This is a genomic window from Streptomyces sp. NBC_01433 (genome assembly GCF_026340105.1).
GTDB lineage: Bacteria > Actinomycetota > Actinomycetes > Streptomycetales > Streptomycetaceae > Streptomyces.
The window spans coordinates 1-55,529 of record NZ_JAPEPM010000008.1; the positions used below are offsets into that span (position 1 = coordinate 1).

Below are 55,529 nucleotides of genomic sequence, written 5' to 3' on the forward strand. Positions count from 1 at the left end.
ATTGTGGCATAGGCCACCGTAGACCCACCACCGGACGGGTGTGCCGGGCACGACGCACCCGAACGACTTCTCATGAGAAGTAGTTGACGGAGGCGGACGGTAGCCCTAACGTCTTCCTCAGCGCACTTCTCATAAGAAGTGAGGCGAGATTCCCATGTCATCAGACCGGGGGCACCGCCATGCCAAAAACGGCCGCAAAAACGGGCTGGTAACCACCGCGCGATTCGTCGTCGCGGCAGGACACCCGAGCGGTACCGCAAGTTCCTTGAAAACCGAATAGGTCCCGCCGAGAGCCCCACCGAAGGAGGTGATGGGGGCGAGGCGGAGCACGACCAAAAGGGCGGGCCCGAGTGGGCCTCTGCGGAGGTGGGGTGCGAATCCCTTCCCGTCCACGCACCAACTGCCATGCCCGAGCACGACGCGGCCCCCCGGCCAGCCTGCAAGCAACGACCGGGGAGCCGCACGGGCCGTCCATCCACGTGAGAGGAACCCGACCCGTGAACGTCATCGTCGCAGGACAGCGCATCGTGAGCGAGACCGAGTTCGTTGAGGCCGCGATCGGCTTCACGCCGACCGAGGACGACCTGGCGGCCTTCGCCGAGTTCGTCGCCGAGGGATACGGTCCCGCCGAACGCCGCAACGAGGTCGACGCCGAGAACGACTTCTACTTCCGCCGGCGCAAGCCGAGCCCCCGCCGGACCCGCCAGGCCCGCACCACCAACGTCGTCCCGCTCCCCCGGCCCCGCAGCAACGCCGGCCTCATCGAGGACCGGAAGGGGTGGGCGGCATGAAGACCCCCTTCGGAACGTGGATCTACCTGCTGCTCGTCGTCAGCGGCGCCGCCTGGGTGCTGGGACTCCAGACCGCCTGGTGGCAGCGCGCCCTGGCCGTGACCGCCGTGATCGGGCTGGCCGTCGCCGACGCCGCCCACACCGCGGTCATCTCCGAACTGCGCGAGCGCACCGCCCACGGACTCGACTCCCTGTCCACGTGGATCAGGGGCCCGCTCGCCATAGCGGGCGGCGCCTGGCTCACCGGCTTCACTCTCCCCGCCACCGGCCGCGTCGTCCTGGCGGCCGCCGTCCTGACCGTCATCCTCTTCGAGCGGTCGATGACCGCTCCGGTCGCCAGGACCGCCCCGTGAGCCGGGTGCAGCGGCTGGCCCGCTGGCTCCTGACCGCCGCCGTCGACGTCGACGGCATCCGCCTGATGATCCGCCAGCCGAAGCAGTGGCTGCTGGCCCGCGCCCACCACCCGTGGATCGGCCTCGCGCCGCTCGCCCTGATCGCCGCCGGCACATACGCCGGTCGGCCCACCCCGTTCTGGCTCTGGACGGTCGCCGTGGTCTACGGCGCGCTGTCCTTCGGCACCGACACGGTCGGCAACGGCGCCCACTCGCTGTGGCAGCGCGGCCGGATCTGGCAGGACACGATCTGCCCCTGCTGCGACGCCCCCGGCGACGGCGGCTGGTGGTTCGAGCACCCCGACCTCTCCCCCGACGGCCCCGAGGACCACGGGCTCACGCCCGATGAGACGCCCCGGCCGTCCCTGACGACGATCACGACCCCCCGCGAGCGGGCGGCCCAGGCCGCGTACGCCGCGACGAACCTGGAGGGCCACTGATGCCCAGCGCATTTATCGAGGAGAGGATCCCGACCCGCATCCGGGTCAGCGAGAACGAGGGCACCCGGTGGCTGCGCAGGGAGCTCGCGATGAAGACGGCCCGTGAGGCCCTGGTGGTCTTCGGTCAGTCGGACACCGAGGACCTCGCGAACGCCCACGCCACGGTGGTCGAAGTGCTCGCGGAACTGGTCGAAGCGATCACGCATGGGGGCGGACGATGAGCGAGGCAACCACCTACCGCGGCCGCGAGCAGATGGACGCGGTCAAGGCACGCGCGGCACAGGCCGAGGCCGCCGCGAACTCCCGGCGTACGAACGCACTGACCGGGATCGAGATCGAAGAGGCCCGCGCGAAGGCCGCCGAGCGCAAGGACCTGCGCAAGGCGGCGGCGAAGACCAAGAAGGCCGAGGAGCGGACGAAGCGCCGCGAGAAGGCGGCCGCCGCCCGCAAGGCCCGCAACGAGCGGCTCGCCGCCGCGATCGGCCAGCCGCTGCCGTGGGTGATGACGGTGGTCGTCACCTCGATCGCCTTCGCCTTCCCCGGGCAGTTCTCGGCGATGACCGGCCTCGGTGTCTTCTGGGTACTGGCGCTGCTGGTGCCCGTGTTCATCGAGGGCGCGACCTGGGCCATGGCCTGGATGCGCAAGTGGGCGGTGGAGAACCACAAGCCCGCCAAGCTCTACACGGTCATGACGTGGGTGTTCGCCCTGACGGCGGCCGCGCTGAACGCGTGGCACCACCTGGACGAGCCTCAGCTCGCGGTCGTGTTCGCCGCCAGCTCGCTGTTCGGCGTCGCGGTCTGGGACATCTACATGCACTCCCAGAGCCACGCGGCCGGCGGGCGCGACGCCGCCGACATCAAGCTCGCGCTGCAGCGCCGGATCCGGCACCCGAGGGTCTCGCGCCGGGCGTCGTGGCTGCGGACGGCGACGATCCCCGCGCTGAACGAGAGCGAGGCGTGGGCCATCGCGTGGCGGCAGGTGCGCGGCACCGAGCCGGGGCTGACGAAGCGGACGCTCAAGCGGCACAACAAGCTCGCCGAGAAGGTCGCCGAGCACGCGGAGAAGGCGTGCGAGCCGAGGCTGACCGCCTCGCTCGATCTGTTCGCCGCGCCGCTGGAGCCGGTCCGCGAGGTGCCCGCCGACAAGGCGTGGGCGATCGACCCGCAAGCCATCGCGCGCATCCTCGCGGACCCCGCGAACGCTGCCCGCACGGCTCGCGTGACGGCGTTCGCGAAGGAGATCAATTCGGCTAGCGACACAGCGGGCCAGAAGCCCGCGCAGGCCGCGCAGGAGTCCCGCACGCTCGCGGCGAAGCCGCAGGTCAAACCCAACAACCCCCCGGCCGCGCGAGGCCGGGAGAAGGGCATCCAGGAGGGTTCCGCGAAGCAGGCGCGCGCGGCCCGCACGCTCGCGGCGGAGACCGCTCGCGCGGCCACCCCGGAGCAGGCCGAGGCGGAGAAGCGCACGGCCCGCGAGTGGATCCTTGAGCAGCTGCGCGCGGGCCACGAGGTCGGCTGGCGCGACGTCCAGCGGTACTTCCAGAAGGACATCCCCGAGCAGCACATGCGCGTCATGCGCGGGGAGACCTGGTGCCGTACGCGGATCAAGGAGGCCGTCGCCGAGCACAGCGGTGACAAGCCCCTGCAGCTGGTCGGCTGATGGGACGCGGGTACGTCAGGTTCTGGGATCCGGACGCCGAGCGGTTCGAGATCCCGACGTGGCCGTGGAAGCTCGCACCGTCGCACCTGAAGACCCGCGACCAGCTGGTGGAGATGGGGCTGCGGCCCCATCAGCCGCCCGCCGGCCAGATCCTCTGGAACAACAAGAAGCTGGGCCTGCGCCGCGCGTACCTGTTCGACGTCGCGCTGGCGGGCCCGCCCAAGGAGCGCTCCCCCGGACAGGTCGCCTCGCTGGAGGCGGCCCGCCGCAAGCGCCGCACCTGCCCGACCTGCGGGGTGGTGCGCGAGTACACGATCTCCACCGCGCTCAAGGAGTGCGCCGTGTGCGTGGACGGCCTCGCGGCCGCCGCCTGAACCAACCGAACCGCGGGCTCCCGGCACTCACTGCCAGGCGGGGGCCGGGAGCCCGCACCCCGTACGACCCGACCACCACTTCCGCGCGGACCCCGGCACTCACTGCCAGGCGGGGACCGGGGTCCGCGCTCACCTCGCACAGGAGGCAGAACCAGCATGACTGAGATTGACGAGCGCCCGGTCACGACCGGCCAGGACCGCAACAAGGTGACGGAGGCGGTCGAGCTGGTCGTCTCCACCCAGTTCGGCTCCACCTCGATGCTGCAGCGCAAGCTGCGCGTCGGGTTCGCCGAGGCGACCGCGCTGATGGAGGCGCTGTTCCAGCTGAACGTCGTCGGCCCCTCCGACGGGTCCAAGGCCCGCGAGGTCCTGGTGAAGACCTGGGACCTGCCCGAGTTCCTGGAGCGACTGGAGGCCAACCCGCCGGCCCCGGTGCCCGCCCCGGCCGCGGGCGACGACGACGGCAAGGTCGTCACCCTCGCCGAGTACCGCACGGCGGCCGAACCCGAGGCGGCCGCGACCATCCCGCCCGTCGACTTCGCCAAGGCGGACGTCGTCTTCGACCAGGAGGCCGACGAGCTCCTGGACGACGACGAGGAGGACGACGAGGTCCTGGTCGACGAGGACGACGAGGACGCCGAGCCGCTGGCCCCGGCGGCGGAGGACTACGAGCCGAACTTCCGTGAGCGGCTGCGCGAGCTGCCGCAGATCCCGGCCACCTTCCGCTCGAAGTCGGCGTTCACCCAGTCGGTGCGTGACCTCGGCAACGACGCCAAGCACGGCGTCTTCCACGCGGTGACCCACTCGCCGAAGTACGCCGGGCGCGAGGTCAAGCGGGCCGCGAAGTTCTACGGGCGCGGGGTCGGCCACACCGCACAGTGGATCTACTCCCGGGAACACAAGCTGCTGGTCCAGCAGGCGTGGGCGGCCAAGCAGAAGAACGCCGCGCTGATCATGTCGACCACCAAGGCCATGTACAAGGAGCGCACCCGCCGCACGCTCAAGGCGTCGGGCCTGGCCCTGGCGGCTGCGGTCGTCACCGCGATCGAGTTCGGCGCGATCTGGTACTTCAGCCCGGACTGGATGCGGCCCTTCGTCTGGGGGCCGGCGCTCGCGGTGGTGACCACCCTGGTCGGCATCGGCGCGGTCGCCGAGCGCGTGCGCACCCGGGTCACTCCGGTCGAGGGCGAGGCGTACGAGGCGGATGTCTCGGACGACGACCCGTTCCCGATCAGCGATGCCCGCTCGCGCGCCGAGGCCGTCGACTGCATCCGCCGCACCCTGACCGCCAACGGCATCGCGGTCGGCGCGGTCGTCAGGCCGCACCGCCACAAGTGGGGCTGGGAGATCACCGTCCGGCAGAAGTCGGGCACGCCCGCCGAGATCGTCTCCAAGGCCGGTGCGATGGAGACCCCCCTCGGTCTCGGCGTCGACCGCCTCCTGGTCCAGCCGCACAAGGAGGTCCGCTCGGACTCCACCCTGCGCCTGGTGATGAAGAACCCGTTCGCCGGAATGGGCGAGCTGGAGAAGGTGAAGCCCGGCTCGCTGACCATCACCGAGCCGCTGCTGATCGCCCGCCGCATGGACGCCCAGCCGTTCCTGCTGCCCGCTCTCGGCTCTCACGTCCTGGTCGTCGGCGGTCCCGGTTCGGGCAAGTCGATGCTGCTCCGTGCGATCGGCAGCCGGATCTCGGACTGCTACGACGCGCAGCTGTGGGACGTCGACCCGGTCGGCCCCGGCCTGGACGCCCTGGGTCCGGCGGTCGCTCGAAAGGCCCGCAGCGAAAAGGCAATCGAGGCGCTGCTGGAAGACGCGCTGAAAATCGCACGGGCCCGCGCGACGAACGTTCTGGCCTGGGGGCACGGCGACAACTGGCGGCCCTCCGCCAAGGAGCCCGGCCTCATCGTGATGCTCGATGAGTACAAGTCCCTTTCCGCGTATGCGAAGGAACTGGTCATCGAGATTTTCGGTGTCGGCCGGAAATCCCGCGTCACCGTCATCATCGGCTCGCTGTACGGCACCGCCGACGCAATCGGCGAGGCCGTCGCCACGGCGGTTGCGGTTCGCATCATGCTGCCGAGCCGACACAAGGACATCGAGCTGGTCTTCGGGGCCGGCGCGGGCGGCCAGGGCTGGCGCCCGGACCGGCTGCACCCGCTGGTGGAGGGCGAGGACCCGAACAAGTCCGACGTCGGCTGCTGCTACATCATGGGCGGCGGTTCGCGAGAGCCGCTGATCTACCGCAGCTACCCGCTGGACCCGAAGGTCGCCTACGCCCGCGGCGTTGCCCGCGCCGAGGTCGGCCTCCCCCAGCTGGACCGCCGCACGCTCGCCGCGGCCGGGGTCAAGGCCCCGGAGCTCCCCAAGGTCGCCGACGTCCCGGCGCCCGAGGTCGAGGAGGAGGCGCAGGCCCTGGCCGACCCCCAGCTCGATCTGCTGATGGACACGCTGGACGGCATCGACGCGGTCGGCGCGACCAACAAGCAGGGGCAGGGCCGGGGCCACCTGGACACCCTCGCCGCCTGGCTGTCGGCGGAGTGGCCGGACGTCTACGGCGACTGGGACCAGGCCCGCCTGTCCAAGGAGCTCAAGGCCGCCGGCGCCAAGGTCTCCGGCTCCGTCCGCGTCGGCGACCAGGGCCCGCGCACCGGCGTGAAGGGCGAGGAGATCGCCGAGCTGATCAAGGAGGCCCAGGACGCGGCGGAAGCCGTCTCCGAGGACGAGAGCTCCTGATCTCCGATGTAGAACCGCAGGTCAGCGGCCTCTACGTGCCGCTCTACACCCTGCTCTCACCCCCTGGCCTGCTCTACGTAGAGCAGGCGAGAGAGCCGGGAGAGATCGCCGTAGAGGCCGCTGACCTGCGCGAACGTCCATGTAGAGCGGTTGTAGAGCGTCCGAGAGGCCCGAAAGGCCCGGAATGCTCCCGCGACTCCCCGTGATCTTGAAGGAGGCCCTGATGGGCGACGTGAGCACCGCCCGAGCCCGTACCGCCCCGGCCGCGAGGAAGACGGCGGTCAAGAAGGCGGCGGCACCCAAGACCGCCGCGACGAAGGCGGTCCCGGCCGCCAGGACGCCCCGGAAGGCGGCGGCCAGGAAGACCACCGCCCCCAAGCCGGATCCGGCTCCGACCGAGCCGACCGCGCTCGCCGAGGCGATCGCCGCCCGCCAGCAGCAGCCCGGCTTCGACGCCGAGCAGCTGCTCGCCAACTCCGCCCCGGCGGCACCGGCCAGGACGCCCCGGAAGGCGGCGGCCAGGAAGACGACCGCCGCCAGGAAGACGCCCGCCGCCCCGGCCGTGAAGAAGACCCCGGCCAAGAAGGCGGCGCCGAGGAAGAAGACGGCGAAGAAGCCGGTCCGCACCTCGGCGGCGAAGGCCGGCACCACCCGGGCCAAGAAGTTCAGCCAGCGCGTGAAGTACGCGAGGAAGCACCCGTTCACCGCCTCCCTCGCCGTGCTCCTGGTCGTCACCACGCTCACCTGGCGGGCGGCCAGGGGCGGCGGCCGCCTGCTGAAGTCCGGCGTCACCAAGGCGTGGGCGAAGGGCGAGGACGACCGGCTCAACCGCCGGGCCGCGAAGAAGGCCGCCGACGCCACCGCCGCCGGTCACAAGGGGTGCGCGGCCTGCAAGGGCACCGGCGTACTGCCCAAGCACAACGCCGACGGCACATGGGCCGGATCGATCCGCTGCACGAAGTCCGCCGCCCGCCGCGCGGGGCGCTGACATGGAGGACTGGAGCCCCGACAACCCGTTCGGCGCGATACAGCCGTACTGGCTGCAGGTCGAGGGCAAGTGGCGTACCGCCGACGTCCTCGGACCGTTCCTCGGCGAGTACGTCACCTGCCCGTTCTGCGAGAACCAGAAGGGCCTGATCTTCGAGACGGACTCCTCCCGGCTCGATGAGATGGCGGACATCACCTGCACCTGCGGACGGAAGTTCCAGGTGCTGGAGGTCCTCGGATACGACCTCCAGCAGCGCCTGGCGTTCCTCGCGGGCGAGGAGACCGACCCGGCCTGGACGGCGAAGGTCCTCGCCGAGGACCCCAACCACACCAGCGGCCCGCAGTCGCCCGCCGCCGACGACGAAGAGGCCGACGAGCCGAAGCCCGCCCCGGCCGCCGCCCGTACGCCTCCCCCGCGGATGCGGTCCGCCGGCCGCACCGAGAACCGCGGCGTCGTCGTCGGCCGGGGCGAGAAGGTCACCGGCCCGGTCCGCGCCAACGCCGGAAGCACCACCGGCGCCCGGCGGCCCGCCCCGAAGTCGTCGCCCCGGGCGACCCGCAGGGCCGTCGACGAGGCGACCCGCCCCGCGCCCGGCACCCGCGTCTACCGCAACGACGGCATCGTCAACACCGGCCTCCTGGTCGTCGGCGACAACAACCGCCAGGTCAACGTCCGCGCCGACGGCAAGGGCGGCGGCCAGGTCACCGTCGACGGCCAGCCGGTCACCTCCGGCGGCCGCGTCCCCCGCAAGGTCGCCGCCAGGGCCGAGCGCGCCGTCCGCGACGCCGTCCGCCAGGCCGGACAGGGCGCCGGCCCCGGCGAGGTCCGTATCCACGGCGAGAACAACAGCGTCGTCACCACGACCACCAGCGGCGACCAGGTCCAGGTCACCCGCTCCACCAGCAGAAGGAAGAAGGAGGACTGACCGTGCTGACCGTCTCCGCCGTCGTGGTCTTCGTGCTCGCCGAGATCGGGCTGATCTGGAAGGGCGGCCTGAAGTTCTGGCACGCCGCCGTCTGCAACATCGCCGCCCTCTACCTGGCCGCCACGTCCATGGGGCCGTCGGTGTACGGCGGACTGGAGAACGCCGCCAACATGCTCAGCGAAATACGTTTCTAGTTGGCTCTCAATTCCGCTAGCGGGAAAGCGAAGCGCAATAAGTCGCGGTTCGGCTGGGTGATCAGACCGCCGCCAGGCAACTTGTTCCGCTACCCGAATCCTCTGTCAGCGGATCGCTGACAGGGGAGGAATCCCGCTCCCACCTCGTGCAATGCAACGGAAGGGGCCCCATTCCGTGGGCGTCAAGTACGTGATAGTCGAGCCTGATCCGCCCGGCCCGCGCTGGAAGACGACCGCCGTCATCATCGGCGCGATCCTCCTGGTCGCGTATCTCCAGGGGCAGGACGGAGCGGCGGATCATCCGAAGCCGCGCCCCACGCCTTCGCCGAGCGTCAGCCGCAGCGCGACGCCGTAGCCCGGCCGATCCCGCCGGCCCCGGAGCGCCTCTCACCGTTCCGGGACCTGGCGGGGACGCCCGGTCACCCCCGACCGGCCGCCCTTCGCCCGACGAAGGAGTACACCGTGTCCGTCTCCGACTTCCTCGCCCGTCTGCAGGGCAAGCGGGCCGCGTACGACACCACCGACGAGGTCGTCCAGCTCCTGGACGAGCAGTACGGCCGGGTGCGCGACGCCCGGCTCCCGGTCCACCTGCAGCGCGCCGCGCACCTGGAGCAGCTGCTCTCCTTCCAGCCCGGCCTGGTCGACGCCCGCGCCAAGACCGCCGACCTCGCGCTGTACGCCGACGCGCTGGTCACCGCCGCCCGCAGCAACGGGCACGACGAGCTCGCCGAGCGCCTGGTCGACGTCGTCGAGTCGCTGCACGGCGCGGTCGCCGAGCTCGCCGCCGCCACCCACGCCACCGTGCCCGTCCCGCAGGTTCCGCTCGCGTACGCCGCCTGACCTGCACCAACAAAAAAAGCATCCTCGAAAGATGCCGAACGCTTGAAACGCATCCTTCAAGGATGCATTATTGGTTGTGCGGGGGCCGCCCGGCCCCCGCACTCTCCTACCAGGGAGCTCACCTTGAGCACGCAGAAGATGCACACCGCCACCGCCACCGGCCCGGTCGAACTGGACCTGTCGGTCTCCAACGGCCGGATCAACGTGCACGTCAACCCGGCGGCCGTGAACGCCACGGTCACCGTGCACACCGCCGCCGAGGACGGTCCGATCGCCGACGCGGTCAACGACACGAAGGTCACCGAGCACGGCGGCAAGCTCACCGTCTCCGTCCCCGACGACATGGCCGGCGGCATCGGCGGCACCAACGTCGTCCAGGTCGGCGGCTCCACCTTCTCCTTCGGTGGCGGCGTGGTGAACACCGGCACCATGACCGGCGTGACCATCAGCGACGGCGACATCTGGATCGGCGGCCAGCGCGTCGTGGCCAACGGCCAGGTCGTCGCCGAGCAGGGCGCCAAGGTCGGCGGCGGGACCGGCACGATCACGGTCGACGTGGTCCTCCCGGCCGGGTCCTCGCTCGCGGTGAGCACGAAGAACGCCGAGACGACCGTGCGCGGCGACCTGGAGGCGATCCGCTTCGACGCCCGCAACGGCTCGCTGCAGGCCGGGGGCGTGAAGGTCCTGGAGGCCGAGACCCACAACGGCTCGGTCCTGGTCGACCGGGTCGAGGAGGAGCTGGAGGCGTCCACGCACAACGGCTCCATCACCGTCGGGGCCTACAACGGCCGCCGCGGCTCCGCCCGGACGCACAACGGCGACGTGAACATCAGCGCCACCCCGGCGTCCTCCGGCAAGCTCGCCGCCCGCACGCACAACGGCAACATCCACGTGCGCGGCGCCGGTCACCTGGACCTGAAGACGTCCACCCACAACGGCCGCGTCTGGTAGTTCCGCCCCGGGGCGGCCGCCAGGTCGCCAAACTCACCGGCCGCCCCGGGCCTCCCAACCCGCTCCAACAGGAGCAGGGGGCAGACACATCGTCCCTCGAATCCCTCCTGGAGCCAGCCATGACCCCACGCCCCGACGACGAGGCCCGCACCGAACTGCGGGACCTGGTCGCGAAGGCCAGCCAGCGCCGCGAGACCGAACGCGAGCGAGTGGAGACCGAGTTCTGGCAGGAGATCGACCGCCTGCAGGGCCGGTACCACGGCGCTCAGCAGGACATCGCCGACGCCCTGGACGTCAAGCGCAACCAGATCCTCCGGCAGACCAAGCGCTACCGGTCCGCCGAGGAACCTGCCGCCGACTGATCCCCGGCCGCCGCCCCGCCCCTGGCCCTCCCGGGCCGGGGCGGCGCCCGCCGGGAGACGCCCCGAGGAGGGCCCGATGCCGCAGTACCCCCCGGCTCCCGGCGAGATGCCGGCCCCGAAGACGCCCGCCACCTTCCTGCGCGAGCACGCCGCGTACGTCACCACCGCCGTCTCCGCCGGCACCCTGCTGACCCTGGCGAGGATCTGGAACGAGCAGGGCGCCGAGCACAGCACCGGAGCCGCGGCCCTGATGCTCGCCTTCGGCGGCGCGTCCGGTCTGTTCGCCGTCCGCCTGGACGACCCGACCGCGCAGGCCGTCTTCGCCTCCGGCGCGATGACGTTCGGCGCGCTGTCGGTCGGCGTGTACTCCGACCCCATCGCCCCGGCCCTGATCATCTGGGCAGTCGCCCTGATCACCTCCTGCGTGATGATCGGCCGTTCCCACCGCACCGACCACCGCGTCCAGCGGGCCCACCTCAACGACCTGCAGGCCCGGAACCTGGAGCGCAACGCCGATCTGTCCATCGCGAAGATCGAGGCCAGCGCCCTGGTGGACGCCGCCCGCGAGCAGTCCACGCTGATGGCCGCCCTGGAGGAAGCCCGCGCCCACCGCAGCGCGCTGGACGAGAACGGCGCGGTCGACCCGATGGCGATGCTCCGGGCCACCGGCCAGCTCCCCAAGCTCTCCGTCGTCCACGACGACGCCGACCGCCGCACCGCCTGAGCCGGGGAGATCGAGATGATCAGCGTCACCAGCCAGAACGTCTCCTTCGGCCACCGCAGCCTCGCCCGGCACGCCGAGCGGGCGGCCGCCCACGCCGCTGGGATCATCAGCTCCCATTTCGGCCCGCTGCCCGGTGTCCAGGTCCTCGTCTCCAGCCGCACCGACGCGCTGGCCGACTTCATCCACGAGTCCAAACTCGCCCTGCTGCCCGGCGCCGAGCTCCGCGAGGTCGCCCAGCAACTGCGCTGGGAGCGCCGGGGCCTGCGCGGCAAGTACGGCGCCACCGAGCTGTCCGCCGGCGGAATCGTCCTGGCTCTCAACCTCGGCAAGGCCCGCACCGTCGCCGACGTCAACGAGACGCTCACGCACGAGCTGGTGCACGCCTACCAGCTCTCCGGCGACGACGCCCGCGAGGAACACCTCGCCTACCTGCGCTACGGGTTCGAGATCGAGCCCCTGCCCCGCCGCAAGGTCCGCGCCTACGAGCGCGTCATGGACCGCCGCGAGCGCGAGGCCCGCGACGCCGAGCGCCTCGCCTCCCAGATCCCCGCCTGAACCCGCACGTCACCCCGCCGAACAGGAGATATCCGATGGCGAGCAAGCAGGCCCTGAACCCGCCGAAGGGCGAGTGCACCCAGTGCTGGCTGCACGCGTACGACAGCCGCGCGCAGCACAAGCACCTCAAGCCGCGCGAGGACTGCCCGGCGTGCGTCGACCACATGAACAACGGGCACGGCAACATGATCGTGGGGGCCAACCGATGAAACTGCCCTGGATGAGCCGCGCGGACAAGCGGCGCTGGCGCTCCGCCGAGAACCTCCAGGAGCTCGGTCACCTGGTGGCGTCCTGGCTGATCGGCGACCTCGCCAGCCAGCCCGGCTACCAGCCCAACTACGGGCCCGACGAGGAGACCCAGCACCTCATCCCGGTGCTGGTCGCCGTCAACCGGCTCGGCTTCGTCACCGACTCCTCCCAGCCCGGATTCGCCGGGTACGGCTACGACCACCACTGGTGGGAGCAGCGCGCCGCCGTCTCCGGCCTGGTCGACGACCCCGAGCTGCGCGACCGCCTGGTGGCCGCCGCCGAGGTGGCCGGCCTCACCGTCGTCCAGCACGACATGACGCCCCGCCGCCACGCCGAGGGCGTGCCCGTCACCCGCTCCCTGGGCCGCGCCCGTACCCACTTCGGCGGCTTCCTGCCGGTCCGCGATCTGCGCACCGTCTGGCAGCCGGAGATCATCGGCCGCCGCGCCTTCGACAAGGTCGCCGCAGCCTGGCAGTTCACGCTCATCGACCCCGAGTGGGGCCGCGACGACGTCCTGTGGGAGGCCCTGGCGGAGGTCGTGCGCCAGTACCGCCTCGAAGCCGTCGAGGCGAAGGTCCAGGAGGCCCGCCGGGTCCTCTCCCCCGATCACCTCGTGAAGCGTTACGCGTTTCCCGACAGGGCGGTTGGCCTGCTCAAGGAGCAGCTCGACACCGAGCTGGACGCGGCGATCGACGAGGCGAAGCTCAGCGGCTGCACCGACGCCGACATCGAGCTGGTCACGCGCGGCGGCTGATCTGTCCCTCCCCCGTGCCGACCGGCGCCGCGACGGGCCGGGCGGTGCGGGGGACCGGACAGCCCGGTACCCCGACGAGATCAGACAGAGGAGGTGGACGCCATGGCGCACTGGGAGATCAGGATCCCCACCGTCACCGCAGACCAGCGAGACGGCGTCCAGGTATTCACCTACAGCGCCGAGCGGTATCCGCTGCAGCTCCTGGCCAAGCGCCAGGCCCGCGCGGACGTCGCCAGCGCCGACGCCATCCGGCACCGCCGGGGCGCGACCGCCAAGCCCGACGCCATAAGCGTCGTGTGGCACGAGACGTACGAGTTCTGAGTTCGCCCCGGGGCGGCCGTCCTACGGCCAAGCAGACCGGCCGCCCCGGGCCCATCCATCCCGTACGAGACGAGACGGAGACCCTCATGATGACGCAATCGGAGCTCGCCTTACAGCTCCTGATCCCGCTCCTGGCGGGAGGGTGGGCGCTGCACGCGCACCGCCTCTACCGGCGTCTGCACCGCGTCCGCCGCGACCCGTTGACCGGGCTTCTCACCCGGGACGGCTGGAGCCGCGCCGCGAACCGCGTCATCCGCCGGCACCGCGGCGCGACCGTCCTGCTTGCCGACCTCAACGGCTTCAAGGCCGTCAATGACCGCCACGGCCACGACGCGGGCGACGCCGTCCTCGCGGCCGCCGGCGAACGGCTCGCCGCCTGGTGCGGCAAGAACGACGTCGCCGGACGGCTCGGCGGAGACGAGTTTGTGGCGGTCCTCGCCGAGGACACCCGCCTCCCGGACCGGCTCGCCGACCTGGCGGAGCTCCTGCGTCAGCCCGTGGCCCACGGCGGAGAGCAGCTGCGCGTCGGCGCCTCCATCGGCGCGGCCCGGCTCGCCGAGCTGGACACCCCGACCCTCGCGGCCGCGCTCAAGGCCGCCGACAGCGCGATGTACCGGATCAAGGGACGCACCCGGGGCGGCCGCCGCCTCCTGGTCCCCGCCCTCGCGGCCGCCCGCCGCCTCCCGGCCGCGCTCGCCAACCGCTTCCGGCTCGCCGCGTAGAAGCCCGACCCGGGCGCCCGCACAGGGCGCCCGGGTCGTCGGCTCCGCCGCGCACCCGGTCTGATCTGCACCCGAAGAAAAAGCATCCTCCAAAGATGCCAACCCCCTAGAAATGCATCCTTCGAGGATGCATTATTGATGTGTGGGGGTCACCCGGCCCCCACACTCTCCGATCAAGGAGTTCGTATGTCCGACCGCTTCCGCGCCATCGAGGGCCTGGCCTTAGTCGCCACCCTGACCTCGGTCTTCGGGGAGATCCACCCGCTGTGCGACCAGTTCGTGCAGAACAGCCACGACGCGTCGACCAAGGGGATGCACGGCGACCACCTCGTCTACCGCGCCGACGGCTCCCCGGTCGAGGCGGACCCGTGGCGGCACGGCAAGGACGGCAAGACCTGCACCGCCAGCGCGTACGGCCGCCGCTCGGTGAGCCGACACGTCGCCAGTTACAGCGCCGTGCAACTCGCCTCCACCCTCGCCGTCACCCGCACCCTGGGCTACCGCGTCCCCGCGGCCGCGCTCCTGACCGGCGCCGCGATCAACGCGATCACCCACGGCATCATCGACCGGTGCGACCCGCTGCTCTGGCTCGCCGAGAAGACCGGCAAGGGCGGCTACATCAAGCACGCCACCGTCGTACGCAAGACCGGCGGCGAGGGCACCGAGTACCCCGAGCCGGTGCAGGACGTGTCCGGTCCCGGCACGGCGCTGATGGAGTTGGACCAGGCGGCGCACCGCGCGATCGGCGTCGCCGCCGCGCTGGTCACCACCTGGATCACGCTCCGCAAGGGCGGCCGCCGATGAGCGCCGACTGCACCTTCTGCGCGATCGTGGCGGGTGAGCTCCCGGCGACGGTCGTCCGCGAGTGGGACGACACCGTGGCGATCCTGCCGCGCGGCGGCTGCACCGAGGGGCACGTCCTGGTCATCCCCCGCACGCACGTCGCGGACGCCGGGGCCGACCCGGAGGTGACCGCCCGGACCATGGCCCGCGCCGCCGAGCTGATGGCGGAGCACGAGGACGCGAACATCATCACCTCGAAGGGGTCGGTCGCCACGCAGACCCAGTTCCACCTGCACGTCCACGTGGTGCCCCGGGTCGAGGGCGACGGGCTCGCGCTCCCCTGGACCGGCCAGACCGACTGGGACCGGCTGGTCGCCGAGCGGGATGCCGCCCTCACCAAGCTCAGCGTGCTGGCCGACCGGGTCGAGGACGCGGGCAGCATGATGGTCACCGACTACGTCCGCGAGGCCCTGGAGGGCGGCACCGCCCGCTCGGTCGCCCAGTACGTCCGCGCCCAGCAGGAGGCGGGGGTGTTCGACGCATGAGCCGCCACGCGCCCACCGTCGTCTACGCCCGCGAGCCGATCCCCACCTCCGGCCCGAGCGTCTTCATCGCCGGACCGACCCCGCGCGCCGGCGGCGACGTCCCCTCCTGGCGGCCCGCCGCCATCGAGGAGCTCGCCGCCCGCTGGACCGGCGAGCAGCCGCTGACCGTCCTCACCCCGGAGTCGCGCGGCGGCGTCCGCGCCAAGCACTACGACGACCAGGTCGGCTGGGAGACCGAGGCCCGCGCCGCCGCCGACGCGATCCTGTTCTGGATCCCCCGCGACCTGGTGACGCTCCCCGGCTTCACCACCAACGTGGAGTTCGGGTTGGACGTCCAGAGCGGCAAGGCCGTCCTCGGCGCACCGGCCGACTGCCCCAACCCCGAGCGCAACCGCTACCTCGTCTACGTCGCGAAGCGGCACGGCGTCCCCGTACGGGACACGCTCGCCGACACGGTGGCCGCCGCCCTGGACATCGTCGCCGCGCGCCAGGAGAACCGGCTGTCGGCGGACCGGCAGATCGTCAAGGTGCGGGCCGCGGCCGCCGTCGTCCGCCTCGGACTTGAGCAGCTGCTCGCCGAGGCCAAGGACACCGCCGGCCCCGCCGTCCGCGTCGAGATCCTGCGCCTGCTGCACCGCGACGAGGACCAGGCGGCGGGCGTCCTCGGACCGCTCGGCGACATCGTCACCGCGCTCAGCACCTCGGCGGACACCGTCGACGAGCTGGACGAGGCGGCGGCGTACATCCAGGACTACGCCGGGCAGCGCATCGACCGCGCCGTGGCGACGCTGAGCCGCTCCCTGGTCTGTCAGGTGTGCGGTCAGCAGAAGCCCGACGTCGAGGTGATGGACGACCCGTTCAGCAAGGCCCTGGACCCCGACGAGGACCACGAGCAGATGACCCTCTGCAGCCTGTGCGCCCGCGACCGTTTCGAGGAGAGCTGATGCCCGAGGAGACCCGCTACACCGCCGACGTTGTGATCATGACGCCGGACGGGCACGTGCTGCTGATCGAGCGCGACTGGGAGCCGTACGAGGGCCAGTGGGCCCTCCCGGGTGGCCACCAGGACGAGGGGGAGACCAGCCGCCTGGCGGCCGCCCGCGAACTCCTGGAGGAGACCGGGGTCCGCGTCGACCCCGACCAGCTGCGCATGGTCGGCACCTGGGACCAGCCGGGCCGCGACCCGCGCGGCAGGTACAGCACGGACGCCTACCTCGCCGTCGTTCCCGCCGGCACCCCCATCGTGGCCGGGGACGACGCCCGTACCGTCCGCTGGTGGCCCGCCACCGGCCTCCCGGCGCAGCTCGCGTTCGACCACGCCGAGATCCTCACCGCCGCCTTGACGGAGGTGAACCGGTGAGCGCCCGCGCGATCCTCACCCCGAAGACCGAGCCGGTCGGCGCCGACGGATACACGCTGCGCGAGCGGTCGTGGAAGCGCGAGGCCGACAAGCACGTCCAGGCGCTCAACGTGCTGCTCGCCGAGCGCGGCGCCCCGATCCGCTTCGGCTACCCGGCCCCGGTCGCCGTCCCGTTCGACGGGCCCGGCCCCGACGAGGCGTACACCGGGGCGCTGCCCCTGGACGACGAGCTCGCCGACGTCCTGGCGCTGTCCACCGCGCTCCTGCAGGCCGCCCGCACCGGCACCGAGGACATCGCGGACGAGCGGACGTTACTGCTCAAGCGGGCGGCGCTCACCGACCGGCTCGCCCTGGCGACCCCGCACGACACCACGGCGCAGAGCCGGGCGATCCGCGAGGCGCACATCCTGATGACGTTCGACGTCGTCCACCACACCGGCCGCGGCGAGTTCGCCGCCGACTCGATCGAGGCCGACGGGGCGGGCGGACCGCGCGCCTACGTCCGCCAGGAGTACGCGGCCTGGCACGTCCCGATCCCCCCGGGCGAAGGCATCTGAGCTGTTCGCCCGCGCACTGTTCCAGCCGCACGACACAGTGAAGCCGGGGGCCGCTGATATCGGCCCCCGGCTTCACCATGAAGGGAACCACGATGACCCCGCCCACCGACTCGCCCACCCGGATTCGCCGGATCTACGACGGCCACGCCGGGCTGTACGCCGACAGTCTCGTCACCGAGGCCGCGACGCTCCTGGACGCCTACCTCGCCACCGCCGAGCAGCACGGCCTGGACCGCAAGGCCGCCGACGAGGACGGCTGGCTCGCCCTTTCCGCCGCCGAGGCGATCTCCCGGAAGTACAGCCGGCCGAAGACCGAGCGGACCTCCACCGAACTGAGCCAGCTCGTGCGCGAGCTGAACACCGCGCTGACCGCCGAGGGCCTGGAGGTCGCGCCCACCCAGATCCGGATGGGCACGGGCGTCGCCCCGCTGCCCGGCGGCCCGACCTGGGGCATGAACGGCGGCCTGACCGTCGCGCTCTACTCCGACAGCGGGTGGCACCTGATGGTCAACGCCGCCCGTACGACGGTCCACACGATCTACGCCCCGGACACCACCGACGGCACCCGCGAGGTCGCCCAGCTCGTGCACGGCGTACTGCGCGGCGACATCGCCGACCCGTTCCGCCGGAACCGGTGACCGCCGTGACCGACACGAACGGCATCGACGCCGCGGCGGCCATCGGCACGTACTTCGCCGAGCAGACCGCGCAGGCCCGCGCCGAGGCGGAGAAGGCCAACGCCGCGCTCGCCGAGGCGGAGCAGGCGGCCGCGGCCTTCGCCGAACGGCAGGAGCTCCCGCCGGCGGTCGGCGCGATGAAGCAGGGCTGGGAAGTGGCCGCGTGGTTCACCGACCGGTCCACCCGGATCGCCTCCGACGCCATCGACGGCAAGGCGACCCGGGAGCAGTACGACCAGGCCAAGGCGGAGCGGCAAGCCGTTCTCGACTGGCTGGACGCGAACGGGTACGAGGTGCCCGGCCCGTACCGGAGCTGACACCCGGCCGGGGACTCGACTGGCCCCGGCCGCGCCCGCCAGACTCGACAGCACGAAGGAAGGAATCCGGCATGAGCGCTCAGCCCGTACATCACCACCAGGCCCCGCCGGCCCCGGGCGCGGCCGCGCACCTGCGCAGGCAGATCACCGAGCACGACGCGGCCGCGCGGTGGCTTCCCGCGTTCGAGCGGGAGTGGTCGAACGCGCTGGAGGAGTCGCGCCAGACCTTCGACCTCACGGCGCTGCACGAGGTCGTACGCGAGTGGCAGGGGCGCCTGTCGACCTCCCCGGCCGTCGCCGCGTTCGTCGCGTCGGGGTGCGAGGACACCGACGACACGGTCGCCCTGGAGGACGTCATCGGGGCGGCCCGCCGGTGAGCGATGCCTGGCCCGCCCGGCTCGCGCCGCCCGCCTCCACCTACCTCGCCGCCCTCGATCCCGCCGTCCAGGAGATGGTGCGCGACGTGCTCGACATCGCGTCGCGCTCGCCGTGGTCCTGGCCGCAGTGGGACCGCACCGACCCCGAGGGCGAGGACCTGCGCAGGGCCTCGATCGGCCCGCTGACCGTCGTGTACTTCGTGAACAGGTCGCTCGGTCACCTTCGCGTCATCGACATCGTCTGGGTCGGATAGCCGACCCGCCCGCCGCACTCCAAGGCCCCTGCTCCGCACCGGATCTCCCGGTCGCGGAGCAGGGGCCTTTTTGCGTTCCGGGCACCACGCGCCCGGCCGGGAATCCGGGCCGCCGCCGGGCACCACGCCCGCCAGACGGAGCCGGAATCAAGATCGTTGCCCGCCAGGCGGGAGGGGCCGAAGTTGGGCGCCCCACGGCCGCCCGAGATGGCGTAGGCCGGGTAAGGCTGCGTGATCACGCAGCCCCTCAGACCCTCGGAAGGACCCCTGATATGTCAGACCCGCACAACATCGTCTACGGCCCGGTCGGGCGGACCACCGCCGCCGTGCAGGCGACGCTGGAGGGAGGGAACGCCTTCTACGACCAGTTCGACCCGACCATCGCCGCACTGCACACGGCGCTGGACCAGCTCGTCTACAGCCACTCCGGGGAGGACGCCCCCGAGGCGAGCTGGGTGCTCCGCCTGGACCGTGCCGAGCCGCCGGCCGACGAGGTCGACGGCGCGTGGGCGACTCCGGGACCGGCCACCGTGACGGTGGCCGTCGGCCAGGGCGCGACCCACATCGACGTCACCCATCCCCCCGAGGACGACGAGCCGCCGCTGACCGTGCCGCTTTCGACGGAGGTCACCGAGCAACTGGTGTTCGTGGTCCTGGCCCTGGTCGAGAACCACTACCGCGCACAGCTGTCGGCGGAAGAGGACTGCCTCCACTGCGGGGGCAACGGCCTCGCCCGCCCGCTGTGGGAGCCGACCTCTTGAGCACCCGCCGGCCTACGCCGTGCGGCACGCCTTCCGCGTGCCGCACGGCGGCCTCGGCCCTCTATCACACACCCCCTGGACCACGGTCTGACGACCGCATTCCAGGTGTCCGGCTTCGCCTTGACCGGACCGATTCCCCGCACCGCTGTACCGCGCTTTCAGCGCAGGTCAGCAGTGCAATACCCCGCCCCCCAATGACCTCTTTGGTCAACCGCCAATCCGGAGGTACCCTCATGGGCCACAAGATCAAAAATAGAAGTACCAAGGTATGGCTGCGCCATACGTCAAAGGACTTCAAGATCATCGGCGCGGAAGGGGGTGAGTAGCGATGGCGTGGGTGACCACATTGGGCCCGGACATGCAGCAGGTGGAGTACCGGCTGACGGGGCAGTGCGGATGCGACCTGGAGCACCAGGAGCAGGACGGGCAGGAGATCGAGGAGAGCGACGCGCAGGTCGACTACCGCCTCGGCGAAGCGCGTGATCTGGAGTGGATCGGCGGCGGCCTCGACGACGTCGGCCTGGTCGCCGGGATGCCCGTCGACAAGGACCAGGCGCGTCTGCTGATGGACGGTCGGCACCCGCTGACCGGCGAGCTGCTCGTGACGCCGAAGGTGGCCGTCGACCCGCGCGGCAAGGTGCAGGCGCGGCCGCTCGCCGAGGCGATCGAGGCGGCGGCCGCCGAGCGCGGCGTGAGTGTCGAGCAGCTGCTCGGCGACGACGAGAAACTGGTGAAGCGCCTCGCCCGTCTGCAGCGCGGCGTGCACCGCGAGGGTGACCGCCACCGCGTCCCCTTCCGTGCGGCGGAGAACCTCGCCGAGGCGACCGGCGTCGACCTCACCGAGCTGTACGGACGCGGAGGTGTGACGGAGGCCCGCGAGTACGCCGACGCCCGGATCCGCGTCGGGAACCGCGGCTACGACGTGACGCTGGATCTGTCGAAGACCTACAGCGCCGCCGTGGCGCTCGCGGGTGAGGAGAAGTCCGAGGAGCTGCGCGGCGCGTTCCTCGAGGTGGCCCGCGAGACGTTCGGCGCGCTGGAGGGCTGGGCCGCGTACGCGATGGCGGGCGAGCACGGCAACGGCAAGACCGCCGAGCGCGTCGACACCTCCGGGTTCCTCGGCTGGATGACCGTGCACTACTCCGCCCGCCCGGTCGGCGGCGAGGTCGGAGACCCGCACCTGCACGTCCACGGCAACCTGGCGAACATGGCGCACGCCGAAGACGGCAAGTGGCGCACCGTCGGGGCCGGCGGCCGCGACATCATGCGCCACGCGCACGCCGCCGACGCGATGGTGAAGGCCCGCCTGCGGCAGGTGACCGGCGAGCGGTTCGGCATGAGGTGGGAGCGGCACGCCGAGACCGGCGCGTGGGAGGTCGTCGGCATCGACGAGGACGTGCGCCGCGCGTTCTCCCGCCGCAACACCCAGATCGTCGCGGCGGCCGCCGAGGAGGCGACGACCGGCGAGCAGAAGCTGATCGCCCGGCAGCTCGCCGAGGGCAAGGACGACACGATCACCAAGGCCGACGTGCGGGCCGCCTGGCGGGCCCGCGCCGAGGGTGTCGGCGCAGACGTCGACGCGATGATCCGGCGCGCGATCCCCGGCCCCGAAGGCCCAGACGGCCCGTCCGTCGCAGGCCCCGACGGGGGCCCGATCATGCCCTCCCCCGAGGAGATCGCCGCGTTCATCTGGCGACGCGAGGGCGGCCTGACCGAGTCGAGGAAGTCGGTCACCCGGGCCGACGTCCTGGCCCACGTGATCGACGCCTGCCCGTTCGGCGTACCCGACATCGCGGCCGCCGAGGCCCTGACCGACGCGGTGCTCGCCGTCGACGGCGAGGCGGTCGCCCTGCCGACCAAGGGCATGGCGCACCTGACCAACCCCCAGCGCTACACCCACGCGACGATCCTGGCCGCCGAGCAGACCATTGCCGAGACGGCCGCCGACCGACTGAACGAGGGCGCCGCCCAGCTCACGGTCCGCGCCGGCGAACTCGCCATCGCCGCCTTCGAGGCGCAGCGCACCACCGACCCGAAGCGCCCGTTCGTCATGTCCGCCGAACAGCGCGCCATGACCATGCGGTTCCTCACCGCCGGGCACGGCGTCGACGTGCAGCGCGGCAAGGCGGGCACCGGCAAGACCACCAGCATGACGGCGGCGCGGATGGGCTGGGAGGCCGCCGGCCTTCGCGTCTCGGGAGCCGCCACCGCGGCGGTCGCCGCGTCCAAGCTGCAGGCCGAATCCGGCATCGCGAGCGCCACGGTGGCCACCTGGCTGATGGACATCCGCGACGGCGGCCGCCGCATGGCGAACACCGACGTCCTGGTCCTCGAAGAGGCCGCGATGATGGACGACCGTGACGTCGCCGCGCTCCTCACGGCGGCCGCCGAGCACGGCGTGAAGGTCGTCATGATCGGCGACTGGGCACAGCTGAAGGCGATCGGCGTCGGCGGCGGCTTCAAGCGCGCCCACGAGATCGTCGACGGCCTGGAGCTGTCGGAGAACCGCCGCCAGACGGACGCGGTGGAGCGGGCCGCGCTGGAGGCGTGGCTGGACGGCGGGCGGCGCACCGCGCTGTCGATGCTCGCCGAGCACGGACGCGTCCACGCTGTGGCGACGCCCGACGACGCGTACGCCGAGATGCTCGGCGCGTGGAAGGACCTCGTCGGCCGCCTGGAGGGCGACGTCCACGACCAGATCGAGGACATGGTCGTCCTCGCCGCGCGTAACGCCGACGTCGAGGTCCTCAACCTCGGCGCCCGCGAGCTGCGCAAGAAGGACGGCGAACTGTCCGGCGGCCACACCTACGCGCTGACCAACGGCGAGCGCCTGGAGCTCGCCGCCGGCGACGTCATCCGGATCAAGCGCAACGACTACCGCACCCGCCGCGGCGGTGACGTCGACGTCCTCAACGGCTACCGGGGACAGGTCACCTACGCCGCCAAGGGCGGGGTCGCCGTCGAATGGCGCCGCCCCGCCGACGACGGCGGATACGCCATCGAGCGAGCCTGGATCACCGCCGACCAGATCGCCGACGGCACCCTGCAGCACGGCTACGCGATGACCATCGCGGCCGCGCAGGGACTCACCTGCGACTACACCCTGGCCTACGGGGTGGGCGCGTCCGCGAACGACCTGTACCCGGCGATCTCACGCGACCGGATCGCCACCCACCTGTGGCTGCCCGCCGACGTCGTCGAGAGCGAGGAGACCCGTCTGCGTCTCGGCGAGGCGCGCAGCGAACAGGAGCGCCTGGAGCGGACGGTCGCCGCGTACGCCGACTCCCTGGAGAACGACACCGACGACCGGATGGTCTCCGACGAGCTCGCGCCGGCACCCGAGGCCCGGCCCGTCGCGCCCATCCCGCACCAGGTGCAGCCCGAGCACGAGCGGGCCGTCGAGGACACCGTGGACCGCCACGGTGAGCGCGAGCGCGCCGAGGTGGTCCAGGAGCACCCGGAGCCCGCTGAGAGCGCCGCACAGGCCGTCCCCGGCCCGGCGGAGCCCGACGCGGCCGCCGAGCGGGCAGCGGACCGTCAGGCCCATCTGGACGCCGCGCGGGAACGTCTGCAGGACGGCGACGTCCCGCAGATCACCGGAGAGCAGAAGGTCCGCCTGGAGCAGCTGCTCGCCGCCGGGTTCGCCTCCCGCCCCGAGCCGCAGCAGGAACAGCGGCCGGAGCCGGAGTTCGAGCCGTGGGACGACCGCAAGTACGGCCACCTGTCCGGTCAGCGCCTCATCTCGCTGATCGCTCAGCACACCGCCGAGGGCAACCGCGCCGAGCGCCTGGCCGCCGATCTCACCCGGCAGGCAGAGGCCCGGCGCGAGGCCCTGGCCGCGCCCGTCACCCCCGGCCAGGAGCGGGCCCGCGAGGTCGGCACGGTGCTGGACCGTGCCGACGAGCTCGCCGCCCTCGCCGCGACCGAGCGCGCCAACCAGCAGCAGGCCCACGAGGCGATGCGGCACGCGCAGGAGGTCAACCGGAAGGTCGAGGAGGCCAAGGCCAAGTCCCGCCTCGCGCTGCGGCTGGCCGGCACCAGCCGCAAGGAGACGCTGGAGCTCGCCACCGAGTACGCGCAGAAGGAGAGCGCGGCGTACCGCGAGACCCTCCGGGCCGGGCGGGCCGCCGACGACGCCGTACGCCAGGCGTGGGCCGCGATCCGCAGCCCGGAGACGATCGGCATGTTCGAGGAACAGGGCTCCCGCCGGGAGGGTCCGCGCGACATCGGCGAGCTGCAGACCCGGCTCGCCGCGATGCGCGAACGGCTCCCGGAGATCGAGCGGATCACCGACCGGGGAGTCGAGAGGAAGGCCGACACCGCCGAGCGGCAGGCCACGGAGCAGCGTGGCAGTGCCCAGAAGCACGCCGCCACGGCGGGCAAGCTGCAGGAGGAGAAGTCGCTGCGCTCGCGCATGGCGACCCAGGCCCCCACCCAGCACGCCGCCGAGGCACAGCACCGCGCCGCGTACATCAAGCAGGCCAAGCAGCAGGCCGCCGAACGGGCCCGCGAGAACAACCGGCGGGCGCAGGAGCAGTACCGGTACCAGCCGCCGACCCAGGACCGCTCCGGTCCTTCCCTCGGACGCTGAACCGCCCACCGTCAGCGTCCCGCTGACACCCCTTCGAGTGCCCTCGGACCCTCCCGGTCCGGGGGCACTCCCCTGTGTGCGGCCGCGACCAGGTCCACCGCGACGTCGCCCGCCACGTCCACCGCCAGGTGGTGGACGACTCCTGTCGGCCAAGGTGTCCGCTTCGCAGGTCAGGGTGCGTTTCGCGGCACCGGAAACGGAGGTCCCGCGCGCCAACTACAGGGAGAGATCAGGGTGGAGACGAAGGAGTCGGCGAGTGCGTACAGGGTGCGGGCGGAGCGCCGGCGGCGGAGCAGAGGAACGGGCGAGGCCCGCGGGGACGGCTGGGTGCGCACCGAGGCGGACGAACGGCTCCTGGCGGCCGCGACGCGGTACGGGACGCTGACCCTGCACCAGGCGGCCACGGCGTTCTGGAACGGCCGGGAGGAGACCGCTCGCGCCCGCGTCCGGCTGATGACCGAGGCCGGGCTGCTGAACCGCTCCGCAGAGGTGCGGTGGGCGGGCACCGTCGTGTGGACCACCGAGCGCGGCGCCCGGATCGCCGGGGTGGGCCTGGATGCTCCGCACCCGCCGGGCGAACGGCTGCTGCACCGCCTGGCCCTCGCCGACGTCGGGCTCCGCCAGGAAGCCCGGGGCCACATCGTGCTCACCGAACGGGAAGTGCGCACCGCCGAAGCCACCCCCGGCCAGGCGGCGGAGCTCCTGGCGGACCACGGCGTGCCCAATGTGCCCATCGGAGCCCGGAGCGGGCCCCTGCTCGCCGTGCCCGCCGGCGCCCGCGCGGTCCACTGGCCGGACCTGGTCCTGGTGCTGCCCGGTGACGGCATCGGCGCCATCGAGGTGGAGCTCACCGCGAAGACCCCGAGCGCGCTCCGGCGAATCCTGCGGGCGTACGGACAGGCACGCCGCCGGGTCGTGTACCTGGGCACCGAGCCGGTCGTACGCCAGCTGCAGGGCCGCCCCGGCCCGGACGGGCGGTGGGCCGACGGCGTCGGCCAGAACGTCGGCCTGCTCCCGCCCGGAGGGCCCGACCCCGGCACCGGCACCGGACTCCTGAGCGTCCGGCCGTTCACCGCCGGAGACCCCGCCGTCGACCGCCAGGCCGCGCGGCACGCGCAGCGCCGCTGACGGTCTGCCCGGCGGTGTGCCATGCCTTTCAACTCGCAGCCCGTGATACGTAGTTGGCGGGCCACCCGTGCCAGAGAAATTTAGTGACCTGCGTCACAGTGCGTCGGTGGGGGCGGGATATCCCCAGAATGGGCCCTGACCTGCCCTTTCCTCTGAAGCCGGATCAACCCGTCTCCGTCGCGCGCGTGTTAGGCGGACGGGGAAGCGCTAGGCGGGCGGACGCGGAAACGGCGGTGTGCGCCGCGACGCTGGGACAGAGCATCACACCGCCCCCAGTAACGTGGTTGGGCACCAAACGCCCTTCGAAACGACGAAGGGAGACCACCTCGCGGAGCCGATGCTTGCCGGCCTGGCTCCGCTGGGATCTCCCACTCGCCTGATGTCGTCGGGTGCCCGCTCACTGTGAGGAGACCGGAACCACGTGACAGCCATCGACCGTACCCCAAACGACCTCCCGCGCCACCCCCACCTGCTCGTGTGGGTGACCACCCTCACGCCGCTCGTCTCCATCGTCGCGGTGGTCGTGCTGGCGCTGACGCACAACGCGGAGGCCGCGACCGCCGTCGGCGCCATCGGCGGCGCGGTGACCGCCCTCGGCGGCACGGCGAACCTCCGCAGCGCCCGCCGGTAGCCCCGGCGGCCGCCAGGAGCACGTCCGGCCCGGCCGCGAGTGCGGCCGGGCCGGAAACGGCCGACTACGCCCGTATCCAGGGGTGGATATCCCTATCCACCGCCGTATCCACCCGCAGGATCGCTCTCACAGAAGTCGATCAGCGCTGTGCGGGGCGTACGGGACGGATGAGGGGTGCGGGGAGAAGGACAGCGGATCGGGTACCCCGGGTACCCGGTGTGATCATCGTTCTCCCGTGGGAGACGGCTGTCCGGCCGCCCGACGGGGCGCTGTCCGGATCGGCCCGGCGGTCAGGAAGCGTCGGGCCGGCCTTCGAGCCGCGGCTCGGCGTATCCGCCGCCGCGAGCGTTGTGCCCGCACGGCCTGCCCACCGGGAAGCCGGTGCCCAAGGCCGCGCTCAGCGCCGGGAAGAACCGCTGCGCGTCCTCGGACTGCGGGGTGGTGGTCCACGTGTACGCCTCGCAGCCGTGCATCGCGCGCAGCACCATGCGCGTGCCGTAGCCCTGGCGGAGCCAGTCGTCCGTCACCCGGATCTTCATGATGTGGCCGCTGCGGCACTCGGCGCAGGACTGCCAGGTGAGCCGGGCGAAGTCGTAGCCGCTGCGCTCGCAGACCCGGAGCTGCTCGGCACCCGCCCCGTTCCTCGGCGCGTAGTACACCCAGAAGTCCTTGGCGCGAGGGCGCAGGAGCGTCGCGAGCTTCCACTGCCGCTCGGAGAAGCCGGACGGCGGCGGCGCCCATTGATCAGCCGGAGTCATGCGATCCCCCTTCAGGACGCGTCGGTCACGCGCCGGTTGATCCTCTCGCCCTCCCCGGCCCCCGCCAAGAGGGGCCCGCGTTGACGCAGATAACTGCCCTGTTATCTGTACTAGGGTGAGTCCTGACCAGGGAGGACGTACCCGTTCTCCGACATGACGAGGACCTGTTATCTGTGGCAAGGAGAGACGTGCCGACCGTCGTCCCCCTCAAGACCGTCCCCGGAGCGGCGACCGTGCGCACCGCCGCCGACCGCTACCTGGACTCCCTCACCGTGGCGAACACCCGCCGGAGCTACACCACGGCGCTCGGCAAGGTCGTCCCCGAGCTCGGCGAAGGCCGGCCGCTGTCCGCCCTCGCCGACGACGAGATCGGCCAGGCCCTCGAACAGCTCTGGGGCACGGCGGCCGCCAGCACGTGGAACGCCCGCCGCGGCGCGGTCGGCGGCTGGCTCGCCTGGTGCCACGACGCGGGCCTGCAGCCGCCGCACATCCCGGCCTGGTGCAAGCGGATGCCCGACCCGGGCTCGGACACCCCGGTCCGCTCGAAGACCGCCATCGACCGCCTGATCGCACGGCGCGACGTCGGCCTGCGCGAGAAGGTGACCTACCGGATGCTCTACGAGACCGTCGCCCGCGCCGACGAGCTGCTCGGCGTCAACATCGAGGACCTCAACCTCGCCGCCCGCCAGGCCCCGGTGAAGGCCAAGGGCGCCAAGGCCGTACGCCGCCGGGGCCAGGCCCGCGAGGACTACGCCACGGAGACGGTCTACTGGGACGCCGGCACCGCCCGGCTCCTCCCCCGGCTGATCGGCGAGCGGACCCGCGGCCCGCTGCTCGTCACTCATCGCAAGCCCGGCCCCGGCAAGGTCCTCACCCCGCGCGACGTCTGCCCCGACACCGGCCTGGCCCGTCTCTCGTACGGCCAGCTGCGCGCCCTGCTGGACCGGCACACCTGCGTCGGCGGCGAGGAGGGCACCGGCTGGGACCCGCACGAGTTCCGGCACTCCGGCCTGACCCACCTCGGCGAGCAGGGCGTCTCCCTGCTGCTGTTCATGGCGAAGTCGAGGCACAAGTCCGTCAGCGCCGCCCGGAAGTACTTCAAGCCCGGCGCGGCCGCCCTCGCCGAGGTCACCAGCCTGCTCGCCCCCAGCGACCGCTGACCGGCGGGACGCGACGAAGCCCCGGACCGTGCGGTCCGGGGCTTCGCTGCTACTGGCCGCCCTGCTCGCCGGGTAACTGGCGGGGGGCGTAGACGGCTTCCTCGGGGTGGGTGGTGGTGCGGAGCTTGACCCATGCGGCGTCGTGGTCGATGCCGGTCGTGCGTGAAAGCCGCCTGGCCTGCCACGAAGTGATGGGGGAGAAGATCCAGCGGCGTCGAGTGAGTCGATTCATGCCGCGATGCATACCCTCGCCGTCCAGCCGCTGACCGCCCGTTCCGGCAGGGGCCCCGCGGGCCGGCGGCCGCGGGCGGAACGCGGCCTGTTGAAGGTCGGCCGGGATCTTTAGGCTCTGCCCATGTCGAAGCAGCAGCGGGGCAAGAAGCACCGGACACCGCAAAAGCGGGTCTCCCGTCCCTCCTTACCGAGCCAGCGCAGGGCGGCTCCGGCACTGCCGGGGAGCATGGACCTCATGGCGCGGATGCTGGAGCACGCCAAGCCGGACCAGATCGTGGAACTGGTGCTGCCCTTCCTGTGGGCGGCCCTCTCCGACGGCCGCGCTCCGGCGAACATCTGCGTCGATGCGTGCCTGACGCTGCGGAACGCCTACGGCCAGCTCGGAGTGCGGGCCGAACTGCTGCCCGTCACCGTGGCCATCCGCAAGAAGAACGGCACCGGAACCCTCTACGGCTCGCTCACACCGAGCTGGACGGGAACCGAGTGGAACGGGCACTGCGCCCTCGTACTCCCCGACTCCGAGCGGTTCGTGGACCCGACGATCGAGCAGTTCGCCGAGGTCCGGAAGATCGGGATGGGCCCGATGGTCGGCAAGGTGGCCATGTCGACCCGCGAAGACGGCTCGCTGGTGGAACCGGGGGCGCAGGTGATGCTGCAGCGCGGCGACCTGGTGCTGACGTACACCGTCGCCGGCCCCGAGGCCCTGGCCTCCATCGTGGAACACCCGGAGGCAATCGCCCACGCCGACGGTCACCACCGCACCGGAGTGAACACCGCGTCCCTCACGCTGGCCGCCCTGCGAGCCGAGGGCGTACGCGACCGGGCGATGCAGGCCCCTCACCCGAGGCTGCGCGCCCTGCTGCAGGCAGTCGGAGACGCCCCGTACGAGTCGGACGAGGCGCAGGACGTGCGGTTCTGCCTGCCGGACCAGAGCGGCCGGGAACAGTGGCTGCGGTTGGACGAGATCCCGCTGCCGCCGAGCACTCCGGCCGCCTGGCCGCGCTGAGCCGGGACACCGATCAGCAGCACGAAGCCCCGGGACCATGACGACCCGGGGCTTCTCTGTGCACGTGTACGCCAGGTTCAACGACCCGGGCCCGGCCCGGTCACCGGCTGACCGGCTCCGGGTACCGCTCCCGTCGGCGGCCGGGGTTGTCGGTGCCGAGCCGCACCCACTTCTCGCGGCGCTGCAGGGCGGGCAGCGTGGTGGCGAACACCGAGACCGTGATGCCGTCGACCGCCTCGGCGAGCGCCTCCAGGCGCCGCTTCAGTAGGTGCTCCTCCTTGCCCGCCAGGACCACGTGCAGGGGCGGGAATTGCTCGCTGCGGGTGTACCGGTAGCGCGACCAGAACGGGAACGTGCCGCCGATGGTGCCGCGGGCTCCTTCCCAGACGCGGTGTCCGGCGTACCGCTCGTAGTCCCAGACCTCGCGGGCGAGCTTGGCCCGCGACATCGTGCCGTTGTCTATCTCGAAGAGGCGGACCTCGAACGTCTTGCCCGGCGAGGCGAGCACGGCGTCGGTGTTGAACGTCAGCCCCGTCTCCTTGATGGCGTGGTTGACCTCCACCTGCCAGTCGGTCAGATGCTGGCGGCCGCCGAAGGTGAGGATCGTCTCCGTCACCGCCAGGGCGTGCGGGCCGAACCCGGCGCGGACCGCCTTCGCTCCGGTGCCGGCACGCGGCCGGGCGGGCAGCTCGTTGCCGTCGGCCACCGCCCGCAGCCCCGCCCGGGTCAGATTCCAGATCAGTTCCTTGCCCTGCTTGCCGTTCGTCTCCACCAGCCCCTGCTCCGCCAGCTTCCGCATCGCCCGGCGCACGTACGACCGGCCGTCCGTGTCCTCGGCTGTGATCACCCGCGCCATCTGGCGGGCGGTCGCGACGCGCACGCAGGCGAGCATCCGCAGGGCGTCTCCCCTGACCCGGGGAGCCGTGGGGGTTGAAGACCTCTGCCCTCCAGACGCAGGAGGGACAGGGAGAGAGGTGTCAGCGTCGGTGACGCCCCCTTGTCCACGGGCCTGGCCTGCGGCGATGGGCGCGGCCGCCGAATCCTTCACGGCACTGGATACGGCACTGGAAATCAGGCGCCGTCGCGCCCTCGGAACGTCTCTTGACCAGGTCCAGAGCGAGTTCTGCACGGTCACGGGCACGCGGTGACCGGTGTCGTCGAACGACATGCGGTGCTCCTCATCAAGCGTGACGGGGACCTCCGGACAGAGATCCGCCTCTCACTTGCTAGAGGTCTGGATGATCATGCTCGTGTGACACTTCGCGCCGTACTTTTTTCGACCGGTCCCGTTGAGCCGGACATGGAACTCCCCGATCGGGCCGCGCCCGGAGTCGAGGCCCTCGCCGAGGTGGCCGCCGAGGCGGCCTGTGCGCTGGCCGACGCGGCCGGCCCCGCCGGGTGGAACCTCGCGGCCGCCGAGGACGCGGCGGACGCCATCAACACCCTCGCCGCGGCGCTCGCCGACATCGACCCGGAGGCCGCCCGGCTCCTGGCCGCGATTCCCGCCGCGACCAAGGCCCTGCTGCGCCACTTCGGGCAGGAGCAGGAGGCCGACGCCGCCGTGTCCGCAACGGCCGCCCGGCCCTCACAGCTCCCGAAGCCGCGTCGGCGCGGTCTCGGGCCCGGGTGGCAGGGCCTCACGGACACGTCAGCGAAACGCTGACACGATGTGCGCTAGCTCAAAACATAGCCCAACCGCATTGCCGAGTTGGCTTCTGACTAGCTCGCCGTGAGGCGATCCATAAAGCTCACGCGCATAAGTCGCTGAGTAGCGATCAATTCCGCTAGCGGAAATGCGAGCCGCAAAGGTAGGTGTCTCGCTATCGGCCTCGATCTCCTGGACGTCCGGGCGGGAAGTGCGGCCGGGATCTCCCCACCCGTCCGGTTCCCAGCCGCTACCTTGAGAGTCGGCCGCCACACGTCGGCCCGACTCCGAGCCGCATCCCGCCCACGCCGGGAGCGGCAACGAGGACAAGGGGCTCCGCTTCACGTGCCGCATCGTCCCGCTGTCCGTGGTCTTCCACGGCGGGGATGCGTGGGATCTCCCGCCGATCTGGAGACGACTGTGACCACCGACAAGCAGTTCAAGCGCGCGGCCCGGGAGCTCGCCGAGCGCGAGGGAATCTCGTACACCGCAGCACGCCGCCGCCTCGCCGCCGACCCCGAGACCGCTGTCAGCGCGCCGCTGACGACCGCCCCGGCGGCCGCCGAGGACGACCAGGAGCCGACTCCCCCGCGCCTCTACCCGATCGCCCGCGCCGTGTGCGCGACCGACTGCGACGGCACGCCGCACCCGGGCGCGCTGTGCCACCCGTGGCGGCCGGAGGACTCCAAGCACGTCCGGTCCAGGGTGCGGCGGGCGGCTCAGCTACCGAACGGCCGGGCCGGGGAGATCTACCACCGGTTCGAGCCGCCGGCGCCGGGCCACCCGTACGGCTCGTTCTTCGCGCGCGACGCCACATGGCTGCTGGCCCTGGTCTACGCGATGCTCACCGACCAGCACCCCGAGCTCCGCCCCGGCCGGGCAGAACTGCGGACGGCCGTCGAGGCGGACGACCAGGCCGCGGTCGACGCGGTGATGGAGCCGCTAGACCGTGCGGCGGCCCGACTGCTGACGAAGGTGCCGGAGCGCTGGTGGGGCGAGGTGAAGCCGCAGCTGCAGGCGTACGCGGACTTCGTCGACGCCGACGACCGGGAGATCCGGTCGTGGCAGGAGGCCGACGAGCGGCACGAGATCGGCCGCCTGGTCGACAAGTGGCGCAGGGCGTGGACGGAGAGCCGGAACTACAACGGCTACATGGAGGCGCCCGGCGTGCTCTGGCTCGCCCCGAAGGGCTGGCTGGACGACCTCCTGGTCGAGCAGCACGGCGGCCACGGTGACGGCGCCCGGGTCCGCCTCGCCGACGGACGTCCCGCCATCGTGTACGCGGCGGAGTGGAGCGAGGCCGGGGCACCTGTGGCCTACCGGATCCGCGAACTCGAACCCGGACGGCACGGCAACGTCGGGAAACTCGTGCCGTCGCTCACCAGCGACGAACTGGTGCCCCGCGACCAGGTCGCGGGAGAACTCAACGACGTGGCGTAGCCCGGTGGCCGCTGGGGGCCTTCGCCGGCCCCCAGACCCCCGCTGCCCCGGCATTCTGCAGCGCGGACAGGTCTCGCGGTGGCGGAGGCCGTGCGCGCTGCAGAACACCGGGGACGTGTTCCTCTGCCGGGCCGCCCTCGGTCCGGTTGCTCGGGGGAAACTCCCGGGCTCCATCTTGCTCGGCCCCGGCCGGGCTCGCCGAAGTAGTACTTCGGCACCAACTTGCTGCCCGGTTTTCCGGCTGAGTCTGGAAACCCTCGCGGAAACTCCAGGGTGTAAAACCGCCTATAAACCAGGGTGTGTCCAGCGTGTGACAAGCCGCTCTCCGCACCCCCGTCCTGACCTGCGGGAACCTGACTGACGAGCCAATCCCACCCACGCTCATCGTCCCTCAAAGCGTGGGTGGGATTGGCTCGTCAGTCAGGAGGTCAGGACGGGGGTGCGGAGAGCGGGAGTTGCAGTTGGAGAAAGAACGGAGTGATGGTCAGAGTTTGATGGAGGAAGGGAAATAGGGGCCGGTCAGGGAAAGGGAAAGCCGGTGCCCAGGAGAAACCCAGGAGCACCGGCGAAAGCGTGGTCGAAGTGGCGGTCGGGTGGGTGTGCGGGGCGGGCGGCGGATTCAGCGGGGCGCCGGGGCCGGCACCGTGGAGCAGGCCCCGGCGAGCCCCGATCAGGCGGTCAGGCCGTCAACTCCGTCGACGTCCCGGCCGGGCGACAGGTACTCCTGCAGAGCCCGGCGACGCCACCGCCTGGCGCCTGCGGTGTAGTGCCCGTCGCGGGGGTTGGTCGCCATGTGCGCGGCGGTCAGCTCGGCGACCCAGTCGTCAACCTGGTGGTGATTCTCCAGGACGTCCAGCGCCTCGCGGATCCGCAGCCGTTCGTCTCCCTCGGCGGCCAGGCGCTTTTCGTTGAGGGCGTCCATGATGCAGATCTGCCCGACACGCAGGAAGTCGCGGTACTTCTGCCCGCCGGCCTCGATGCGGGCGGCGGCCAGCTCGGTGGTGAGCGCGCCGCCGCTGCGCCCGGCGAGCGCGGCCGCCAGGTCGGCCGTCTCCTGGCGGCGCTTCTCGTCGTAGCGGACGGTGCTCTCGGCGTACGGCTCGTCGGGGTGACGGTCGCTCAGCTCCCGGCCCTCCTGCGTCCAGTCGTAGTTCCAGGCGTCCGGGTGGCGCGGCCCCCACGTCTCGGCGAACGGGAACGGGCCGCCGGTGCCGACGCGCAGCAGGGTGGCGGCGATGCCCGCCGAGCCGCGGCCGCCGACGATCCAGCCGAGCGTCATCCAGCCGTCGGCCTCCGTCCAGACCCGCAGGTCGTAGGTCGGCGGGTGCTTCTCGCCCTGGAACCAGGTCGGCTCCGGCGTCGGCTCGGTCGAGGCCGGACGCCCCGCCGGCCAGGTGTCGAACGGCAGGCGCGGCACCACGGGCCGGTCCGGATCGGCGTCGGCCCGGTGGACCCGCGAGGGCAGGGTGCCCAGGTCGGTGGTGGAGTGCTGCCAGACCTCGGCGCGCAGGTCGCCGCAGTCCCCGCCCGCCGGGCGGGAGGGGGCACCCAGCCGGTGGGCGACCGCCGTGTCGGCCAGGAGGACGGCCTTGTCGAGGCGGTCGCACCAGGCCCGCGTCCACCAATGCGGTGTGGTGCCGGTGTGGTCCTCGCCCACGATGCCGTCCGGCACGTTGTAGACCCGCACCTCGTACGGCAGGTCCGCGCTGGGGCACATCGGATCGAGGGCGTGGGGGAAGTCGCCGGGCTCCTCCACCGACCAGCCGTTGTGGACGTAGCGCCAGAACGGTTCGTCGTTCGAGCACCAGACGAGCGGCCACAGTGCGGCGACCTCCACCCGGCCGTCGCCGCGGCGGTGCGGCACGGGCACCCGCGTGCCCTTGGCCACCACCCCGACGTCGTTGCGTACCTCGCGGATGACGACGCCGTCGGCGGCGGGCTCGGCGACGCCCCACCGCACGCCGTTGTCGCGCTGGACCATCGAGTGCCGGGCGCCCTCATCCCAGATCACCGTCACGGGCACGACGCTGTGCGCGGCGACGACGGCGGACAGGGCGGAGACCACCAGGTCGTCCCAGTCCGGGGCGGCGGGGTCGGGGGAGGCGCTGCGTAGCGCCTCGGTGTACTTCGCGCCCTCGCGGGCGGCGGCGCGGGCCTTGCGGGCCGCGGTGCTCTGCTTCTTCGGCGACATGCGTACTCCAGACCCAGCGGTCTCCCACGCTCCCGCCGGCCGTGTGTACGTCGGGGCCGATCCAGGACAGAGCAGTTGCTGAACTTCGCGGGCCCCGAGAGACCTTGACCGACGGTGTCCCGGGCGGCGTGGGCGCCGGGACGGCGGTGCACGGCAGTACGCGTCTAGCCGTACGGAAACGGTAGCGCCCCGCACTGACAGGGCGCCAGGAAACAGCGAGCGGCCCCGTGGACGGTTCCACGGGGCCGCTCGCGAGAGAGAGGTCAGGACGCTTCGGTCTGCTCCTCCTGGTCCGCCTGGACCGTCTTGGGGACCTTGGGGAGCTTCCCGGATCGCCGCAGGTAGGCGGCGTAGTGGGCGATCGCGATATCGGTGACGTCCTGCGGGCCCATGCCGGTCTCCTCACCGATCTCGGTGACCAGGTCGTCGGTCTCCAACAGGACGCGCACGTTCATCATCACGCGGGTCGGGCCGGGCTTGCGGCCGCGCCGGCGCTCCGGGCGACCGAGCTGCTTACGGCTGTTCGGCGTGACGGCGGCGCGCTTCCTCGGCGTCTTCGCGTCGTCGCCGACGTTGATGTCTTCGTCGTCGTCCGGCAGCTGCGGGTTCTCAGCGGTACGGGTGCGCGTCACGGGAGCGGAATCTCCTTCAGGAAGGTCTGGCCGAGCAGTTCGTAGGTGGCACGGATCTCGGAGGCCCGGTCGCCCTTGAACTCCTCGAGGGAGACGGAGTTGGTGTTGGCGGTCGCCAGGGACTCGATGTACTTCACCGTCGGGGCCCACACCAGCGGGCCGAAGATGTCGTGGATGGAGTCGCGCTGCTCGCGCTGGCGGACGGTGTCCTGGAACTTGTTGAGGATCACGCCGCGGATCTGCAGGTCCGGGTTGCTCAGGTGGGTGGCCGCCTTCTTCTCGATGAGGTTGCGTGCGCGGATCGCGCCCTCGATGGCGTAGACGTCCGCGTCGGTCACGATCACCGCGTCGTCCGAGGCCGCGAGAGCGAGCTGAGTGAGGTGCAGCAGGCTGGGCGGGCAGTCGATCAGCACGTAGTCGAAAGTGCTGTCGGCGCCTTCCAGGGCCTGCCGCAGCCGGAGCCAGGCGCCGCCGATCCCGGCCTCCGACATCCGGTTCTCCAGTGGCAGCCGCGCGGGCGCGATCTGGATCCGCTCGGCATAGCTGCACTTCCAGCCGATCGGCTGGAAGACCTGGCGAGCGCACCCCAGAGCCTCGTTGGGGTCCGTGTTGGCCTTGATGGCCTGGCTGATCGTCGGCTGTTTCAGCTCCGGGTCGTATCGCCAGCCGAGCATCCCGGAGCTGTTGCCCTGGGGGTCCATGTCGATGACGAGCACCCGCTTGCCCGCCTTCGCCAGGGCCTCGGCGAGTCGGGCGGTGGTGCCGGATTTCCCGACGCCCCCCTTGTTGTTCAGCAGGGCGATGCGGCGGGCGCGACGAGCATCCGCCGCTGGGCGAGCCATCATCAGTAGTCCTCCAATCCGCTCGCCCGACTCGTGCAGGCCAGCTCATAGGCTCGATGCCGGGGCGGCGGCGAGGCCGACCCGGCGTCCGGCTCGCACCGGACGGCTCGCGCGACAGCGAGCGTTACCGGTCATCATGACGGCTCTCTCCGTCTGTTGCTGACAGGCTTGACAAACAGGTATCTGAGCCGCTCAGTCGTGGTGTCTGGCATTTCCGCTAGCGGTATGGCGAGCGGATTGAGTGGCTTATGTGCTGTCCGGTTTGGATCGCACACCCGATAGCACTGTCAGCGGAATGCTGACGTTCCGAGAGTGTCAGTGGAATGCTGACGCTCATGGCGAAGGACTACGTGAAGCATCACGAGACGAAGCGGGCCGCCGAGAAGCTCCTGACGGAGCGCTACGGCGACGAGAATGACGCCCGGTACGGCGGCTCGCTGTCCCCGGAGAAGGCGATCACCTCCGTACTGGTGGCCGTCGGCGGCTACGTGCCGCACGGCCAGGAGCCGCGCGAGGTGCCGGCGGAAGACGTCCTCGCCGCGCTCTCGCAGGTGGACGAGGCCCGCCGGCACCTGGACACCATGGAGCTCAAGCTCATCAGGGCCGCCCGCACCCGCGGGGCGTCCTGGCAGAAGGTCGCCGACGCGCTCGGGCTGGGAACCCGGCAGTCCGCCGAGACCCGGGCCCTGCGCCTGGAGCGCGGCGCGCAGACCTACCGCGGCCGCGACGTCGCCTCCCAGCGCCTGGACAAGGCCCGCGACCGGGCCGAGGAGGCGTGGTGCGTGGCGCACGCGGACCGTATCCGGGAGGTCGCCGAGCAGGTCTACGACACGTCCGGCGCATGGGACCTGCAGAGCCTGGACCACGCAGGGACGCGGGCTGAGCTGCACGCGATCGGGGAGCTGCTCGCCACCGACGGCAGCCCGGCACGGCTGGCCGCCCGGCTGTCGAGCGTGCGGTACCACCTCGCCCCGTACAGCGGCGAAACGCCGAAGCCGACCGGGAAGCAGGCCGCCGCCGCCACCAAGGCCGTGGCCGCCCTGGTGGAGCTGCTCGCCGAACAGTCCGCCGCCCGCAGCCGGGTCACCTCCGTTCGCGGTGAGGCGTCGTGAGCGTCGAGGAGACAGTCGTCGACGTCGTCGACAGCAGGCTGACCGGCGCCGAGCTGCTCGCCGCGGCGGCCGCCGAGGTGACGTCCTGGCCCTCGGTGTCCGCCTCCCGGGCCCGCCAGGTGAAGTGGGTGGCGAACGAGTACACCCGCGCCCTGGCCCACGCCGAGCACCCGCTCGCCGACGACGCCGGCGTCCGCCAGGTCTTCACCGCCGAACCGGTCGACGTCTATCTGCGCCTGGCCCGCACCGGGAAGTTGCGCGTGCGGACGGCCGCCGACCCGGCCAAGGGCTCGGATCACTCCGAGCAGATCCGCCTGGAGGTCCTCAAGCTCCTGGTGACGGCGTGCGGCGCCGAGGACTTCGCCGAGCTCCCGCCGCAGCCGGACCCGCCGCGCAAGGCGCCCGTGGCCAAGCGGCCCCGCTCCCTGCTGCGCTCCCAGCTCACCGAGCTCGCCGACTCCGCCGACGCGACCACCAGCCAGCTGCGGATGCTCGCGGTCGGCGCGGTCGTCTCCGACACCGGCATCCGGGCGGGCGAGATGTGCGCCCGCACGATCGAGGACCTCTCGCCGACGCTGGAGGACCTGCGGGTGGTGCGCCGGCCGCAGGGCTGGAGCGAGGCGGAGGCGTTCACCGAGCTGCTCGCCCTGTCCGGCCTCTCCAGGGCGGCCCTCAAGCGGTGGCTGCCGGAGCGGCTGCGGCTGCTGGAGCGCGTCGGCGGCACCGCCACCGCGCTGTGGGTCTCCCTGCACGGCAATCACCAGGACGGCCAGCCGGTCCCGGCCGGGACGCCGCTGATGCCTCGCGGCCTGGCCCGTGCCTGGACCCGCGCGGTCGTCGACACGAACATCGAGATGACCGGCCAGCCCTCCTGGGAGCCGCTGCCCACGCGCATGGAGCAGCTGCGCCGGGGCGTGAAGCCGACCGCCGTCCGGGCGCCGACAGTGCCGGACGCCGAGAAGGCCGCCGTGCTCCTGGACGACGTCGCCGCCCGCGGCCGCGCCCTCGCCGAGGTGCGCCGGGCGGGCGAGGAGAACTCCACCGCCGAGCTGCAGGCCCGCGTCGCGGTCCGCCAGGCGGTGCGCGACGCGTGGGCGGAGGGCATCGAGCACACGGTGCAGCTGTCCACCCTCGCGGACGCGGGCCTGGCCGACACCGCCTCGCTCGCGGCCGCCGGCTGGGAGCCGGTGCTGCTCGCCGCGATCGACCGGGGCCAGGGCTGGGGCCGCCCCTCGAAGGCGGCCGCCGCCGGGTGAGCCCGTACGGACCGACAGCGGCGCCCCGGAGGATCGTGTCCTCCGGGGCGCCGCCGTGTTCGCTCAGGCGTCGACGTCCACGGCCTCCCGCTCCATCACCAGCGCCGTACACACGCACGCGCACCAGCAGGAGGCCCCGCCGCCCGGGTGCACGGAGAACGCCTTGCTCAGCGGCCCGCCGCAGCTGACGCACTGCGAGGCGCACCCGCACACGCCGCAGTCGGCGCACTTCATCCGGTCGCACGCCGCGCACAAGGTGTCTTGCGGGGGCGGGGTGGGGAAGCACTCGCGGCAGGTCGAGGCGGCGCAGTGCCCGCAGGTCGTCGTCACCGCCCCAGCCTCACCGCGGCGGCCAGGTCTCCGGGACCGCGACACGCCCCTCGCTCAGTCGATCGGGGGGCCGGTCTTCAGCTCCTTGCGCCGTGCGGGGAAGGGGCGGCCGCCGTTGTGCTTGCCCTCCGCCTCCTTGATGGCGGCGGCGACCGCGTCCTGGACGAACGAGGAGAGCGTCACCGTGCGGTCGGTGCCCTGCAGCGCGACGACCGTGTTCCGGAGTCGGTCGAGCAGCGCCTCGGCGATGTAGGCGGGCACCTTCTTCTTCCCGCCGGCGTCCGCCGCGGTGTCCGGCTCCGGTCCGTCGTCCGGCGCAGTGACCTGCGCGGGGAGCGCACCGAGACCGGCCAGGAGGACCGCGATGCCGCGCACCCCGCCGGACGGGGAGTTCTGCAGCCACGCCTCGCCAGTCGCCTGCACCAGCACCTCGGCGGCGTTCTCGGTGAGCACTCCGGTGCCGGCCGCCGCGATTCGGATCGGGGTGTCGTCGGCGAGCGTGTGCCACGCACGGCGCACCTGGCCCACGCTCAGCGCCGGACGGCGGTCGCCGTGGCCCAACCTGAGGGCGAAGCTGTGCACACCCGGGTGCTCGGCGAACAGCAGGCAGGGCCGCTCCTGCGGAACGACGGGTTCTTCGACGTCGAGGTGGGGCGCGTCGGGATACTGCCGCTTCGGCGGGACGGGCAGCGGCTCGCCCTTGGCGGTGCAGCTCTCGCGGACCAGGAGCTCGCGGCCGGTCGGCTTCCAGCGCAGCCACCAGCGGCCGTCGTTCGCCGACTGTCCCAGCGCGTAGTGCCACTCCCCCTCGTGGCCCGGCTCCAGTTCGCACCACGCGAACGCCTCCACCACGTTCGCGCCGACCGGACGCGATGCCAGATAGGCCAGCTCCTCCACCGTGAACGTGGTGGCCACCGAGCAGCCCTTGCGCATCATGCTCACGCGCTTCCTCCCCTTCCTCGCCGAAAACCCGAGGTCATCGTCACGCGGGACCCCGCACACGCGCGGGAGAATTCGGAAACCCGACCCCGCCCCATTACGTCTAAGCGAGCATTTCCGCTAGCGAAAATGGGAGCTGTAAAAGTCGCTTCGCGCTACCCATTCAGTTACTCGTTCAGCCAAGCGCAAAGGAAACTCGCTCAGCTATCCATTTGCTCAGCGAAACAGATAGCTCTTTCCGGCGTCAGCGATCCGCTGACACGCCGGAGGTGCCGGTTTCCGGGCCGTCCGCCAGGGCCCGGGGTGCCGGAAACCGGCAGGTGGGGTGCCGGTAGCGGGTACCTCGGTGTGCCGGTCGCCGGCAGGTCGATGTACCGGCTACCGGCACCCAGAACAGAAGTGAACCGAAAGGAACCGGAGGGAACAGAGCAGAGGCCGGCGGAGGTGCCGGTTTCCGGCAGGTCGGTGTCAGGTTCCGACCGGGGCGCTTTCAGACCCCCCGGGTCAGATTCCGACCCGGCGGGGGGTCAGTTTCCGACCCTGGGAGGGGTCAGATTCCGACCCCCAGAACTGTAGGGAACCGAAGGTGAACCGTAGGAAAGAGCTGCTGCGCGCGTGCGCGGCCCGGTCCGCGGCCGCCGCTCCGCCCCCGGCACCCCGAAGCCCTCAACGGCCGCGAGAGCGCCGAGCAGCACCCCGGCCCTCCCGGTGGGCATCCGCCGGGTGATCGTCCGGGAGAGGGCGACGCAGGCCGCTTCCCGGGCCCGCGCATCGTCGACCGCCCGGTGCGCCATCAGCCCCACCGTGCCCACATCCGGATTACGCCCCCGACCAGGAAAGCCCCAGGAAGGCCCCTGTACGGCCCGGAGAGCGCCGATCACGCGGCGGGGGCCCCGTTCCACCCCGAACCCACGAACGGCCGTCAGACGGCGATCTACGGACGCGCCACCCCGCTCTTCCAGTTGCCGGGCGAAGCCCGTCCGCTGTCCATCGGTGGAGCCGGGGCGCCTGTGGCGCCCCGGCGGAGCCGATTGGGGAAGTTGAGCCGTCCCGGAGGGACGTCATATCTCCTGACCTGCACGTACGCACTCAGGCCAGCCCCCACGGCGCGGGGCCCGTCACTACGCCGGCCACGACGATGCCGTCAGCCCGGCACCGGCCCTCACCCGAACGGGTGACGGGCCCCGCGCCCCTCTCCTCTGACCCCTAACAGGCCCTCGCGCTCTTAGAGCGGCCCTGCCGGTCGCTCGGCTGTTCGGTTGTCTGCGGCCGCGCCGTGGTTGCGGCTCCAACCTGCGCTTTCAGCGTGAGGGGGTCGGCCCGGAAAATGGCAGTGGGTCCAGTACCGGGAGGACTGGACCCACTGGGGAGAGCCGCGCAAGGGCCTGTTAGGGGAAACCACCTGATGCGCTCACCGATCCGGCGAGTTGGTGCCCACCCAGGCCGGGCCCGCCGCGGCGCTGTTCCGGGACCACCGGCCCGCCGCCCTGCCTGTCCTCCCTGACCGAGGTGATCCCCTCGGCGCTTGCGCCGGCGGACGCGGCGGAGCCGCCTCGCGAGCCCACGCGCGCTACTACCCGCAGATAGCCCTCCGGGCGTCAGCGGCGCTACGCGCCGAAGGCGCTGTCTCTGGTTCGGTACTTCGTCTAGTTAAGGATCTTCGTCTAGTTAACGCGATACGGAAAACCGCACCACCGGTGGTACGCAAAACCGTACCGCCGGAGATACGGAAAACCGTATCTCCGGGCTGACCTGCGGAAACGCTTCAATTAAGGACCCCGGGATACCCCGGGCGCGGCATGTGGATCTTCGAGTTAAGGGCGCGGGAGACCACCGCCGGGACGGCTTAACTCGAACGTTTCCCCAGGTCAGAGGCCAAGTGCGACACAGCCGTACGGCGGCCGCGCGAGCCGGGCACGGCTCCGGGCCGATGGCCGGGAGCCGGTAACTCAAGCGTTCGCGCAGCTCAGCGCACCTGAGAGGACCCCCGATCGTTGGACAGGGCACGTCGTGGACGCACGACGATGCTGCGTCCGCGAGCCGTCTCCCGGGAGGAACCTCCGCATGGCAACGACACCGGTCTACGTCCTGGTCCACCCCGACGGCCGCGCCGAGTGGGGCGACCGGATCGCCCGCGCCGAGAAGCAGCTCGGGCCGCACGGGATCGGGCGCGCGTTCCTGAGCGACGACGCACGGCTGCGGATCGCCACGTCGGACTGCGCCCTGGTCCTGCGCGACGAGTACGCCCCGAACCCCTACGCCGCGGCGATGCTCGCGCACGTCGCCGGGTTCCCGGTCCAGGCCGCCCCCGAGACCCGGGGGCCGGTGATCCTGTTCGGGTTCGACGGGCGCAACGAGTGGGACTCCACCCGGCCGTTCTCGGACGACGAGCACGGGCTCATCACGCAGGCACTGGACGTCGCGGGGTGCACCGTCGCGTCGTGATGCATAGGTGTGGGCGAGCCGTTCGAGCGCGTTCGGTCGGCGGTGCAGCCGGCGGCCGGGGTGCGTGTGCTCTGCGGGCGGACATGCCGAAGCGCCGCAGCCCGGTCCGGGCTGCGGCTGAGCGACGGCTGGAGAGGCCGCGCGGCCCCGCCTACAGCGTGTAGATCCCCCAGCGCACCAGGCGTTCCACGCCCGCGCGCAGGTCCTCGGCGGTGGAGCCGGGGACGGGGCCGGTCGCTCCGTGGACGAGCGCCTGGACGACGGCGTCGACGGTGACGTCGCCCTCCAGGACGTCCTGGAGCTGCTCCACCTTCACGTACAGCCCGAGGTCGGCCAGCGACAGGCCCGCCGCCAGGATCTCGGGCGACACCCCGACCGCCCGCGATCGTCCGTGCCGGATCGTCATCGTCGACTCCTCACGCCTGCGCCTGCGCGTACTGGGCAAGTTCGGGGTGCTCGCGCAGCAGCTCCTCGCGGATCCGCTGGCTCTCGGCAGCGTCAGCGGCCCGCTGACGCTCGCGTTCGGCGGCGGCCGCCTGCTCCTCGGCGGCCCGCTCCTCGCGCTCCTGCTGCTCGGCGTACGCCTCCTCCACCAGCTCCTGCCACTGGACATCAGCGCGGCGCTGACGCTCGGCGTCCTCGGCGGCGAACTTGGCGGCGAGACGATCGGTCGCCGCCTTCATCTCCTCGCGGCAGGTGGCGCACAGGCCGTCCTCCGGGCGCTCGCCCTTGCCCGGCTTCTCGCAGTCCGGCCCCTCACACGTCCACCACTGCGGGGCCGGCCCCCGGTCCTTGCGCTGGTCGGGCACCCGGCCCGCACGGTGATCGGCCTTGCGGTCGATCCGGCGCTCGATGCACTTCGGGCAGGCGTCGTTCATGTGGAGCGTGGTGCCGTCCTCGCACATCGGGTCCGGGCAGTCCGTCGACGGGCGGACCAGGCCGACCGCGACGCCGACCGGCGTGTCGATGCCCTTGCCGCCGGGCAGCAGGGCGTCCGAGTAGCCGTGCAGCGACCACCGCCGCTGGACCCGCTCCACCAGCTGCTGCGGCGAGCGCCCGAAGTCCAGCGCCTCGAGGACCGCGTCGCGGATGACGTCCGGGCGGTACTTCGGCAGCAGCGCGGCGAGCTCGGCGGGCCAGGCCGCCTCCACCGTCGCCACCGCGGCCGCCTGCTCCCGGGTCATCCGGACCCCCGCCTTGCCCGCCTTCTTCGCAGGCGCCTTCTTCGCGGGTGCCTTCTTCCGGGGCGGCTTCGCGCCGGCGGGTGCGGCGGAGCTCCCCGGCTCACCGTGACCCCGCCCGGCCGGAGCGGCCTCACCGCTCTTGCCGTGTTCCGGAGACGGCGCGGGAGCAGGAGCATCCTGGCCCTGGCCTGCGGAACCGCGCGGCTTGCTGGCCTTGGCCGCCGCCTTCGTCGCCGCGGCCGCCGCCTTCTGCTCGGCGGCCCGCGCCGCCTTCCGCTCCGCCTTCTCGGCGGCGTAGAACTCCTTCAGCGAGGCCCAGCCCTTCCAGTGGGCCGGAGGCTCCTCGTGGACGGTGTAGACGTTGCGGCGACGGCTGTTGTTGTGGCCGTACCGCTTCTCCTCCACCTCCACCAGCTCCAGCTTCACCAGCAGCTTGACCAGGGGCGGGACGGACGCCTTACGGCTGTAGCCCATCAGCTTGGCCAGCGTCTTCTGGTGCGGCCACACCAGCTGGTCGTCCCGCTCGGAGCTCACGTGCGCGAGCATCAGGCAGTACAGCCGGAACGCCGGGTGCGACAGCTCCGTCATCAGCAAGACCCACTGCGGGGTCATCGCGAACGGGAAGCGCGAGCGCCGGCCCCGGCGGAATTCCACCGGCGGGCCGTCGAGCTCGTCGAGGTCGTCCTCGGTAAGGTCGGCGACAGCCTCTTCGGCATCCTCCGGGACGCCGTCCGCCCACAGCTCGTTCTCGTCGTGGAAGTCGCTCACAGCGCACCCCCCGCGAGAACCGGGGCGCGGCCCGCGAAGGCGGGCTCGTGAAACAGGGGCATGTTGGTCATGAGCTGGGTGTACTCGCCAAAGCGGACACCCCCGCGAGCGCGGACTTCGGTCCCGGCCGGGGTGGGGAATCCCACGGAGAAACGTCGGCCGAACCGGTCAAAACGCGCCGTAGTGACCTTGACGGATGAAGCGTCGGGCTGGTTAGCCCCGACGGTCTTGCGTACGCTCATAGAGAGCGGCCTCCACCTCTACTGGAGAGCTTCGACTGGCCGGGGGTGAGAGCCCGACCCGTCCGTACAGGGCCCCGTCCTTTGACGGGGCTTCTTGCGTTCCGCAGCCAGTGAGAGTGGATAGCTACGACACGCGCTCGAACATCTTCCTCTTCCTACATGCCAGCCCAACGGCTGAACACGGGTTTTCGTTGCTGAGGCCCGGGTTTCCCATGTGACGGGCAGGGTTCTCTGTTCACGTCCCGTCAGGCGGGACGGTGGCCGTCAACGTCTGGTCGTCGAAGTCGTACTCAGCAGGGCGAGCGGGGCGTTGAGCGGCCCATCCCGAGACCACCGTCGGGTCGGTGGACGTCCGGACGTGACGGAAGCCCTGCCCGAGGTAGTACGCCTGCAGCTGCGTGTTCGTCGTCCAGGCGTCGAGCCGGAGCCAGGTGGCACCCTGGTTCGACGCCTGGTCACCGGCCCAGTTCAAGAGGCGGGGGCCGAGGCCGGCACCCGCGTACTTCCGGTCCACGGTCAGCTTGTGGACGTACAGGGCCGACTCGGCGCGCTCCTCCGGAGTCCAGAGGCGTTCGTCGGCGTCGCGATCGAGGGTGATGGTCGCGGCGGCGTCGGCGGCCTGGTGCTCCTTGAGGAGGAAGACCTCCCCGGCCCTGATGCTGGCCATGATGTGCTCGGCGGGAAACGGCTTCGCCCACTGGTCGGTGCCCAGGGAGCTCAGCCACAGCGCCGTATCGGTTCGGAACTTCAGCAGACGCGGCACGTCCGCCAGTTCGGCACGTACGAGGATCAAGAGTCGGTCGCCTCTCCGGGCAGCGGGTACTTGTCCCGCTCGAAGACGATCACGTGGCGGTCGGCGGCGAGAATGTTGACCGTCACCTGCACCGGCACGTCGTCGCGGTCGAATGTGGTCACGATGTGCTCGATCACCCAGGTCCCGGACTGCAGCTTGAGGCGCTCCACCTCGGCAGCCTTCGGAGGCCGGACGTAGATCTCATCCAGCGCCTTGACGAGCTCCCTGCCGAGGTCAGCCAGCACCTGGTTGGTTCCACGAGCGACATCGGCCTCGCTCATCCAGTCGCTGCCTTCGACCAGGGCCAGGGGTACGTACGAGTCGTTCAGGTTGTAGATCTCGCCCTCGATGCTCCTGGTCCGGAGCCGGGCGGCGACTTCCTCGCCCTCGGCGAGCTGCAGTCGGCCGCGGATCGCTTCGTCGGGGATCTCGGTCGTGATGTCGATCTCTTGGCTTCCCACCCGACCCTCGGCGGAGAGCAGGTTGGTGAAGATGTCGACGTTCGGCGGGAGCCGCTTGAACTCCTGCTGCGGGCGGTAGACCAAGGGCTTCCACTCGCGAACGAACACCCCGGAGCCCTGCTTGCCGACGACGACGCCCTCCGCCTTGAGGAGGGCGACGACGCGGGCGATGGCCTGCCCGCTGATCTCGTAGTGGGCCGCGAGCAGGCGGGTGGAGGGCAGCTTGCTGCCCGGCGGGAACTCCCCCGCGTCAATGCGAGACCGCAGATCAGCGGCGATCACATTGATACGCGGGGTCGTGTCGTGTGGAGGACGGCTTTTCGTCATGGCCGAACCTTAGCTCAACTTCTCATGAGAAGTTAGGGCCTCAGTCCTGTGTTCGCGTGTAGCTGTAGGTGCTCCATCGGTCGCCGGCGCTCATGTACTCGCCGTACTCGATGACCCCGCCCTCGGCGTCCCGCGTCGTGTTGCGGCCCACGATCAACGCGGCTCCTTCGGCGAGACCGAGTGCTTCAGCCTCTTCGGCCGTCGCGTTCTTCGCGCCGATCTGGTCCTGGCCCTCGATCCAGGACCGTCCGGTCGCCTGCTCGATCGCGCCCGGCGTACCGCCCGGGATCCGCTCCGCCTCGAGCAGAGACGGCACCGCGTCGGCCAACTCGGCATGGAACCAGCTGACCGAGGAGCTGACGGGGCCGTCCTCGTTGTGGGTCACGCGATGACGCCGGATCGCCTGCGCCCCTTCGGCGATCCCCAGGGCTTCGGCGACGTGGGCGGGCGCCGGGGCGAGGCCGGCGGACTTGATGACGGCGTACTGACCGGGCGGGTAGATCCGTCCGGTCTTGGTCATCGTCCGCAGCCGATCGGCCGGGGAGTGGTGGAGGCTGGCACGGGCTCGGACCACGGTGCCGATGCCCTGGAGAGACTCAACCAGCCCCTCGGAGCGGAGCGAGGCGAGGACCTTGGTCGCGGTCGCGCGAGAGATTCCCCAGTCCTCGGCGATCTGCCGTTCGCTCGGAACGGTGTCCCCCTCGGCGAGTTCTCCCCCGACGATGCGTGCGCGCAGGTCGTTCACCACCTGCATGTAAGGCGGAATTGGACGGTCAATCTCAGGCATAACGGGACTCTCCTCCATGACTGGCTTAGGCCACTGCCAGGTTAGCGGCTCGTCTACTTGACGGTGGATTGTGGCATAGGCCACCGTAGACCCACCACCGGACGGGTGTGCCGGGCACGACGCACCCGAACGACTTCTCATGAGAAGTAGTTGACGGAGGCGGACGGTAGCCCTAACGTCTTCCTCAGCGCACTTCTCATAAGAAGTGAGGCGAGATTCCCATGTCATCAGACCGGGGGCACCGCCATGCCAAAAACGGCCGCAAAAACGGGCTGGTAACCACCGCGCGATTCGTCGTCGCGGCAGGACACCCGAGCGGTACCGCAAGTTCCTTGAAAACCGAATAGGTCCCGCCGAGAGCCCCACCGAAGGAGGTGATGGGGGCGAGGCGGAGCACGACCAAAAGGGCGGGCCCGAGTGGGCCTCTGCGGAGGTGGGGTGCGAATCCCTTCCCGTCCACGCACCAACTGCCATGCCCGAGCACGACGCGGCCCCCCGGCCAGCCTGCAAGCAACGACCGGGGAGCCGCACGGGCCGTCCATCCACGTGAGAGGAACCCGACCCGTGAACGTCATCGTCGCAGGACAGCGCATCGTGAGCGAGACCGAGTTCGTTGAGGCCGCGATCGGCTTCACGCCGACCGAGGACGACCTGGCGGCCTTCGCCGAGTTCGTCGCCGAGGGATACGGTCCCGCCGAACGCCGCAACGAGGTCGACGCCGAGAACGACTTCTACTTCCGCCGGCGCAAGCCGAGCCCCCGCCGGACCCGCCAGGCCCGCACCACCAACGTCGTCCCGCTCCCCCGGCCCCGCAGCAACGCCGGCCTCATCGAGGACCGGAAGGGGTGGGCGGCATGAAGACCCCCTTCGGAACGTGGATCTACCTGCTGCTCGTCGTCAGCGGCGCCGCCTGGGTGCTGGGACTCCAGACCGCCTGGTGGCAGCGCGCCCTGGCCGTGACCGCCGTGATCGGGCTGGCCGTCGCCGACGCCGCCCACACCGCGGTCATCTCCGAACTGCGCGAGCGCACCGCCCACGGACTCGACTCCCTGTCCACGTGGATCAGGGGCCCGCTCGCCATAGCGGGCGGCGCCTGGCTCACCGGCTTCACTCTCCCCGCCACCGGCCGCGTCGTCCTGGCGGCCGCCGTCCTGACCGTCATCCTCTTCGAGCGGTCGATGACCGCTCCGGTCGCCAGGACCGCCCCGTGAGCCGGGTGCAGCGGCTGGCCCGCTGGCTCCTGACCGCCGCCGTCGACGTCGACGGCATCCGCCTGATGATCCGCCAGCCGAAGCAGTGGCTGCTGGCCCGCGCCCACCACCCGTGGATCGGCCTCGCGCCGCTCGCCCTGATCGCCGCCGGCACATACGCCGGTCGGCCCACCCCGTTCTGGCTCTGGACGGTCGCCGTGGTCTACGGCGCGCTGTCCTTCGGCACCGACACGGTCGGCAACGGCGCCCACTCGCTGTGGCAGCGCGGCCGGATCTGGCAGGACACGATCTGCCCCTGCTGCGACGCCCCCGGCGACGGCGGCTGGTGGTTCGAGCACCCCGACCTCTCCCCCGACGGCCCCGAGGACCACGGGCTCACGCCCGATGAGACGCCCCGGCCGTCCCTGACGACGATCACGACCCCCCGCGAGCGGGCGGCCCAGGCCGCGTACGCCGCGACGAACCTGGAGGGCCACTGATGCCCAGCGCATTTATCGAGGAGAGGATCCCGACCCGCATCCGGGTCAGCGAGAACGAGGGCACCCGGTGGCTGCGCAGGGAGCTCGCGATGAAGACGGCCCGTGAGGCCCTGGTGGTCTTCGGTCAGTCGGACACCGAGGACCTCGCGAACGCCCACGCCACGGTGGTCGAAGTGCTCGCGGAACTGGTCGAAGCGATCACGCATGGGGGCGGACGATGAGCGAGGCAACCACCTACCGCGGCCGCGAGCAGATGGACGCGGTCAAGGCACGCGCGGCACAGGCCGAGGCCGCCGCGAACTCCCGGCGTACGAACGCACTGACCGGGATCGAGATCGAAGAGGCCCGCGCGAAGGCCGCCGAGCGCAAGGACCTGCGCAAGGCGGCGGCGAAGACCAAGAAGGCCGAGGAGCGGACGAAGCGCCGCGAGAAGGCGGCCGCCGCCCGCAAGGCCCGCAACGAGCGGCTCGCCGCCGCGATCGGCCAGCCGCTGCCGTGGGTGATGACGGTGGTCGTCACCTCGATCGCCTTCGCCTTCCCCGGGCAGTTCTCGGCGATGACCGGCCTCGGTGTCTTCTGGGTACTGGCGCTGCTGGTGCCCGTGTTCATCGAGGGCGCGACCTGGGCCATGGCCTGGATGCGCAAGTGGGCGGTGGAGAACCACAAGCCCGCCAAGCTCTACACGGTCATGACGTGGGTGTTCGCCCTGACGGCGGCCGCGCTGAACGCGTGGCACCACCTGGACGAGCCTCAGCTCGCGGTCGTGTTCGCCGCCAGCTCGCTGTTCGGCGTCGCGGTCTGGGACATCTACATGCACTCCCAGAGCCACGCGGCCGGCGGGCGCGACGCCGCCGACATCAAGCTCGCGCTGCAGCGCCGGATCCGGCACCCGAGGGTCTCGCGCCGGGCGTCGTGGCTGCGGACGGCGACGATCCCCGCGCTGAACGAGAGCGAGGCGTGGGCCATCGCGTGGCGGCAGGTGCGCGGCACCGAGCCGGGGCTGACGAAGCGGACGCTCAAGCGGCACAACAAGCTCGCCGAGAAGGTCGCCGAGCACGCGGAGAAGGCGTGCGAGCCGAGGCTGACCGCCTCGCTCGATCTGTTCGCCGCGCCGCTGGAGCCGGTCCGCGAGGTGCCCGCCGACAAGGCGTGGGCGATCGACCCGCAAGCCATCGCGCGCATCCTCGCGGACCCCGCGAACGCTGCCCGCACGGCTCGCGTGACGGCGTTCGCGAAGGAGATCAATTCGGCTAGCGACACAGCGGGCCAGAAGCCCGCGCAGGCCGCGCAGGAGTCCCGCACGCTCGCGGCGAAGCCGCAGGTCAAACCCAACAACCCCCCGGCCGCGCGAGGCCGGGAGAAGGGCATCCAGGAGGGTTCCGCGAAGCAGGCGCGCGCGGCCCGCACGCTCGCGGCGGAGACCGCTCGCGCGGCCACCCCGGAGCAGGCCGAGGCGGAGAAGCGCACGGCCCGCGAGTGGATCCTTGAGCAGCTGCGCGCGGGCCACGAGGTCGGCTGGCGCGACGTCCAGCGGTACTTCCAGAAGGACATCCCCGAGCAGCACATGCGCGTCATGCGCGGGGAGACCTGGTGCCGTACGCGGATCAAGGAGGCCGTCGCCGAGCACAGCGGTGACAAGCCCCTGCAGCTGGTCGGCTGATGGGACGCGGGTACGTCAGGTTCTGGGATCCGGACGCCGAGCGGTTCGAGATCCCGACGTGGCCGTGGAAGCTCGCACCGTCGCACCTGAAGACCCGCGACCAGCTGGTGGAGATGGGGCTGCGGCCCCATCAGCCGCCCGCCGGCCAGATCCTCTGGAACAACAAGAAGCTGGGCCTGCGCCGCGCGTACCTGTTCGACGTCGCGCTGGCGGGCCCGCCCAAGGAGCGCTCCCCCGGACAGGTCGCCTCGCTGGAGGCGGCCCGCCGCAAGCGCCGCACCTGCCCGACCTGCGGGGTGGTGCGCGAGTACACGATCTCCACCGCGCTCAAGGAGTGCGCCGTGTGCGTGGACGGCCTCGCGGCCGCCGCCTGAACCAACCGAACCGCGGGCTCCCGGCACTCACTGCCAGGCGGGGGCCGGGAGCCCGCACCCCGTACGACCCGACCACCACTTCCGCGCGGACCCCGGCACTCACTGCCAGGCGGGGACCGGGGTCCGCGCTCACCTCGCACAGGAGGCAGAACCAGCATGACTGAGATTGACGAGCGCCCGGTCACGACCGGCCAGGACCGCAACAAGGTGACGGAGGCGGTCGAGCTGGTCGTCTCCACCCAGTTCGGCTCCACCTCGATGCTGCAGCGCAAGCTGCGCGTCGGGTTCGCCGAGGCGACCGCGCTGATGGAGGCGCTGTTCCAGCTGAACGTCGTCGGCCCCTCCGACGGGTCCAAGGCCCGCGAGGTCCTGGTGAAGACCTGGGACCTGCCCGAGTTCCTGGAGCGACTGGAGGCCAACCCGCCGGCCCCGGTGCCCGCCCCGGCCGCGGGCGACGACGACGGCAAGGTCGTCACCCTCGCCGAGTACCGCACGGCGGCCGAACCCGAGGCGGCCGCGACCATCCCGCCCGTCGACTTCGCCAAGGCGGACGTCGTCTTCGACCAGGAGGCCGACGAGCTCCTGGACGACGACGAGGAGGACGACGAGGTCCTGGTCGACGAGGACGACGAGGACGCCGAGCCGCTGGCCCCGGCGGCGGAGGACTACGAGCCGAACTTCCGTGAGCGGCTGCGCGAGCTGCCGCAGATCCCGGCCACCTTCCGCTCGAAGTCGGCGTTCACCCAGTCGGTGCGTGACCTCGGCAACGACGCCAAGCACGGCGTCTTCCACGCGGTGACCCACTCGCCGAAGTACGCCGGGCGCGAGGTCAAGCGGGCCGCGAAGTTCTACGGGCGCGGGGTCGGCCACACCGCACAGTGGATCTACTCCCGGGAACACAAGCTGCTGGTCCAGCAGGCGTGGGCGGCCAAGCAGAAGAACGCCGCGCTGATCATGTCGACCACCAAGGCCATGTACAAGGAGCGCACCCGCCGCACGCTCAAGGCGTCGGGCCTGGCCCTGGCGGCTGCGGTCGTCACCGCGATCGAGTTCGGCGCGATCTGGTACTTCAGCCCGGACTGGATGCGGCCCTTCGTCTGGGGGCCGGCGCTCGCGGTGGTGACCACCCTGGTCGGCATCGGCGCGGTCGCCGAGCGCGTGCGCACCCGGGTCACTCCGGTCGAGGGCGAGGCGTACGAGGCGGATGTCTCGGACGACGACCCGTTCCCGATCAGCGATGCCCGCTCGCGCGCCGAGGCCGTCGACTGCATCCGCCGCACCCTGACCGCCAACGGCATCGCGGTCGGCGCGGTCGTCAGGCCGCACCGCCACAAGTGGGGCTGGGAGATCACCGTCCGGCAGAAGTCGGGCACGCCCGCCGAGATCGTCTCCAAGGCCGGTGCGATGGAGACCCCCCTCGGTCTCGGCGTCGACCGCCTCCTGGTCCAGCCGCACAAGGAGGTCCGCTCGGACTCCACCCTGCGCCTGGTGATGAAGAACCCGTTCGCCGGAATGGGCGAGCTGGAGAAGGTGAAGCCCGGCTCGCTGACCATCACCGAGCCGCTGCTGATCGCCCGCCGCATGGACGCCCAGCCGTTCCTGCTGCCCGCTCTCGGCTCTCACGTCCTGGTCGTCGGCGGTCCCGGTTCGGGCAAGTCGATGCTGCTCCGTGCGATCGGCAGCCGGATCTCGGACTGCTACGACGCGCAGCTGTGGGACGTCGACCCGGTCGGCCCCGGCCTGGACGCCCTGGGTCCGGCGGTCGCTCGAAAGGCCCGCAGCGAAAAGGCAATCGAGGCGCTGCTGGAAGACGCGCTGAAAATCGCACGGGCCCGCGCGACGAACGTTCTGGCCTGGGGGCACGGCGACAACTGGCGGCCCTCCGCCAAGGAGCCCGGCCTCATCGTGATGCTCGATGAGTACAAGTCCCTTTCCGCGTATGCGAAGGAACTGGTCATCGAGATTTTCGGTGTCGGCCGGAAATCCCGCGTCACCGTCATCATCGGCTCGCTGTACGGCACCGCCGACGCAATCGGCGAGGCCGTCGCCACGGCGGTTGCGGTTCGCATCATGCTGCCGAGCCGACACAAGGACATCGAGCTGGTCTTCGGGGCCGGCGCGGGCGGCCAGGGCTGGCGCCCGGACCGGCTGCACCCGCTGGTGGAGGGCGAGGACCCGAACAAGTCCGACGTCGGCTGCTGCTACATCATGGGCGGCGGTTCGCGAGAGCCGCTGATCTACCGCAGCTACCCGCTGGACCCGAAGGTCGCCTACGCCCGCGGCGTTGCCCGCGCCGAGGTCGGCCTCCCCCAGCTGGACCGCCGCACGCTCGCCGCGGCCGGGGTCAAGGCCCCGGAGCTCCCCAAGGTCGCCGACGTCCCGGCGCCCGAGGTCGAGGAGGAGGCGCAGGCCCTGGCCGACCCCCAGCTCGATCTGCTGATGGACACGCTGGACGGCATCGACGCGGTCGGCGCGACCAACAAGCAGGGGCAGGGCCGGGGCCACCTGGACACCCTCGCCGCCTGGCTGTCGGCGGAGTGGCCGGACGTCTACGGCGACTGGGACCAGGCCCGCCTGTCCAAGGAGCTCAAGGCCGCCGGCGCCAAGGTCTCCGGCTCCGTCCGCGTCGGCGACCAGGGCCCGCGCACCGGCGTGAAGGGCGAGGAGATCGCCGAGCTGATCAAGGAGGCCCAGGACGCGGCGGAAGCCGTCTCCGAGGACGAGAGCTCCTGATCTCCGATGTAGAACCGCAGGTCAGCGGCCTCTACGTGCCGCTCTACACCCTGCTCTCACCCCCTGGCCTGCTCTACGTAGAGCAGGCGAGAGAGCCGGGAGAGATCGCCGTAGAGGCCGCTGACCTGCGCGAACGTCCATGTAGAGCGGTTGTAGAGCGTCCGAGAGGCCCGAAAGGCCCGGAATGCTCCCGCGACTCCCCGTGATCTTGAAGGAGGCCCTGATGGGCGACGTGAGCACCGCCCGAGCCCGTACCGCCCCGGCCGCGAGGAAGACGGCGGTCAAGAAGGCGGCGGCACCCAAGACCGCCGCGACGAAGGCGGTCCCGGCCGCCAGGACGCCCCGGAAGGCGGCGGCCAGGAAGACCACCGCCCCCAAGCCGGATCCGGCTCCGACCGAGCCGACCGCGCTCGCCGAGGCGATCGCCGCCCGCCAGCAGCAGCCCGGCTTCGACGCCGAGCAGCTGCTCGCCAACTCCGCCCCGGCGGCACCGGCCAGGACGCCCCGGAAGGCGGCGGCCAGGAAGACGACCGCCGCCAGGAAGACGCCCGCCGCCCCGGCCGTGAAGAAGACCCCGGCCAAGAAGGCGGCGCCGAGGAAGAAGACGGCGAAGAAGCCGGTCCGCACCTCGGCGGCGAAGGCCGGCACCACCCGGGCCAAGAAGTTCAGCCAGCGCGTGAAGTACGCGAGGAAGCACCCGTTCACCGCCTCCCTCGCCGTGCTCCTGGTCGTCACCACGCTCACCTGGCGGGCGGCCAGGGGCGGCGGCCGCCTGCTGAAGTCCGGCGTCACCAAGGCGTGGGCGAAGGGCGAGGACGACCGGCTCAACCGCCGGGCCGCGAAGAAGGCCGCCGACGCCACCGCCGCCGGTCACAAGGGGTGCGCGGCCTGCAAGGGCACCGGCGTACTGCCCAAGCACAACGCCGACGGCACATGGGCCGGATCGATCCGCTGCACGAAGTCCGCCGCCCGCCGCGCGGGGCGCTGACATGGAGGACTGGAGCCCCGACAACCCGTTCGGCGCGATACAGCCGTACTGGCTGCAGGTCGAGGGCAAGTGGCGTACCGCCGACGTCCTCGGACCGTTCCTCGGCGAGTACGTCACCTGCCCGTTCTGCGAGAACCAGAAGGGCCTGATCTTCGAGACGGACTCCTCCCGGCTCGATGAGATGGCGGACATCACCTGCACCTGCGGACGGAAGTTCCAGGTGCTGGAGGTCCTCGGATACGACCTCCAGCAGCGCCTGGCGTTCCTCGCGGGCGAGGAGACCGACCCGGCCTGGACGGCGAAGGTCCTCGCCGAGGACCCCAACCACACCAGCGGCCCGCAGTCGCCCGCCGCCGACGACGAAGAGGCCGACGAGCCGAAGCCCGCCCCGGCCGCCGCCCGTACGCCTCCCCCGCGGATGCGGTCCGCCGGCCGCACCGAGAACCGCGGCGTCGTCGTCGGCCGGGGCGAGAAGGTCACCGGCCCGGTCCGCGCCAACGCCGGAAGCACCACCGGCGCCCGGCGGCCCGCCCCGAAGTCGTCGCCCCGGGCGACCCGCAGGGCCGTCGACGAGGCGACCCGCCCCGCGCCCGGCACCCGCGTCTACCGCAACGACGGCATCGTCAACACCGGCCTCCTGGTCGTCGGCGACAACAACCGCCAGGTCAACGTCCGCGCCGACGGCAAGGGCGGCGGCCAGGTCACCGTCGACGGCCAGCCGGTCACCTCCGGCGGCCGCGTCCCCCGCAAGGTCGCCGCCAGGGCCGAGCGCGCCGTCCGCGACGCCGTCCGCCAGGCCGGACAGGGCGCCGGCCCCGGCGAGGTCCGTATCCACGGCGAGAACAACAGCGTCGTCACCACGACCACCAGCGGCGACCAGGTCCAGGTCACCCGCTCCACCAGCAGAAGGAAGAAGGAGGACTGACCGTGCTGACCGTCTCCGCCGTCGTGGTCTTCGTGCTCGCCGAGATCGGGCTGATCTGGAAGGGCGGCCTGAAGTTCTGGCACGCCGCCGTCTGCAACATCGCCGCCCTCTACCTGGCCGCCACGTCCATGGGGCCGTCGGTGTACGGCGGACTGGAGAACGCCGCCAACATGCTCAGCGAAATACGTTTCTAGTTGGCTCTCAATTCCGCTAGCGGGAAAGCGAAGCGCAATAAGTCGCGGTTCGGCTGGGTGATCAGACCGCCGCCAGGCAACTTGTTCCGCTACCCGAATCCTCTGTCAGCGGATCGCTGACAGGGGAGGAATCCCGCTCCCACCTCGTGCAATGCAACGGAAGGGGCCCCATTCCGTGGGCGTCAAGTACGTGATAGTCGAGCCTGATCCGCCCGGCCCGCGCTGGAAGACGACCGCCGTCATCATCGGCGCGATCCTCCTGGTCGCGTATCTCCAGGGGCAGGACGGAGCGGCGGATCATCCGAAGCCGCGCCCCACGCCTTCGCCGAGCGTCAGCCGCAGCGCGACGCCGTAGCCCGGCCGATCCCGCCGGCCCCGGAGCGCCTCTCACCGTTCCGGGACCTGGCGGGGACGCCCGGTCACCCCCGACCGGCCGCCCTTCGCCCGACGAAGGAGT

General features: G+C 71.8%; 63 protein-coding genes and 2 pseudogenes. 51 read left to right on the plus strand and 14 right to left on the minus strand.

The window, feature by feature from the left end; genetic code table 11:
• Positions 1-497: 497 nt before the first annotated feature.
• The 33 genes and pseudogenes from OG413_RS45530 to OG413_RS45690 all read left to right on the plus strand — a co-directional run bounded on the left by OG413_RS45530 (position 498) and on the right by OG413_RS45690 (position 25,956).
• A complete protein-coding gene (locus OG413_RS45530; RefSeq protein WP_266815867.1) occupies positions 498-791 on the plus strand; it encodes a hypothetical protein in 294 nt (97 codons plus the stop codon).
• Positions 788-1,144 carry a hypothetical protein gene (locus tag OG413_RS45535; RefSeq protein ID WP_266815868.1) on the plus strand — a complete coding sequence of 119 codons (357 nt, stop codon included), beginning with the start codon at positions 788-790 and terminating at the stop codon, positions 1,142-1,144. The genes OG413_RS45530 and OG413_RS45535 overlap by 4 nt, the downstream gene beginning before the upstream one ends.
• Positions 1,141-1,623 (plus strand): hypothetical protein, encoded by a 483-nt coding sequence (locus OG413_RS45540; protein WP_266815869.1) that lies wholly within the window; start codon positions 1,141-1,143, stop codon positions 1,621-1,623. Before OG413_RS45535 ends, OG413_RS45540 begins: the two co-directional genes overlap by 4 nt.
• Complete coding sequence (locus OG413_RS45545) at positions 1,623-1,844, plus strand: hypothetical protein (protein ID WP_266815870.1); 222 nt, start codon at positions 1,623-1,625, stop codon at positions 1,842-1,844. Before OG413_RS45540 ends, OG413_RS45545 begins: the two co-directional genes overlap by 1 nt.
• Positions 1,841-3,283 carry a hypothetical protein gene (locus tag OG413_RS45550; protein WP_266815871.1) on the plus strand — a complete coding sequence of 481 codons (1,443 nt, stop codon included), beginning with the start codon at positions 1,841-1,843 and terminating at the stop codon, positions 3,281-3,283. The genes OG413_RS45545 and OG413_RS45550 overlap by 4 nt, the downstream gene beginning before the upstream one ends.
• On the plus strand, positions 3,283-3,657 hold the full coding sequence (locus OG413_RS45555; protein ID WP_266815872.1) for an RRQRL motif-containing zinc-binding protein: 375 nt from the start codon (positions 3,283-3,285) through the stop codon (positions 3,655-3,657). Before OG413_RS45550 ends, OG413_RS45555 begins: the two co-directional genes overlap by 1 nt.
• A gap of 189 nt (positions 3,658-3,846) precedes the next feature.
• Positions 3,847-4,047: pseudogene (locus tag OG413_RS45560) on the plus strand (DNA translocase FtsK); the annotation flags it as partial.
• A 2,566-nt stretch (positions 4,048-6,613) separates the two neighbouring features.
• Positions 6,614-7,378 (plus strand): hypothetical protein, encoded by a 765-nt coding sequence (locus OG413_RS45565; RefSeq protein ID WP_266815873.1) that lies wholly within the window; start codon positions 6,614-6,616, stop codon positions 7,376-7,378.
• 1 nt (position 7,379) lies between these two features.
• Positions 7,380-8,303: a hypothetical protein gene (locus OG413_RS45570; protein WP_266815874.1), complete on the plus strand. Its 924-nt coding sequence runs from the start codon at positions 7,380-7,382 to the stop codon at positions 8,301-8,303.
• A gap of 2 nt (positions 8,304-8,305) precedes the next feature.
• A complete protein-coding gene (locus OG413_RS45575) occupies positions 8,306-8,497 on the plus strand; it encodes a DUF2304 domain-containing protein (RefSeq protein WP_266815875.1) in 192 nt (63 codons plus the stop codon).
• Between the two features lie 175 nt (positions 8,498-8,672).
• A complete protein-coding gene (locus OG413_RS45580; RefSeq protein WP_266815876.1) occupies positions 8,673-8,852 on the plus strand; it encodes a hypothetical protein in 180 nt (59 codons plus the stop codon).
• 107 nt (positions 8,853-8,959) lie between these two features.
• Positions 8,960-9,337, plus strand: coding sequence for a hypothetical protein (locus OG413_RS45585; RefSeq protein WP_266815877.1), 378 nt, complete (start codon positions 8,960-8,962; stop codon positions 9,335-9,337).
• Positions 9,338-9,460: 123 nt separating this feature from the next.
• On the plus strand, positions 9,461-10,288 hold the full coding sequence (locus OG413_RS45590) for a hypothetical protein (protein WP_266815878.1): 828 nt from the start codon (positions 9,461-9,463) through the stop codon (positions 10,286-10,288).
• A gap of 119 nt (positions 10,289-10,407) precedes the next feature.
• On the plus strand, positions 10,408-10,650 hold the full coding sequence (locus OG413_RS45595; protein WP_266815879.1) for a hypothetical protein: 243 nt from the start codon (positions 10,408-10,410) through the stop codon (positions 10,648-10,650).
• 76 nt (positions 10,651-10,726) lie between these two features.
• The gene (locus OG413_RS45600; RefSeq protein ID WP_266815880.1) at positions 10,727-11,374 is read left to right on the plus strand and encodes a hypothetical protein; all 648 of its coding nucleotides are present in this window, start codon (positions 10,727-10,729) and stop codon (positions 11,372-11,374) included.
• Between the two features lie 15 nt (positions 11,375-11,389).
• A complete protein-coding gene (locus OG413_RS45605; protein WP_266815881.1) occupies positions 11,390-11,929 on the plus strand; it encodes a hypothetical protein in 540 nt (179 codons plus the stop codon).
• Positions 11,930-11,964: 35 nt separating this feature from the next.
• Positions 11,965-12,138, plus strand: a complete 174-nt coding sequence (locus tag OG413_RS45610; RefSeq protein ID WP_266815882.1) for a pRL2-8 — start codon at positions 11,965-11,967, stop codon at positions 12,136-12,138.
• A gap of 11 nt (positions 12,139-12,149) precedes the next feature.
• Positions 12,150-12,932: a hypothetical protein gene (locus OG413_RS45615; RefSeq protein WP_266815883.1), complete on the plus strand. Its 783-nt coding sequence runs from the start codon at positions 12,150-12,152 to the stop codon at positions 12,930-12,932.
• Between the two features lie 102 nt (positions 12,933-13,034).
• Entirely contained in the window at positions 13,035-13,253 is a 219-nt protein-coding gene (locus tag OG413_RS45620; RefSeq protein ID WP_266815884.1) for a hypothetical protein, read from the plus strand.
• Positions 13,254-13,339: 86 nt separating this feature from the next.
• Positions 13,340-13,975 carry a GGDEF domain-containing protein gene (locus OG413_RS45625; RefSeq protein WP_323138048.1) on the plus strand — a complete coding sequence of 212 codons (636 nt, stop codon included), beginning with the start codon at positions 13,340-13,342 and terminating at the stop codon, positions 13,973-13,975.
• Between the two features lie 186 nt (positions 13,976-14,161).
• Positions 14,162-14,779: a hypothetical protein gene (locus OG413_RS45630; protein WP_266815885.1), complete on the plus strand. Its 618-nt coding sequence runs from the start codon at positions 14,162-14,164 to the stop codon at positions 14,777-14,779.
• Positions 14,776-15,303 (plus strand): HIT family protein, encoded by a 528-nt coding sequence (locus OG413_RS45635; RefSeq protein ID WP_266815886.1) that lies wholly within the window; start codon positions 14,776-14,778, stop codon positions 15,301-15,303. The genes OG413_RS45630 and OG413_RS45635 overlap by 4 nt, the downstream gene beginning before the upstream one ends.
• Positions 15,300-16,247, plus strand: a complete 948-nt coding sequence (locus OG413_RS45640; RefSeq protein ID WP_266815887.1) for a nucleoside 2-deoxyribosyltransferase domain-containing protein — start codon at positions 15,300-15,302, stop codon at positions 16,245-16,247. The genes OG413_RS45635 and OG413_RS45640 overlap by 4 nt, the downstream gene beginning before the upstream one ends.
• Positions 16,247-16,663, plus strand: coding sequence for an NUDIX hydrolase (locus OG413_RS45645; RefSeq protein WP_266815888.1), 417 nt, complete (start codon positions 16,247-16,249; stop codon positions 16,661-16,663). Before OG413_RS45640 ends, OG413_RS45645 begins: the two co-directional genes overlap by 1 nt.
• Entirely contained in the window at positions 16,660-17,220 is a 561-nt protein-coding gene (locus OG413_RS45650; protein ID WP_266815889.1) for a hypothetical protein, read from the plus strand. The genes OG413_RS45645 and OG413_RS45650 overlap by 4 nt, the downstream gene beginning before the upstream one ends.
• Positions 17,221-17,312: 92 nt before the next feature.
• The gene (locus tag OG413_RS45655; protein WP_266815890.1) at positions 17,313-17,858 is read left to right on the plus strand and encodes a hypothetical protein; all 546 of its coding nucleotides are present in this window, start codon (positions 17,313-17,315) and stop codon (positions 17,856-17,858) included.
• 5 nt (positions 17,859-17,863) lie between these two features.
• Positions 17,864-18,214: a hypothetical protein gene (locus OG413_RS45660; RefSeq protein WP_266815891.1), complete on the plus strand. Its 351-nt coding sequence runs from the start codon at positions 17,864-17,866 to the stop codon at positions 18,212-18,214.
• A gap of 71 nt (positions 18,215-18,285) precedes the next feature.
• A complete protein-coding gene (locus OG413_RS45665; RefSeq protein ID WP_266815892.1) occupies positions 18,286-18,591 on the plus strand; it encodes a DUF6247 family protein in 306 nt (101 codons plus the stop codon).
• A complete protein-coding gene (locus OG413_RS45670) occupies positions 18,588-18,845 on the plus strand; it encodes a hypothetical protein (protein ID WP_266815893.1) in 258 nt (85 codons plus the stop codon). The genes OG413_RS45665 and OG413_RS45670 overlap by 4 nt, the downstream gene beginning before the upstream one ends.
• A gap of 272 nt (positions 18,846-19,117) precedes the next feature.
• The gene (locus OG413_RS45675; protein ID WP_266815894.1) at positions 19,118-19,606 is read left to right on the plus strand and encodes a hypothetical protein; all 489 of its coding nucleotides are present in this window, start codon (positions 19,118-19,120) and stop codon (positions 19,604-19,606) included.
• A gap of 328 nt (positions 19,607-19,934) precedes the next feature.
• Positions 19,935-24,197 carry a MobF family relaxase gene (mobF, locus tag OG413_RS45680; RefSeq protein WP_266815895.1) on the plus strand — a complete coding sequence of 1,421 codons (4,263 nt, stop codon included), beginning with the start codon at positions 19,935-19,937 and terminating at the stop codon, positions 24,195-24,197.
• A 234-nt stretch (positions 24,198-24,431) separates the two neighbouring features.
• Positions 24,432-25,325 (plus strand): hypothetical protein, encoded by an 894-nt coding sequence (locus tag OG413_RS45685; protein WP_266815896.1) that lies wholly within the window; start codon positions 24,432-24,434, stop codon positions 25,323-25,325.
• Positions 25,326-25,746: 421 nt separating this feature from the next.
• Complete coding sequence (locus OG413_RS45690; protein ID WP_266815897.1) at positions 25,747-25,956, plus strand: hypothetical protein; 210 nt, start codon at positions 25,747-25,749, stop codon at positions 25,954-25,956.
• A gap of 290 nt (positions 25,957-26,246) precedes the next feature.
• On the opposite strand, the gene OG413_RS45695 is transcribed toward OG413_RS45690, so the two are convergent.
• Positions 26,247-26,714, minus strand: a complete 468-nt coding sequence (locus OG413_RS45695) for a hypothetical protein (protein WP_266815898.1) — start codon at positions 26,712-26,714, stop codon at positions 26,247-26,249.
• A 188-nt stretch (positions 26,715-26,902) separates the two neighbouring features.
• Here OG413_RS45695 and OG413_RS45700 point away from each other — a divergent pair, with 188 nt between their 5' ends.
• On the plus strand, positions 26,903-27,874 hold the full coding sequence (locus tag OG413_RS45700; protein WP_266815899.1) for a site-specific integrase: 972 nt from the start codon (positions 26,903-26,905) through the stop codon (positions 27,872-27,874).
• Positions 27,875-27,923: 49 nt separating this feature from the next.
• On the opposite strand, the gene OG413_RS45705 is transcribed toward OG413_RS45700, so the two are convergent.
• Positions 27,924-28,106 carry a hypothetical protein gene (locus OG413_RS45705; protein WP_266815900.1) on the minus strand — a complete coding sequence of 61 codons (183 nt, stop codon included), beginning with the start codon at positions 28,104-28,106 and terminating at the stop codon, positions 27,924-27,926.
• 123 nt (positions 28,107-28,229) lie between these two features.
• On the opposite strand from OG413_RS45705, the gene OG413_RS45710 reads away from it, so the two are divergent.
• Positions 28,230-29,114: a hypothetical protein gene (locus OG413_RS45710; protein ID WP_266815901.1), complete on the plus strand. Its 885-nt coding sequence runs from the start codon at positions 28,230-28,232 to the stop codon at positions 29,112-29,114.
• Between the two features lie 100 nt (positions 29,115-29,214).
• Here the strand turns inward: OG413_RS45710 and OG413_RS45715 are convergent, their stop codons facing one another.
• Positions 29,215-30,282, minus strand: coding sequence for a replication-relaxation family protein (locus OG413_RS45715; protein WP_323138050.1), 1,068 nt, complete (start codon positions 30,280-30,282; stop codon positions 29,215-29,217).
• Positions 30,283-30,414: 132 nt separating this feature from the next.
• Between OG413_RS45715 and OG413_RS45720 the strand changes: the two genes are divergently transcribed.
• Together OG413_RS45720 and OG413_RS45725 are read left to right on the plus strand one after the other, a co-directional pair.
• Complete coding sequence (locus OG413_RS45720) at positions 30,415-30,777, plus strand: hypothetical protein (protein ID WP_266815903.1); 363 nt, start codon at positions 30,415-30,417, stop codon at positions 30,775-30,777.
• Positions 30,778-31,179: 402 nt separating this feature from the next.
• Positions 31,180-32,199: a hypothetical protein gene (locus OG413_RS45725; protein ID WP_266815904.1), complete on the plus strand. Its 1,020-nt coding sequence runs from the start codon at positions 31,180-31,182 to the stop codon at positions 32,197-32,199.
• Between the two features lie 670 nt (positions 32,200-32,869).
• On the opposite strand, the gene OG413_RS45730 is transcribed toward OG413_RS45725, so the two are convergent.
• From OG413_RS45730 to OG413_RS45740, 3 genes are all read right to left on the minus strand, one after another.
• A complete protein-coding gene (locus OG413_RS45730; RefSeq protein ID WP_266815905.1) occupies positions 32,870-34,390 on the minus strand; it encodes a hypothetical protein in 1,521 nt (506 codons plus the stop codon).
• Positions 34,391-34,653: 263 nt separating this feature from the next.
• The gene (locus OG413_RS45735) at positions 34,654-35,022 is read right to left on the minus strand and encodes a hypothetical protein (protein ID WP_266815906.1); all 369 of its coding nucleotides are present in this window, start codon (positions 35,020-35,022) and stop codon (positions 34,654-34,656) included.
• On the minus strand, positions 35,019-35,867 hold the full coding sequence (locus OG413_RS45740) for a ParA family protein (RefSeq protein WP_266815907.1): 849 nt from the start codon (positions 35,865-35,867) through the stop codon (positions 35,019-35,021). Before OG413_RS45740 ends, OG413_RS45735 begins: the two co-directional genes overlap by 4 nt.
• Positions 35,868-36,199: 332 nt before the next feature.
• Between OG413_RS45740 and OG413_RS45745 the strand changes: the two genes are divergently transcribed.
• Together OG413_RS45745 and OG413_RS45750 are read left to right on the plus strand one after the other, a co-directional pair.
• The gene (locus tag OG413_RS45745) at positions 36,200-36,976 is read left to right on the plus strand and encodes a hypothetical protein (protein ID WP_266815908.1); all 777 of its coding nucleotides are present in this window, start codon (positions 36,200-36,202) and stop codon (positions 36,974-36,976) included.
• Positions 36,973-38,232: a hypothetical protein gene (locus tag OG413_RS45750; protein WP_266815909.1), complete on the plus strand. Its 1,260-nt coding sequence runs from the start codon at positions 36,973-36,975 to the stop codon at positions 38,230-38,232. The genes OG413_RS45745 and OG413_RS45750 overlap by 4 nt, the downstream gene beginning before the upstream one ends.
• A gap of 63 nt (positions 38,233-38,295) precedes the next feature.
• Here the strand turns inward: OG413_RS45750 and OG413_RS45755 are convergent, their stop codons facing one another.
• Positions 38,296-38,562 carry a hypothetical protein gene (locus tag OG413_RS45755; RefSeq protein WP_266815910.1) on the minus strand — a complete coding sequence of 89 codons (267 nt, stop codon included), beginning with the start codon at positions 38,560-38,562 and terminating at the stop codon, positions 38,296-38,298.
• Between the two features lie 54 nt (positions 38,563-38,616).
• Positions 38,617-39,504, minus strand: coding sequence for a hypothetical protein (locus tag OG413_RS45760; RefSeq protein WP_266815911.1), 888 nt, complete (start codon positions 39,502-39,504; stop codon positions 38,617-38,619).
• A 2,061-nt stretch (positions 39,505-41,565) separates the two neighbouring features.
• Here OG413_RS45760 and OG413_RS45765 point away from each other — a divergent pair.
• Positions 41,566-41,946 (plus strand): hypothetical protein, encoded by a 381-nt coding sequence (locus OG413_RS45765; RefSeq protein WP_266815912.1) that lies wholly within the window; start codon positions 41,566-41,568, stop codon positions 41,944-41,946.
• A 151-nt stretch (positions 41,947-42,097) separates the two neighbouring features.
• Here the strand turns inward: OG413_RS45765 and OG413_RS45770 are convergent, their stop codons facing one another.
• The 6 genes from OG413_RS45770 to OG413_RS45795 form a co-directional block, all read right to left on the minus strand.
• Positions 42,098-42,352 (minus strand): hypothetical protein, encoded by a 255-nt coding sequence (locus tag OG413_RS45770; RefSeq protein WP_266815913.1) that lies wholly within the window; start codon positions 42,350-42,352, stop codon positions 42,098-42,100.
• A gap of 10 nt (positions 42,353-42,362) precedes the next feature.
• Entirely contained in the window at positions 42,363-43,898 is a 1,536-nt protein-coding gene (locus tag OG413_RS45775; RefSeq protein WP_266815914.1) for a helix-turn-helix domain-containing protein, read from the minus strand.
• Positions 43,895-44,140: a hypothetical protein gene (locus OG413_RS45780; protein WP_266815915.1), complete on the minus strand. Its 246-nt coding sequence runs from the start codon at positions 44,138-44,140 to the stop codon at positions 43,895-43,897. The genes OG413_RS45775 and OG413_RS45780 overlap by 4 nt, the downstream gene beginning before the upstream one ends.
• A gap of 235 nt (positions 44,141-44,375) precedes the next feature.
• Positions 44,376-44,933, minus strand: a complete 558-nt coding sequence (locus OG413_RS45785) for a GNAT family N-acetyltransferase (RefSeq protein ID WP_266815916.1) — start codon at positions 44,931-44,933, stop codon at positions 44,376-44,378.
• Entirely contained in the window at positions 44,930-45,721 is a 792-nt protein-coding gene (locus tag OG413_RS45790; protein WP_266815917.1) for a GntR family transcriptional regulator, read from the minus strand. Before OG413_RS45790 ends, OG413_RS45785 begins: the two co-directional genes overlap by 4 nt.
• A 40-nt stretch (positions 45,722-45,761) precedes the next feature.
• Entirely contained in the window at positions 45,762-46,508 is a 747-nt protein-coding gene (locus tag OG413_RS45795; protein ID WP_266815918.1) for a GntR family transcriptional regulator, read from the minus strand.
• Between the two features lie 564 nt (positions 46,509-47,072).
• On the opposite strand from OG413_RS45795, the gene OG413_RS45800 reads away from it, so the two are divergent.
• From OG413_RS45800 to OG413_RS45850, 11 genes and pseudogenes are all read left to right on the plus strand, one after another.
• The gene (locus OG413_RS45800; protein ID WP_266815867.1) at positions 47,073-47,366 is read left to right on the plus strand and encodes a hypothetical protein; all 294 of its coding nucleotides are present in this window, start codon (positions 47,073-47,075) and stop codon (positions 47,364-47,366) included.
• Complete coding sequence (locus OG413_RS45805; RefSeq protein ID WP_266815868.1) at positions 47,363-47,719, plus strand: hypothetical protein; 357 nt, start codon at positions 47,363-47,365, stop codon at positions 47,717-47,719. The genes OG413_RS45800 and OG413_RS45805 overlap by 4 nt, the downstream gene beginning before the upstream one ends.
• Positions 47,716-48,198, plus strand: a complete 483-nt coding sequence (locus OG413_RS45810) for a hypothetical protein (protein WP_266815869.1) — start codon at positions 47,716-47,718, stop codon at positions 48,196-48,198. Before OG413_RS45805 ends, OG413_RS45810 begins: the two co-directional genes overlap by 4 nt.
• Entirely contained in the window at positions 48,198-48,419 is a 222-nt protein-coding gene (locus tag OG413_RS45815) for a hypothetical protein (RefSeq protein ID WP_266815870.1), read from the plus strand. Before OG413_RS45810 ends, OG413_RS45815 begins: the two co-directional genes overlap by 1 nt.
• Entirely contained in the window at positions 48,416-49,858 is a 1,443-nt protein-coding gene (locus OG413_RS45820) for a hypothetical protein (RefSeq protein WP_266815871.1), read from the plus strand. The genes OG413_RS45815 and OG413_RS45820 overlap by 4 nt, the downstream gene beginning before the upstream one ends.
• A complete protein-coding gene (locus OG413_RS45825) occupies positions 49,858-50,232 on the plus strand; it encodes an RRQRL motif-containing zinc-binding protein (protein ID WP_266815872.1) in 375 nt (124 codons plus the stop codon). Before OG413_RS45820 ends, OG413_RS45825 begins: the two co-directional genes overlap by 1 nt.
• Before the next feature lie 189 nt (positions 50,233-50,421).
• Positions 50,422-50,622 (plus strand): annotated as a pseudogene (locus tag OG413_RS45830) (DNA translocase FtsK); the annotation flags it as partial.
• Between the two features lie 2,566 nt (positions 50,623-53,188).
• A complete protein-coding gene (locus OG413_RS45835) occupies positions 53,189-53,953 on the plus strand; it encodes a hypothetical protein (protein WP_266815873.1) in 765 nt (254 codons plus the stop codon).
• Position 53,954: 1 nt separating this feature from the next.
• Complete coding sequence (locus OG413_RS45840; protein WP_266815874.1) at positions 53,955-54,878, plus strand: hypothetical protein; 924 nt, start codon at positions 53,955-53,957, stop codon at positions 54,876-54,878.
• A 2-nt stretch (positions 54,879-54,880) separates the two neighbouring features.
• A complete protein-coding gene (locus OG413_RS45845) occupies positions 54,881-55,072 on the plus strand; it encodes a DUF2304 domain-containing protein (RefSeq protein ID WP_266815875.1) in 192 nt (63 codons plus the stop codon).
• 175 nt (positions 55,073-55,247) lie between these two features.
• On the plus strand, positions 55,248-55,427 hold the full coding sequence (locus OG413_RS45850; protein WP_266815876.1) for a hypothetical protein: 180 nt from the start codon (positions 55,248-55,250) through the stop codon (positions 55,425-55,427).
• Positions 55,428-55,529: the final 102 nt, after the last annotated feature.

Bases quoted from the DNA above. Each gene is read 5' to 3' on its own strand.
- OG413_RS45535 (WP_266815868.1), top strand. From the start codon at position 788: ATGAAGACCCCCTTCGGAACGTGGATCTACCTGCTGCTCGTCGTCAGC.
- OG413_RS45545 (WP_266815870.1), top strand. From the start codon at position 1,623: ATGCCCAGCGCATTTATCGAGGAGAGGATCCCGACCCGCATCCGGGTC.
- OG413_RS45550 (WP_266815871.1), top strand. From the start codon at position 1,841: ATGAGCGAGGCAACCACCTACCGCGGCCGCGAGCAGATGGACGCGGTC.
- OG413_RS45555 (WP_266815872.1), top strand. From the start codon at position 3,283: ATGGGACGCGGGTACGTCAGGTTCTGGGATCCGGACGCCGAGCGGTTC.
- OG413_RS45565 (WP_266815873.1), top strand. From the start codon at position 6,614: ATGGGCGACGTGAGCACCGCCCGAGCCCGTACCGCCCCGGCCGCGAGG.
- OG413_RS45570 (WP_266815874.1), top strand. From the start codon at position 7,380: ATGGAGGACTGGAGCCCCGACAACCCGTTCGGCGCGATACAGCCGTAC.
- OG413_RS45595 (WP_266815879.1), top strand. From the start codon at position 10,408: ATGACCCCACGCCCCGACGACGAGGCCCGCACCGAACTGCGGGACCTG.
- OG413_RS45600 (WP_266815880.1), top strand. From the start codon at position 10,727: ATGCCGCAGTACCCCCCGGCTCCCGGCGAGATGCCGGCCCCGAAGACG.
- OG413_RS45605 (WP_266815881.1), top strand. From the start codon at position 11,390: ATGATCAGCGTCACCAGCCAGAACGTCTCCTTCGGCCACCGCAGCCTC.
- OG413_RS45610 (WP_266815882.1), top strand. From the start codon at position 11,965: ATGGCGAGCAAGCAGGCCCTGAACCCGCCGAAGGGCGAGTGCACCCAG.
- OG413_RS45615 (WP_266815883.1), top strand. From the start codon at position 12,150: ATGAGCCGCGCGGACAAGCGGCGCTGGCGCTCCGCCGAGAACCTCCAG.
- OG413_RS45620 (WP_266815884.1), top strand. From the start codon at position 13,035: ATGGCGCACTGGGAGATCAGGATCCCCACCGTCACCGCAGACCAGCGA.
- OG413_RS45625 (WP_323138048.1), top strand. From the start codon at position 13,340: ATGATGACGCAATCGGAGCTCGCCTTACAGCTCCTGATCCCGCTCCTG.
- OG413_RS45630 (WP_266815885.1), top strand. From the start codon at position 14,162: ATGTCCGACCGCTTCCGCGCCATCGAGGGCCTGGCCTTAGTCGCCACC.
- OG413_RS45635 (WP_266815886.1), top strand. From the start codon at position 14,776: ATGAGCGCCGACTGCACCTTCTGCGCGATCGTGGCGGGTGAGCTCCCG.
- OG413_RS45640 (WP_266815887.1), top strand. From the start codon at position 15,300: ATGAGCCGCCACGCGCCCACCGTCGTCTACGCCCGCGAGCCGATCCCC.
- OG413_RS45645 (WP_266815888.1), top strand. From the start codon at position 16,247: ATGCCCGAGGAGACCCGCTACACCGCCGACGTTGTGATCATGACGCCG.
- OG413_RS45655 (WP_266815890.1), top strand. From the start codon at position 17,313: ATGACCCCGCCCACCGACTCGCCCACCCGGATTCGCCGGATCTACGAC.
- OG413_RS45665 (WP_266815892.1), top strand. From the start codon at position 18,286: ATGAGCGCTCAGCCCGTACATCACCACCAGGCCCCGCCGGCCCCGGGC.
- OG413_RS45675 (WP_266815894.1), top strand. From the start codon at position 19,118: ATGTCAGACCCGCACAACATCGTCTACGGCCCGGTCGGGCGGACCACC.
- mobF (WP_266815895.1), top strand. From the start codon at position 19,935: ATGGCGTGGGTGACCACATTGGGCCCGGACATGCAGCAGGTGGAGTAC.
- OG413_RS45695 (WP_266815898.1), bottom strand. From the start codon at position 26,714: ATGACTCCGGCTGATCAATGGGCGCCGCCGCCGTCCGGCTTCTCCGAG.
- OG413_RS45705 (WP_266815900.1), bottom strand. From the start codon at position 28,106: ATGAATCGACTCACTCGACGCCGCTGGATCTTCTCCCCCATCACTTCG.
- OG413_RS45710 (WP_266815901.1), top strand. From the start codon at position 28,230: ATGTCGAAGCAGCAGCGGGGCAAGAAGCACCGGACACCGCAAAAGCGG.
- OG413_RS45715 (WP_323138050.1), bottom strand. From the start codon at position 30,282: ATGTCGTTCGACGACACCGGTCACCGCGTGCCCGTGACCGTGCAGAAC.
- OG413_RS45720 (WP_266815903.1), top strand. From the start codon at position 30,415: ATGGAACTCCCCGATCGGGCCGCGCCCGGAGTCGAGGCCCTCGCCGAG.
- OG413_RS45730 (WP_266815905.1), bottom strand. From the start codon at position 34,390: ATGTCGCCGAAGAAGCAGAGCACCGCGGCCCGCAAGGCCCGCGCCGCC.
- OG413_RS45740 (WP_266815907.1), bottom strand. From the start codon at position 35,867: ATGATGGCTCGCCCAGCGGCGGATGCTCGTCGCGCCCGCCGCATCGCC.
- OG413_RS45745 (WP_266815908.1), top strand. From the start codon at position 36,200: ATGGCGAAGGACTACGTGAAGCATCACGAGACGAAGCGGGCCGCCGAG.
- OG413_RS45765 (WP_266815912.1), top strand. From the start codon at position 41,566: ATGGCAACGACACCGGTCTACGTCCTGGTCCACCCCGACGGCCGCGCC.
- OG413_RS45770 (WP_266815913.1), bottom strand. From the start codon at position 42,352: ATGACGATCCGGCACGGACGATCGCGGGCGGTCGGGGTGTCGCCCGAG.
- OG413_RS45780 (WP_266815915.1), bottom strand. From the start codon at position 44,140: ATGAGCGTACGCAAGACCGTCGGGGCTAACCAGCCCGACGCTTCATCC.
- OG413_RS45790 (WP_266815917.1), bottom strand. From the start codon at position 45,721: ATGACGAAAAGCCGTCCTCCACACGACACGACCCCGCGTATCAATGTG.
- OG413_RS45795 (WP_266815918.1), bottom strand. From the start codon at position 46,508: ATGCCTGAGATTGACCGTCCAATTCCGCCTTACATGCAGGTGGTGAAC.
- OG413_RS45805 (WP_266815868.1), top strand. From the start codon at position 47,363: ATGAAGACCCCCTTCGGAACGTGGATCTACCTGCTGCTCGTCGTCAGC.
- OG413_RS45815 (WP_266815870.1), top strand. From the start codon at position 48,198: ATGCCCAGCGCATTTATCGAGGAGAGGATCCCGACCCGCATCCGGGTC.
- OG413_RS45820 (WP_266815871.1), top strand. From the start codon at position 48,416: ATGAGCGAGGCAACCACCTACCGCGGCCGCGAGCAGATGGACGCGGTC.
- OG413_RS45825 (WP_266815872.1), top strand. From the start codon at position 49,858: ATGGGACGCGGGTACGTCAGGTTCTGGGATCCGGACGCCGAGCGGTTC.
- OG413_RS45835 (WP_266815873.1), top strand. From the start codon at position 53,189: ATGGGCGACGTGAGCACCGCCCGAGCCCGTACCGCCCCGGCCGCGAGG.
- OG413_RS45840 (WP_266815874.1), top strand. From the start codon at position 53,955: ATGGAGGACTGGAGCCCCGACAACCCGTTCGGCGCGATACAGCCGTAC.